Below are 57671 nucleotides of genomic sequence, written 5' to 3'. Positions count from 1 at the left end.
CCGTTGACGAGAACGGCAGCCGTACCGGCCTCGCCGCCATCGGCGTCCATCAGCGCAGCCCGCGGATTGAGGTCGCGCAGCCGCGCCTCAAGCTTCGACAGCATCCCTGCATCTGCCATCGGCCGCTTGGAGACGATCAGCCGGTCGGCAACCGCCACCTGCTTGCGGGCTTCCTCGTGATTGTCGAGCGTCTGCAGCCCGTTGACCGCATCGACGACGGTGACGACGCCATCCAGCTGGAAATTCGTGGCAATGATCGGATTGCCCATGATCGCCTGCATCACCGGTGCCGGATCGGCAAGCCCCGTCGTCTCGATGACGATGCGCTTCACAGCCTTCACGCGGCCGGTCTGGATCGCATCCATCAGATTGGCCAGCGTATCGACCAGCTCGCCGCGCACGGTGCAGCAGAGGCATCCATCCGAAAGCTCGATGATCGCATCGCCGGAGCTTTCGACCAGCAGGTGGTCGATACCGACATCGCCGAACTCATTGATGATGACGGCCGCTTCCTTCATCGCGGGATCCTTGAGGATCCGGTTCAGAAGCGTCGACTTTCCTGCACCGAGAAAGCCGGTGAGGATAGTGACCGGGATCCGGTCTGCATGCAGGCTCATGGGACTTGCCTTTAGAAGGACGTGGGACGCGGCAGCGGCACCGGAACATTGGCGGCATCGCCGATCGCATCCGCCTTGGCGGTCTTGTCGGGCTGCGGATCCTGGCCGGGGATCAGACCGGCGAAGACGAAGTTCGGCTCGTGGTCCATTTCATGGATATAGGGCGACTGCACCTTCATGCGGCCCACTTCATCGCGCGTTTCGCTGCGTACCTTGGCGCCCTTGGCGCTGCAGATGTCGGCGCTGATATCGGTGACCGCATCCTGCCCCGGCCCATAGGGCTTGAGCGAGCGGAGCGTATCGCCCGAGGACGTCGGCGAGGAGAATGCCTTCTCCAGCAGGTTGGCCGTCGCATCGGCGCGCGCCGCAAGGCTGTCCGTGCCAAGCACGACGGAAACCACCGTGCGTCCGTTGCGGGTCGCCGAACCGATCTGGTTGAAGCCCGAAGCGCAGATGAAGCCGGTTTTCATGCCGTCGGCACCGGCAAAGCGGCCGATGAGGAGATTGATGCTCGGTGTATTCGTCTTGCCGTTGGTGAAGCCTTCGAGCGCGAAATAGCCGGCATATTGCGGGAAGTCGCGGCGCAGAGCGACCGTCAGGATCGCCAGATCGCGCGCCGTCGTGTACTGGCCCTTGCCGGGCAGGCCGTTCGGATTGACGAAATGCGAATCCGTCATGCCGAGTTTGACGGCCTCGGCATTCATCCGCAGCACGAAGGCATCCTGCGTGCCCGCGACCGCCTCAGCGACGGCAACCGCGATATCATTGGCCGACTTGACCATCAGGATCTTCAGCGCGCTGTCGAGCGTCAGCTTCTGGCCGGGCTTGTAATACATCTTGGCGGCAGGCTGGGCGGCAGCCTGCTTGCTCATCACGATCGGGGTGTCGAGGCTGATCTGGCCGGAGCGGATGGCATCGAAGGTCGTATAGACGGTCATCAGCTTGGTCAGCGATGCCGGATACCATTTGCGGAAGGCTTCCTCATGCTCGATCACGCGGCCGCTCTGGACATCGACGAGAATATGCGGATTGGCCTGCGCCAGCGGCACCGAAGAAAGCAGAGCTGCGGCAGCACTGACTGCGAATGATACCGGCCGCAAAGCAGCGAACAAACGATTCTGGCGCGTCGACACGTCTAGTCCTTAAATTGTCCGGAAATCTCGAAACCTTCACCTATTTAACGTATATGGCCATGACATGGCAAAGGCCATTGAATAAGTTCTTTTCGCGGCACCATGTCTTGAGTGCCGTGGAAAACCCGTTGTCGCTATAGGAATTTTCGCATGCCGATTTTGAACAGAGCCGCTGAATTGCAGGATGAAGTGACCGAGTGGCGCCGCCATATTCACGCCCGGCCCGAGCTGCTGTTCGCCGTCGAAAACACCGCCGCTTTCGTCGCCGAGAAGCTCAAGGAGTTCGGCGTTGACGAAATCGTGACCGGCATCGGCCGCACTGGAGTCGTCGGCCTGATCAAGGGCAAGGGCGAAGGCCGCACCATCGGCCTGCGCGCCGATATGGACGCACTGCCGCTCACCGAAATCACCGGCAAGCCCTGGGCTTCGACCACAGCCGGCAAGATGCATGCCTGCGGCCATGACGGTCACACGGCCATGCTGCTCGGCGCCGCGAAATATCTGGCCGAGACGCGCAACTTCACCGGCAATGTCGCCGTCATCTTCCAGCCCGCCGAAGAAGGCGGCGGCGGCGGCAATCTGATGGTCAAGGACGGCATGATGGAGCGCTTCGGCATCGAAGAGGTCTATGGCATGCATAACCTGCCGGGCCTGCCCGTCGGCCAGTTCGCCATCCGCAAGGGCCCGATCATGGCAGCGACCGACGAATTCACCGTCACCATCAAGGGCCGCGGCGGCCACGCCGCCCAGCCGCACCGGACGATCGACCCGATCGCCATCGGCGCGCAGATCGTTTCCAACCTGCAGATGATTGCCGCCCGAACCGTCGATCCGCTGCGTTCGGTCGTCATCTCCGTTACCAAGTTCAACGCCGGCTTCGCCCACAACGTCATTCCCAACGACGCCCAGATCGCCGGCACGATCCGCACGCTCGACGGTGAGGTTCGCGACCTCGCCGAAAGCCGCTTCAAGCAGGTGGTGAACGGCGTTGCCGCCACCCACGGCGCCGAAGCCGAAATCGCCTTCCATCGCAATTACCCGGTTACCGTCAACCACGCCGACGAGACCGGCCACGCGATCGCAACGGCAACCGACATCGCCGGTGCGGCAAACGTCAATCCCGAGATCGATCCGATGATGGGCGGCGAGGATTTCTCCTACATGCTGAACGCCCGCCCCGGCGCCTTCATCTTCATCGGCAACGGCGACACCGCAGGCCTGCACAACCCGGCCTACGATTTCAACGACGAGGCCATCGCCCACGGCATTTCCTACTGGGTCCGGCTGACAGAACAGCGCCTCGGCGCCTGACCCGATACTTACAGCGAAACCTGAAAAAGGCTTGGCTTCCCGCCAAGCCTTTTGTATGCATGAGCCCCAAGTGGTTCCGTAGCTCAGCAGGATAGAGCATCAGATTCCTAATCTGAGGGTCACGCGTTCGAATCGCGTCGGAATCACCATTTTCAGATGAATAGGCATAGTTTATCGCGGAACGTTCGCGCGGCGTTCCCGGGTATATCGGGGAACGAAGCCATCTCACGCCGCCATACCGTCGCCGACTGCCGGTATTGCTGAGAAGTAGCACACCCCTCCCGCCAAGGCGGAAGGGGCGCGAATAGCTCTGAAATCAGCCCGGGGTCAGCGTCATCGAAGCGCTGCCGGCAGCGACGTTGAGGCCGAGCTGGCCGGTGACGCTGAGGGCCTGGAGGTGGATCGAGCCGGAGGTGCCGCCGATCAGGACGTTGGCGCCGACGCCGGCACCGACGGTGGCTTCGGCCGATGCGCCGACATAGAGGCCGCCGAGCGAGCCGCGGTGATAGCCCGCGGTCGGTGCGAAGACGGCCCAGACGAGGCGGCTGCGGGTGGTGAAGCCGAGGTCGATGCCGAGCTTGCGGATATCGCCGGTATAGTGGTCGGTGACCTCATTGCCGATCGTCGAGCTAAAGACGCAATCGGCTTCCTTGGCAGAACCCAGCACATAGCCGAGACCGCCGCCGATATCGCAGGTGAGCATGCCGATCTTGACGACGCCGCGCGTATCCGGTTCCTCGTAGGTCCGGACCATATCGGCTGCACTGGCCGCCGTAACGCAAGCCTGGGCAAGCGAAGCTGCTACAACTACCATCGCAATGGTCTTTTTCATCATGGTCTCCTTCTCAAAATGGCACCGGCAGCTTCAGATCGAAAACGCACCGGCAAGCAAACCCAGCCACAAATAACGTATGGGATCGCAGAACGATCCAAACAGCCTTCATTGTTTCCATGCGCAATGAAGAACGTCCTTAACGTTCTGATCGCAAAGGGGACAATTCGAAGGCAGGACCGTTGCTTATTGGCCGCACTCGATGTCCGAATGCCCGCTTGGGCAACCCCACGCAGAAATTGAGCGGTAGCTGATCATAGCCGCCTTCGGGCGAAAAACCTAAATATTTCGTAAGGTTGGAACCGGCCCACCGTCTGGCGAGTTCATCGTCCGGTTAATTGAAAGGCCAAAACCATGAAATCTCTTATTCTTGCTTCCATGCTTGCCGCAGCCGCCATAGTCTCCACCACCGCCCCGTCCCAGGCGGCCAGCATGACGGTCACCACCACCGAGCGCGGTCCGGACCATCATTGGCACAAGCCGATGCACGTCATGACGCATTGCTACACCAAGACGGCCCGCATTCATGAACACGGCCACTGGGTCGTCAGGAAGACCCGCGTCTGCCGCTAACAGATAGCTCAGCATGATTGAAACCGGCCGCCACGCGGCCGGTTTCTTGTTGGACGGACGCCAATCGCCGCAGCTGGAACTTTGAGAAAAGGCGGGCGTTAAGCTGGCAAAACAGGAGTTTTGTCATGCGTCATAAACTTGCTTTGCTCACCATCGCCTATGTCGCGATCAGCGCCATCCTGCTGGTGCTCGCCTATCATCCGCAGGGTCCGGTCACCACGCAGAAGACCGACCGTGTCGCCGGCGCCAGTACCGGACAGCATTTCCTGGTGGAGCGCTTCGCCGGCTGATCAGCTGAGCGCCGGCTTGTAGGCGACGACATGGAAATACTCTTCCTCGGGAAGGGTCCCGCCCCTGAGAAGGTGGCCATCGACGGAAAACAGCATCGGATCGCCGTCGAAACCGCTGGCGCCCAATTGCGCCCGCAGCTGCTGCGGCGTCGTCGCATAGACCATGATGCCGAAGTCATGGGCGCGGTGGAGCAGAATCGCATGTTCGCCCTCGCGTTGCTCAAGCGGGGCAAACCGGCGCTCGCGAACGAGACCCATCGCATGCTTTACCAGCCGGAAGCCGAGCCTCAGCGGATCGTTCGACCAGACGATAGATGAGCGCGCCCGCTTCTCTCCGAACCCATGCCAGTTGCGATTGAAGGTGGAGAAGACGAAGGTCCCGCCTGCCCTGAGCACGCGCGATACCTCGGACAGAACGGCCCGGCGCCCCTCCGCATCGACAGAATCGATGCCGTTGTAGCTGAAGAGCACGAGATCGAAGCTGGCATTGCCGAAAGTCGAGACATCGCGCGCATCCATATGCGCCAGCTGCGCCTGCGGATAATTGTGCTGGGCGAGCTCCACCATTTCAGGCGTATAGTCGATGCCGACATAGTCTGCGGCGATATCGCAAAACAGCCCGGTCGTCCGTCCGCCGCCAATGCCGATATCCAGGATCCGCCCGCCGCTCGCGCGCTTCCGCGCGATCTCGAACACCAGCCGTTCGCCTTCGTTGATGAAGCCGGTGCTCGCCCGGTAATCGCGCCGGGCGATCGGATTGCGCCAGGTCTTGCGGTTGATCTCTTCCATGCGATGCATTGCGGCACCTCCGGTTAAGCCAGTTGCATGGCTCTAGACCTAGGCCGCAAGACAGGTGGGGTCCAATTACAGAACGTTAATCTTTTGTTAATGGTTAACGCGCGCAATTTTACCCGAGCAGGATCTGGTTGCGGACGTCGTGGACCCCCTGCACAGCCCGGACGATCGCGGTCGCCCGCTCGATTTCGCCGACGGTCGCAACCGTGCCCGTCAGCACGATATCGTCGGCATCGGACGTCACCTGAACATCCGAGGCATCGATATCTCCGGCGGTCGCCAGCGCCTCGGCAGCGGCGATTTCCAACGCCGCGTGATTGACGAACTCCACCTCGATCTCCGGCTGCTTGCCATGAAATGTGGCTTCCTTGAAAACCATCACTCGTCCTCCTTCTGGTGATCTCAGGGAAACGCCGGAGGCCGGGCTTGGTTTCAGATCACCAGGTGACGCGGTAGTTGACGTTGACGCTGGCGGCGCGCCCGGCGGAGAGCGGATCGTTGACGGCAGCGTTGAGATTGAGGTTCGGCAGGATGTTCTGGCTGACGCCGACGGTGCTCGAAAAATCCTGCCCGAAATCGGTAACGCTGCCATTCGCCGTCAGCGATGTCCCCGTCCAGGGGTAGATGAGCTTGACGGCCTGCGTAGCCGTCACCGAGGTCTGGCGCACCGCAAGCGGGTCATAACCGACATTGACGAAGCGGCTGGTCTGCAGGTCGAGAGAGTCGGACAGGATGAAGCTCTTCGCGCGGCTGAGCATCAGCGAACCACTGCCCCGCAGGGTATCGACCCGCACGCCCGCCGATTGCTGTGCATTGCCGGCCGGCGTCACCCGGACGCGGGTGATTTTGCCCCAGAGGGTCGCCTGCCCCGATCCCGGCAGGATCGCATCGCCATCGGTTGCGGCGAGCCCGAGATCGGCGCCTGCGCTGGTTTCCCATTCGAATGGCAGGCGGAAACCCATCGTCGCCTTGTAGGACTGATCGGAGACCTGCACCGGATTCCATATCAACAGATTATCCGCCCGCGCGGGAAACGCGGCCAGAGCCCCTACGGCGAAGAGAAAGGTCATTTTCAGCATCGTCAGCAAGCCGGTCCCTTGGCGCCTGAAGCGCGCAACAATCATGCAGATGCGCCTCGCGGCACCTCTGTCGATCCTCCCGATTTTTGAAATGGCAGAGGCATCGCGATGCCCTCTACCCGATGCGCCGGAGCGCTGGGATACACCAATGGCCGCAACCAGCCGCGCATCCCGTGATCCTCCACGGATGTTATAAGAATCCCATCCCGATGCCGCTCTGTAAACCCCGCTGGAAGAGAAAACTGCTGCGTTGCACACTTGCCGCACCCCGGAAAGCGCGCTAGAGCCGAAGACAAATGACGGCTCTGGATAAGACACGCGCATGAAGACCGGCCCTAACGCGCCGCGGCGCCTCAGCATTTTCGGCTCAACCGGCTCGATCGGCGTCAACACGCTCGATGTGGTCACCCAGCTTGGTGGCCGCGAGGCCTTCGAGGTCGTCGCCATATCAGGCAACGCCAATGTGGCACTGCTGGCGGAGCAGGCAAAAGCCTGCGGCGCCGAACTCGCCGTCACCGCCGACGAGGCAAGCTACGGAGCCCTGAAGGATGCACTGTCCGGCACCGGCATCGAGGTCGCCGCAGGCCGCGAAGCCCTAATCGAGGCGGGAGCCCGCGACGCCGATGTCGTCATGGCGGCGATCGTCGGGACGGCCGGTTTGGAACCGACATTGGCAGCCGCCAGACGCGGCGCCGACATCGCGCTCGCCAACAAGGAATGCCTGGTGTCCGCCGGCGAGCTCTTCGTCAAGGCCGTGGCCGAAGGCGGCGGGCAGCTTATCCCTGTCGACAGCGAACACAGCGCCATCTTCCAGTCGCTCGAAGACGGCCAGCATCATGCGATCGAACGCATCGTGCTGACCGCCTCGGGAGGCCCGTTCCGTACCTGGACGCGTGAGCAGATGGCCGGTGTTACCGCCGATATCGCCCGTGCCCATCCGAACTGGTCGATGGGATTGAAGATCTCGATCGGCAGCGCCTCGATGTTCAACAAGGCACTGGAGATGATCGAGGCGAAACACCTCTTCGATCTGCGTCCCGACCAGGTGGAAGTCATCGTCCATCCGCAGTCGGTGATCCACTCAATGGTCGGCTATGTCGACGGCTCGGTGCTGGCGCAGCTCGGCTGCCCCGACATGCGCACGGCGATCGGCTATGCGCTGACCTATCCGAACCGCTCGAAGCTCGACGTCGAACGGCTGGATTTCGCAAAGCTCGCGCGGCTCGATTTCGAGGCGCCCGACGAAGTGCGCTTCCCGGCCCTGCGGCTCGCCCGCACCGCGCTCGAGCGCGGCGGCCTGCAGGGCGCCGTCATGAATGCCGCTGAAGAGATCGCCTTCCACGCCTTCTGTGACGGCCGTATCGGCTTCCTGGAGATGGCAGATATCGCCGAACGCGTCATGGACGACATGACCGGCTACAAGGCGGCGGCAACGATGGAAGACGTCTTTGCCGCCGATGGCGAGGCGCGACGTCGGGCCGGCGAAATCATCGCCCAAAAGGAAATGGCCGCTTAAGCGGCCATTTGTTTATCAAGCTAATTTCCGTTCACTCAGGCAACGTGCCGCGCCAGTGCGCAGCGCGACCAGAGCGAATGCAGCGCACCGATCAGATGCTCGATATCGGCATCCGTATGCTGCGGCGTCGGCGTGAAGCGCAGGCGCTCGGTCTTCTTCGGCACCGTCGGGTAGTTGATCGGCTGCACGTAGACGCCGAAATTGTCGAGCAGCAGATCCGAGATCCACTTACACTTGGCCGCATCGCCGACCATGACCGGCACGATATGGCTCGGGTTCGGCATATGCGGAATACCCTGCTGATCGAGCAGCACGCGCAGCTTGCGCACGCGATCCTGATGACGGGCACGCTCGAACGGGCTGGACTTCAGATGCTGGATCGAGGCGACCGCACCGGCGGCGAGAGCCGGCGGCAGCGAGGTCGTGAAGATGAAGCCCGATGCAAACGAGCGAATGAAATCGCAAAGCGCCGTCGAGGCCGCGATATAGCCGCCCATAACGCCGAAAGCCTTGGCAAGCGTGCCTTCGATGACCGTGATCCGGTCCATCAGGCCTTCGCGCTCGGCAATACCGCCGCCGCGCGGGCCGTACATGCCGACGGCATGGACTTCGTCGAGATAGGTCATCGCGCCATACTTGTCGGCGAGATCGCAGATTTCCTTGATCGGCGCGATATCACCGTCCATCGAGTAGACGCTTTCGAAAGCGATCAGCTTCGGCGCCTTCGGATCGGCGGCCGCCAGCTTCGCTTCGAGATCGTGGATGTCGTTATGCTTCCAGATCACCTTCTCGCACTTCGCATAGCGAATGCCTTCGATCATCGAAGCGTGGTTCAGTGCGTCAGAGAAGATGATCATGCCGGGGATCTTGCCGCCGAGCGTGCCGAGTGCGGCCCAGTTCGAGACATAACCCGACGTGAAGGTCAGCGCGGCTTCCTTGCCGTGCAGATCGGCGAGCTCGCGCTCAAGCAGAACGTGATAGTGGTTGGTGCCAGAGATATTCCGGGTGCCTCCCGCACCCGCGCCACAGTGCTCGATGGCGGCTTTCATCGCCTCGATCACTTTGGGATGCTGGCCCATGCCGAGATAGTCGTTGGAGCACCAGACTGTTACGTCTTTCGGGCCGTCGGCCGTGTGGCGCGTCGCACGCGGGAAACTTCCGCGGTGGCGCTCAAGGTCGGCAAAAACGCGATAGCGGCCTTCGGCGTGAAGACCTTCCAGCTCGCTTTTGAAAAACGCTTCGAAATCCATGCATATGCTCCAGTATCGCGCGATCGTTTTGCTGGGCACACCGACGCGCGTCAACCCATGGCCCCTGCTTTAGCATCAACTGCGGCAAAAGGCGCATATTTTTGAATCATTCCAGACGAAAAAGCTTCAACCCAGCCGATAAAGCGGCTGGGTTGACATATCGGGAATGCCGTCAATTGCCCTGTAGCTAACCTACAGCGGCAACCGCGCGCTTCGTCATGACTTTTATCAAATTGGCGCGATATTCCGCGCTGGCATGCAGATCGGAGAGCAGGCCGCTGGCATCGACCTGAACGCCCATCGCCGCATCCGGCGACCAGTTGGCAGCAAGAGCCGCCTCAAGGCCGCCGTGCCGGAAGGCGCCGTTGCTGCCCGCCCCTGCGATACCGACCCGAACCGTACCCCCTGATTTGGTCACGAGAACGCTGGTCATCGCATAGCGCGAGGCCGGGTTGCGGAACTTGGCGTAGCCGGCCTTGTCCGGCGCATCGAAGCTGACCCCGGTGACGATCTCGCCATCCCCGAGCGCCGTCTCGAACAGACCGGTGAAGAACTGGTCTGCCGCAAGCTGCCGCTTGCTGGTGATGATGGTCGCGCCGAGCGCCAGCATAGCCGCCGGATAATCCGCCGCCGGATCGTTGTTGGCGATCGAGCCGCCGATCGTTCCCATGTGCCGGACATGCGGATCGCCGATCAGCCCGGCGAGCTCACAGAGAGCCGGACACACGCCGCGGATGGCGGACGAGGCCGCCACTTCGGCATGCGTCGTTGCCCCGCCGATCGTCACCTTGCGGCCATCGACCTTGATGCCCTTCATCGCATCGATGTGGCGCAGATCGACGAGATCGCTTGGTGCGGCGAGCCGCTGCTTCATCGTCGCGATCAGCGTCATGCCGCCAGAGACGAACTTGCCTTCCGGCTTGCCCGAGATCAGCTTGACGGCTTCATCGACCGAAGAAGCGCGGTGATAATTGAGTTCATACATGGCCCGTCCTCCTCAGTTCGTTGCGCGTGCTGCCATCCACACCTTCTGCGGCGTGGCGGGCATGGTCAGCATATTGTTGCCGATCGCGTCGGTGATGGCGTTCATCAGCGCCGGCGGAGAACCGATCGCACCCGCCTCGCCGCAGCCCTTGATGCCCAGCGGATTGCTGGGGCAGGGCGTGTTCTGGTGCGAAATCTTGAACGACGGCAGATCGTCGGCGCGTGGCATGGCGTAATCCATGTAGCTTGCCGTCAGCAGCTGGCCGTTCTCGTCATAGTGGACGCCTTCGAGCAACGCCTGGCCAATGCCCTGGGCGATACCGCCATGCACCTGCCCCTCGACGATCATCGGGTTGATGATATTGCCGAAGTCGTCGGCCGCGACGAACTGCACGATCTTGGTATGGCCTGTTTCCGGGTCGACCTCGACTTCGCAGATGTAGCACCCGGCCGGGAAGGTGAAGTTCGACGGATCGTAGAACGCAGTCTCCTTCAAGCCGGGCTCCATGCCCGCCGGCAGGTTGTGCGCGGTATAGGAGGCGAGCGCCACCTGGAACCACGGCAGCGCCTTGTCGGTACCGGCGACCTTCAGCTCGCCATTCTCGACGACGATATCGCTCTCGTCAGCTTCCATCAGATGCGCGGCGATCTTCTTCGCCTTGGCCTCCACCTTGTCGAGCGCCTTGACGACCGCTGACATGCCGACGGCGCCGGAGCGCGAGCCGTAGGTGCCCATGCCCATCTGCACTTTGTCGGTGTCGCCATGGACGATCGAGACGCTGTCGATCGGAACGCCGAGACGGTCCGCTACCAGCTGCGCGAAGGTCGTCTCGTGGCCCTGGCCATGGCTGTGCGAGCCGGTCAGAACCTCGATCGTGCCGACGGCATTGACCCGCACTTCCGCCGATTCCCACAGGCCGACCCCGGCACCGAGCGAGCCGACCGCCTGAGACGGCGCGATGCCGCAGGCTTCGATATAGCAGCTCATGCCGATGCCTCGCTTCATGCCGCGATTCGCAGCCTCCGCCCGGCGGCTTTCGAAACCGCTCCAGTCGGCAGCCTGCATCGCCGCATTCAGCGATGCGTCGTAGTCGCCGGCATCATACATCATGATCACGGGTGTCTGATGCGGGAAGGAGCGGATAAAATTCTTGCGCCGGAGTTCCGCGGGCGAAATGCCGAGCTCACGCGCCGCCGTCTCCATCGTCCGCTCAAGCAGATAAGTCGCCTCCGGCCGCCCGGCGCCGCGGTAGGCATCGACCGGCGCGGTGTTGGTATAGACGGTGCGGACATTGGCGTGAATCGCCGGGATGTCGTACTGGCCGGACAGCAACGTCGCATAGAGATAGGTCGGCACCGCGGAGGAGAAGAGCGACATATAGGCGCCGAGATTGGCGATCGTATCGACCTTCAGGCCGATGATGCGATGATCCTTGTCGAAGGCCATCTTCACCTTGGAGACATGGTCGCGCCCATGCGCATCCGTCAGGAACGCCTCGGTGCGATCGGAATTCCACTTCACGGGAACGCCGGTTTTCTTCGAGGCCCAGAGACAGACGATCTCTTCCGGATAGATGTAGATCTTCGATCCGAAGCCGCCGCCGACATCGGGCGCAATCACCCTCAGCTTGTTTTCCGGCGCGACATTGTAGAAGGCGCTCATCACAAGACGGGCCACATGCGGGTTCTGGCTGGTCGTGTAGCAGGTGTAGTGATCCTCGGCGGAATCGTAGATCCCGAGCGCCGCGCGGGGCTCCATTGGATTGGGCGACAGGCGGTTGTTGGTCAGTTCGATTTCGGTGACATGTGCCGCCTGCGAAATCGCCTTGTCGGTCGCGCCTTCGTCCCCGATCACCCAGTCGAAGATCAGATTGTCGGATGATTCCGGATGGATCTGCGGTGCCCCGGGCTTCAGTGCCTCGACGGCCTCCGTCACGACGGGAAGCTCTTCATAATCAATGCTGACGGCCTCGGCGGCATCCCGTGCTTCGCCGAGCGAATCCGCAACGACGATCGCCACGGCATCACCGACATAGCGGACAGTATCGACCGCCAGCGGCCGCCAGGCACCCATCTTCATCGGCGAACCATCACGCGAATGGATCATCCAGCCGCAGATCAGATTGCCGATGCCGTCGGCGAGCAGCTGCTTGCCGTCAAGCACGTCGATCACGCCAGGCATCGCCTTGGCGGCAGAAACGTCGATATTCTTGATCTTTGCATGTGCATGCGGGCTGCGGATGAAATAGCCGTATTTCATCCCTGGGACGACCATGTCGTCGGTATAGCGGCCCTTGCCGGTCAAAAACCGCTTGTCTTCCTTGCGTGCGACGCGTGCACCAATTCCTTCAACACCCATGATGTCCTCCAATGGGGTTTCGGGCCTGGCATTCCGCCAAAGAGTACAGTGTTCGGCAGCTGCCAGACGAATTCAGGGAGATGCTATTCGGCAGCCTGCTTGGCGCCGCCATGCATTTCGGCATTGGCAGACAGCACGGCCTTGACGATGTTGTGATAGCCGGTGCAACGACAGATATTGCCCTCGAGCTCGTGGCGGACGGTCTCTTCGTCCAGCTGGCCGCCATGCCGGTTGATCATATCAACCGAGGCCATCACCATGCCGGGCGTGCAGAAGCCGCATTGCAGGCCGTGATGCTCCTTGAAGGCAGCCTGAACCGGATGCAGTTCGCCGTTTGCGGCAAGACCCTCGATCGTCGTCACCGACGAGCCGGATGCCTGAACGGCAAGGATCGTGCAGCTCTTCACCGACTTGCCGTCCATGTGAACGACGCAGGCACCGCATTGGGTCGTGTCGCACCCGACATGGGTGCCGGTCAGGCCGAGCTTTTCGCGAATGAAATGGACGAGAAGCGTTCTTTCTTCACAGTCGCCGCTCACCGCGCGGCCATTCACCGTCAGTTTGACTTTCGCCATGATGTCCTCCTCGTGCCTCCTCCAGGCACAAGCGGCATCATTTGACTTTTTCCCTGCACTATCAACCGCTACTTTAGGGAGTTGTATCAATTTTGCTTCACTATGCGGGAGGAAAAGCCACGAGCCCTCTTGCAACGTTCTGAAATGAAGCGTGACCGGATTTTTCGTGGCACTTGCTGGACACGATTTCTTTACGCCATAGTTTGCAGGCAGCGTGACAAAAAGAAAAACACGTGAGGGACAGCTGCTGCCCGGGGGGCAGCCAACCCAGGAGATGAAAATGAAGAAGATTATTGCATTCGTACTCGTCGGCCTCTCGATCGCGAGCTGTACGCCAACCCAGCAGGGTGCCGGCATTGGCGCAGCATCCGGCGCCGTGATCGGCGGCGTTGCAACCGGTAATGTTCGTGGCGCCGCTGTTGGCGCAGCAATCGGCGGTGTCGCCGGTGCCCTGATCGGCCGTGTCGCCGAGCAGCCTGGCCAGTGCTACTACCGCGACCGGAACGGCAACCGCTATATCGACGACTGCCCGCGCGGCGGCTACTAAGACTTAAATTCAACGATGCAGAAATCCCGGCCAGCGCCGGGATTTTTCATTTTTTGTACTAAATTAGCCCAGCAACAACTTAAATTGGTACACGTTTCGCATTTTTGCCGCTAAGGTGCCCGCGGCTGGGCAACGCGAAGCTTCATTTTCATGTAACAAAAAGCGGCGGATGCAGATCAGAGGGAAGACACCGAAAGCGGGTTTCGCGTCTCGGCGGACAGGCACCATGATGGTGATCGCGGCAACAGCCGCGCTATCACCGATTCTGGTCGATGAGGCATACGCCTTCAAGCTGTTTGGCATAACGATATTCGGCAAGGACGATAGCGACGCGGAGCAGGTTCCTGATCCGGTGCGCTATGACGTCGACCTGACCGCGGGCACCGCCGATCCCGATCTCACCGAAGCGCTGCAGAACAGCTCTCGCCTGGTCGGCGACAAGGACAAGCCCGTCTCCGGCGATCTCGGCGTCGTCGTCAAGGCGCGCGACGACCGCGACCGGCTGATCGCCACGCTTTACGAAAAGGCCCGCTACGGCGGTGTCGTCACCATCACCATCGGCGGCAAGAATATCGATGATCTGCCGCCCAATCCGGTTTTCGACCGCTCTAAGCCGGTTCCGGTCAACGTTTCCGTTGATCCCGGCCCGGTCTTCCATGTCCGCGATGTCCAGTTCGGCGGCGATGCGGCGATGCGCAATCCGGCCGACTATGACCTCGCGCCCGGCCAGGAAGCCGGATCCCTCGTCATCATCAAGGCCGGCGACAAGATCGTCGAGCAGCTGAAGAGCGAAGGCCGTCCGCTTGCCAAGCTCACCAAGCGCGAGGTCGTCGCCGACCACCGCAGCAACACCGTCGACATCATCATCACCACCGAAGGCGGACCGGTCGCGCCTGTTGGCTCCGTCGGCGTCACCGGCGAAAAGGGTGTGAAGCCGGATTTCATCCAGCGCTATTCCCGCCTCAACCGCGGCGATGCCTATTCGCCCGAAGCGTTGAAAAAGGCCGGTGACCGGCTGCGGGCGCTCGGCGTCTTCTCCAGCGTCACCATTCACGAAGCCAACGAACTTGCTGCCGATGGCACACTGCCGATGACCATCGAGGTCTCCGAAGGCAAGCAGCGCTACTTCGGCTTCGGCGCCAATTATTCGACGATCGACGGCTTCGGCGTTCAGGGGTACTGGGGCCACCGCAACCTCTTCGGCGAGGCGGAATCGCTGCGCATCGAAGGCGCGGTCGGCCGTCTCGGCGAAAACGACATCAGCAATCTCGATTACTCGGCCGGCATCTCCTTCACCAAGCCCGGCGCCTTCCTGCCCGCCGGAACGCTGAAGGCATCGATCCTCGCCAAGACCGAAAACCCGGATGCCTACAATGCCTCGCTGCTCACCGGTTCGCTCGGCTATGCCTATGAGCTCAGCGATCAGGACACCGTCTCGGCAGCCGGCGAGATCAGCTACGAAAAGGACGACGACGCTTTCGGCCAGAACGAATACCTGACCTTCGCTCTGCCGCTGACCTACGAGCGCGACGCCCGCGACAACAAGTTCAACCCGACCGAAGGCTACCGCGCGACGCTCGCGGCAACCCCGAGCTACGAAGCCTTCAACGGCACGATCTTCTCCTCCTTCGAGGGCTCGATCTCCGGATATCAGGCAATCGGCGCTGAGGACAATGTCGTCTTCGCCGGGAAGCTCGCGGCCGGCTTCATGGTCGGCGGAGAGCTGCAGGACATCCCGGCGACCCGCCGCTTCTTCGCAGGCGGCGGCGGATCGGTGCGCGGCTATGGCTATCAGGAAATCTCGCCCTACGACGCCGACAACGAGGCGACGGGTGGCAAGTCCTACGTGACCGCGTCGCTAGAAGCGCGCGTGAGGGTCACCGATACGATCGGCATCGTGCCCTTCCTCGATGTCGGCACGGTCTCCGCCGAGACCTTCCCGGATTTCGGGGATTTCCGGGCCGGTGCGGGCGTCGGCATCCGCTATGCAACGCCTTTCGGCCCGTTGCGGCTTGATTTTGCCGTACCGCTGAACAAGTACGAAAATGGCACGGCCTATGGCATCTATGCCGGCATAGGCCAATCATTCTAACGGTGTGACAAGCAGCCGCTTGGCCGCTGCAGCACCTCGCGAACGGGATAGTGTCCGCCTTCATGCAAGCACTGACGAAGCTCATCAACTGGATCGTAAGGCTGCTCGGCTATGGGCTGGGCGTCATGCTTGTTGCCGCGGCGATCGCCATTGCCATCTTCGGCTTCACCACCTTCGGTTCGCGCATCGTGACGGAGAAGGTCGCCGAGATCATCTCCAACCGCGACATGAACATCGCGATCCGCGAGCCCGGCAGCTTGCTGACCGGCGGCCTGGATGCGGCGCAGGTGACGATCTCGGACACGCGCGGTGTCTTTGCCGAAGCCCGCGGCATCTCGATCAACTGGAACCCGCTGGCACTTCTGACCGGCACCTTCCACGCCAAGCAGATCGGCATCCAGTCGGTGACCGTCGTGCGTAAGCCGATCCGCACCCTGCCCTCCCCGCCCGATACCGGCGAGGAAGGCGGCTTCAAACTGCCGATCAAGATCGCCGTCGATAGCATCGCCCTACCGCAGATCAATCTCAGCGAACAGCTGGCCGGACGCGCCTTCACGCTGATGGCGAATGGTAATGTGCAGGCCGACCAGGACGGCGGCCACGCCGTCATCAACGTCAACCGCCAGTCCGTTCCTGATGCGAAGCTCAGCGCCGACGTCGCCTTTATGCCGGGAGAAAACCAGCTGCGGCTGAAGGCACAGGTGGCCGAACCCAAGGGTGGCCTTCTGGCAACGCTGCTGTCGCTGCCGGGCGAGCCCGCCGTCAATGTCGCCATCGACGGCGATGGACCGATCTCCAACTGGAAGGCCAAGCTGCAGGCTTCGCTCGATGGCCAGCCGCGCGCCTCGATCGAGGGCCAGCATGTGCTCACGCCCGAGGGGCTTCACCAACTGAACCTGAAAGGCGGCGGCGATCTGAGCTCGCTGCTTCCCCCACCCTTCCGCCCGCTCTTTGCCGGCCAGACGAATATCGATCTCGCCGCCACTTTCGACAACAAGGGCAAGATTGACATCCAGACCGGCAATCTCGCGACCGGCTCGGTCGTCATCGCCGCCTCCGGGACGCTCGATCCCGCCGGCAACAACAGCCTCAACGCCAATGTGCTCGGCACGTCGGGTCCGGTCGATTTTCGCTGGCCGCTCGAAAAAGGCGAGGCGCGCTTCCTGATCAGCGGCCTCAATCTGGCTCTGACGGGCGATGCCCAGGCAGCGCGGCTGAATGCTAGTGCCTCGCTCGACGCCGTCACCTTACCGCAGGCAACCGCAAGCAACGTCAAGCTCACAGCCAAGAGCGACGCTTTCAACATCGCCAAGCGCAGCGGTGGCGTACAGATCCGGCTGGTGGCCGGCGATACTGCTTTCCTCGATCCAAACCTCAACCGCGCAATCCAGGGCCCGGTCACGCTCGCTGCCCCGATCCAGATTGCCCCTGACAGCATCGGCTTCAACGGCACGACGCTCGAAAGCGCCAATGCTAGCGGCAGCGTCAACGGCACCTACCGGCTTGCAAGCCAGGCGCTGACGGGCAATGCCAAGCTGACCATCGAGCCGGCCGCCCTCCCACCCGCCGTCGCTCCACGCTTCGACACGCCGATCTCGATCGAGACCCAGGTCGCCGGCACGATCCCGTCGAAGATCAACCTGTCGAACCTCATTGTGAAATCCGGCACGATCGAAACAGCCGGCAACGTGACGCTCGACGGCGACACGCTGGCTGCGGATCTCAGCGGGCGCCTGCCCGATATCGCCAAGCTCGCCGAGAACACCAGCGGTGAAGTCGGTTACACGGTCAATGTCAGCGGCGCGCTCTCGGCCCTTGCGATCAAGGCCAATCTCAAGTCGGCGACGCTGCATACGGTCGACCGCACGCTTTCGAACCTTGACGTCAACATCACCGGCACCGCCGACCCAGCCGCACCGCAGGCAACGATCGAGGCGAAGGGTGCGATCGACGGCCAGCCGCTGACGATCAACGCCAACGCCCTGTCGAAGGACGGCATCACCAGCATCCCGTCGATCTCCGTCGAGGCCGGCGCCAACAAGTTGAACGGCAATATCGATCTGACGCCCTCCTTCCTGCCGAGCGGCAAGCTGAGCTTCGATTTCCCCGATGTCGGTCTGCTTGCGGCGCTTGCCGGTCAGCGTGCTGAGGGCGACCTCAAGGGCGGCTTCGACATCGCCAATGACGGCGGGAAGATTTCGATCGCCGCCAAGGCAAGCGGCAGCGGCATCCGCCGTGACGGCCTCTCGCTCGTCCGGCCCGATATCGATGTGACGATCAGCGACCTCAAGGCCTTCGCCGCGAGCGGCGTCGTCAAGGCCGACGAGATTTCGTCGGGCGCCAATGTGATCAGCGGTCTGGCGCTGAATTTCACCCAGCAGCAGAACCGGACGAATTTCGATCTGTCGTCGACCTATGACGCCAATCCCCTGGTCGCCGCCGGTGCCGTCGAGACCAATGGCGGCGATATGAGGATCGAGCTGAACCAGCTCTCCGCCAAGCCGCGCAACATTGCAGTCGACCTGGCTGCACCGACGGCAGTCACCATCTCGGGTGGCGCTGCGAAGCTCGACGGCCTGACGATCCGCACCGGCGACGGCTCGGTCAGCGTCTCCGGCTCGGCCGGGGAAACACTCGATATCAACGCCACGATCAAGGACCTGCCGGCAAGCCTCGCGAACACCTTCGTGCCCAAACTCAAAGCGGCCGGAACCATCTCGGGCACGGTCACGGTAACCGGCACGCCCGCGGCACCGCTCGCCAATTTCAAGCTCGACTGGAAGGATGCCGCGACCAGCCACACCAAGGCTGCCGGCCTTTCCGGCTTCGCGATCGAGGCTGGCGGCAAGTTTGCCGATAACCGCCTGGATTTCGAGACCACCGCGGCAGGCGACAAGAAGCTGTCGCTGAAGGCTTCGGGTAACTACACGGTGGCGGGCGCTGATGCGCAGGCGCTATCCGTCGATGCCGAAATCGCCAATGTACCAGCTGCTCTCGCCAATGCCTTCGTTCCCGATCTCGGCGCCGAGGGCATCATCTCCGGAACGGCAAAGGCATCGGGCAAGCTTCCGCAACCGACCGCCGATTTCAAGGTGACCTGGAAGGACGCTGCAACCAGCCAGACCGTCAAAGCCGGGCTCGCCAAGCTTGGCATAACGGCAAACGGCACCTTCGCCGGAGACACACTCGATTTCACCGTCGATGCGGCGGGCGCCAAGGATTTGAGCCTCAAGGCGACCGGCAATTTCATTGTCTCCGGCCTTCAAGCCAACACCCTCTCCGTCGATGCGACCGTCAGCAATGTCCCCGCATCGCTCGCCAACGGCTTCGTTCCGGATCTCGCAGCAGAAGGCATGATTTCCGGAACGGCGAAGGCGACCGGCAGACTGCCACGCCCGGCCGCCGACTTCGATCTTGCCTGGACCGACGCGGCAACCGGCCAGACGAAAAAGGCCGGTCTCGCCAGCTTCGACGTCTCCGCCAAGGGCAAGTTTGCCGACAACAAGCTCGATTTCGATGCCAGCGCCGACGGCGCCAACAGCCTGTCTCTCAAGGCTCTCGGCAATTTCACCGTCGCCGGGCCTGATGCCAACACGCTCTCCGTCGACGCGACGCTCAGCAACGTCCCCGCGGGTCTCGCAAACCCGTTCGTGCCCGGCCTCGGCGCCGAGGGCCTGATCTCCGGCACGGCCAAGGCCACGGGCAAGCTTCCGGCGCCGACCGCCGATTTCGACCTGAGCTGGGCCAATGCCGCAACTGATCAGACGAAAAAGGCAAAGCTCGCCAGCTTCGACGTGACGGCCAAGGGCAAGTTCGCCGAGAACAGGCTGGACTTCGATGCGGCCGCCAGCGGCAAGAACAGCCTGTCGCTGAAGGCAACCGGCAATTTCACGGTCGCAGGCCCCGATGCCAACGCGATCTCGGTCGATGCGACCGTCAGCAATCTGCCTGCCGGCCTCGCCAATCCCTTCGTTCCCGGCCTCGGCGCCGAAGGCCTGATCTCCGGCACCGCCAAGGCATCCGGCAAACTGCCGCGGCCGACTGCGGACTTCAATCTAACCTGGAGCGATGCGGCGACCGACCAGACGAAGAAGGCAAAGCTTGCAAGCTTCGATGTCTCGGCCAAGGGCAAGTTCGCCGACGACAAGCTCGATTTCGATGCCACGGCAAGCGGCACCAACAGCCTCTCCCTGAAGGCCAATGGCAACTTCATCGTCTCCGGCCCGGATGCGAACATGCTGAATGTCGATGCCGATATCAGCAACGTCCCTGCGGGCCTCGCCAATCCCTTCGTTCCCGGCCTCGGCGCCGAGGGCCTGATCTCCGGCACTGCCAAGGCATCCGGCAAGCTTCCAAACCCGGCTGCAGACTTCAAGGTGACCTGGAAGAACGCGGCCACGAGCCATACGAAAGCCGCCAACGTCACCGGCCTTGGCGTCTCGGCCGATGGCACGCTGTCGGGCAACACGCTGAATTTCAACGTCAATGCCAGCGGCAGCGGCGCCCTGTCGCTGAAGGGCAAGGGCAGCTTCACGGTCGCCGGTCCCGATGCCAATTCGCTGAAGGCCAATGCCGACATCGCCAATCTGCCGGCCGGCATCGCCAACGCTTTCGTTCCCGGTCTCGGCGCCGAGGGCGCGATCTCGGGCAGTGCAAGCGCCGCAGGAAAGCTGCCGATCCCGAATGTCGATTTCAAGCTGAACTGGAAGAATGCCGCGACCAGCCAGACGAAGAGCGCCGGGCTCGCGCCGCTCGGCATCACCGCCGATGGCAAGCTTGCAGGGCAAACCCTGACGATCGATACCGGCCTTAGCGGCGAAGGCGGCCTGTCGATGAAGGGTGGCGGCAGCGTCGGCATAGCAGGTCAGCGCGCCCTGAACCTGCAGTTCAAGGGCAATCTCCCCTTCGCCATTCTCGGCGCGCAACTCGCCCAGCAGGGCCTCGTCGCCGATGGTGCCGCCGATATCGATCTGCGCATCACCGGCAACGCCGGTGGCCCCGTGATCAACGGCACGATCAACACCAGTGGCGCCAAGCTCGTCGACGTACGCCGCAATCTTGCGCTCAACAACCTGACCGCCAACATCACCATGAATGGTCAGCAGGCGACGATTTCCCGCTTCAGCGCCAATCTCGCCAGCGGCGGTGCCATCTCCGCCAGCGGCACGGTCGGCATACAGCCGAACAGCGGCTACCCCGTCAATATCGAGGTCAAGCTCGACAAGGCCGTCTATGTCGACGGCACGCTGGTTGTCGCCACGGTGGACGGCACGCTCGGCATGCGCGGCCCGCTGCTCTCCAATCCGACGCTGAGCGGCCGCCTCAATCTCGAAAAGGCATCGATCACGGTACCGGAAAAGCTGCCGACATCGCTGCGCGAGATCAACATCAAGCATATCCATGCGCCTGCCGCCGTTCGCGCCCAGCTGCGCGACGAAGACAACCAGGGCGCCAGCCAGAAATCCTCGACCATCGCCCTCGACCTGCGGCTCGATGCACCCTCGCAGATCTTCGTGCGCGGCCGCGGCATCGATTCCGAGCTCGGCGGCAGCGTCACGATCAAGGGAACGGCAGCCTCACCCGTCGTCTCCGGCGGCTTCACCATGCGGCGCGGCCGCCTGACGATCCTCAATCGGCGCATGAACTTCACCGACAAGAGCCGCATCACCTTCGCCGGCGACCTGACACCCGCACTCGACATGGAAGCGAGCTCGACATCGGGCACGACGACGCTGACTGTCGATGTCGCGGGTCTCGCCACCGATCCCGCCATTACCTTCTCCTCCTCCCCGGCCCTGCCGCAGGACGAAGTGCTGGCGCAGCTGATCTTCGGTCAGTCGATGTCGAAGCTCTCGCCGGTGCAGATCGCCCAGCTTGCCGATGCCGTCAGCCAGCTGGCGGGTGGACGCTCGACCTCGCTCTTCGAAGGCCTGCGCAATCAGCTCGGCGTCGACGATCTCGACATCAGCACCGACGAGAAGGGCCAGACCAGCGTTAGCGTCGGCCGCTATCTCAACGAGCGCACATATTTCGAGCTGCAGCAGGGCGGCGAAGCGGGCGCCAAGGCGGTCATCAATCTCGATGTCGGCCGCGGTGTGAAACTGCGTGGTGCGGCCGGCGGCAACGGCTCCGGCGAAGCAGGCGTCGTCTACGAGCACGAATACTGATCAGAACACCGTCTTGCTGGTCTTCAGCAGGATGTTGGTCTCGGTAACGTTGATGCCGTCGATCAGGCGAATGCGCCGGAGGGTCTCGTCGAAGGAAACCAGATCACGGTCTTCCAGTTCGGCGATGAAGTCCCATTTGCCGTTGGTGCTGTGAAGCGCGCGCACCTGCGGAAGACCGCGCAGCTGATCGGCCACCTTGTCGGCGAGCTTGCCGAGAACCTCGATGAGAATGATGGCCCGGACACCGGCCGAGCGCACTTCATGACCGGTACGGATGGTGAAGGCGGCGATCGTGCCATTCGCCACCAGCCGGTCGATACGTGCCGCCACGGTGGCGCGTGACGCGCCGGTCATCGCCGCAAGCGACGATACCGGCGTGCGCGCATTGTGGCGCAGCGCGCTCAGTAGTTCCTGATCCAGATCATCCATGATGTTCACTTTGCTCAAATGATGTGATCAATCTGTACAATGGCGCTTTTCTTTTGGCAATTTTCCATCTTTTTGCCGCCGCGCCGATAGCCGAATATGCAACTCGAAACTCGGAAACGGAGCCCGGAATGGACGTTCAGTCGCGCGCAGTCACCCTCATTGGTGTTCCCCTCGAAGAAGGCTCCGGCCGCAGAGGCGCGGCCATGGGCCCGGCAGCGCTGCGCATCGCCGGTATCGACCAGACGCTGATCGAGCTTGGCCACGACGTGAAGGATGAAGGCGACCTGCAGATCGTCCCCGCCCGCGATCTGCCGAACCATCCGAACGCCCATAACCTGCGCATCGTCGGCGCCTTCACCCGCGCTCTGGAAGCAAGCACCTACGAGGCCGCAGCCGCCGGCCGCTTCCCGCTGATCCTGGGCGGCGACCATGCTCTGTCCATGGGCAGTGTTTCCGGCATGGCGCGCTATGCCGCCGAAAAGGGCCGTCCGCTCTTCGTCATCTGGCTCGATGCCCATTCCGATTTCAACACGCCGGAAACCTCGCCCTCCGGCAACATCCACGGCATGCCTGTGGCTTTCTTCAGCGGCAACGCAGAATTTGCCGAAATCCTGCCGAAGAACCGCCCCTTCGTCGATCCCCGCCACGTCTTCCAGGTCGGCATCCGTTCCGTCGATGCGCCTGAGCGCGTGCTGATCAAGCAGCACGGCGTCAACGTCTTCGACATGCGCTCTATCGACGAGCAGGGCATTGCCGCGATCATGAAGCAGATCCTGGCCGCGGTCGAAGCGGCGAACGGCCTTCTCCATGTCAGCCTCGACGTCGACTTCCTCGATCCCGATATCGCGCCCGGTGTCGGCACGACGGTTCCGGGCGGCGCCACCTTCCGCGAAGCCCACCTAGTCATGGAGATGCTCTCCGACAGCGGCCTCGTCTCCTCGCTCGATCTCGTCGAGCTCAATCCATTCCTCGACGACCGCGGCAAGAGTGCCCGCGTCCTCGTCGAGCTGACGGCAAGCCTCTTCGGCCGCCGTATCTTCGACCGTCCGACACGCGCCGCATAATCTGAGGGAACACGGCCATGAACGCATCTGAAAGCCTGATCGCCACCGAACAGCGGCTCGGCGCCCATAACTACAAGCCGCTCGACGTCGTCCTGACCCGCGGCGAAGGCGTCTACGTCTGGGATACCGACGGCAAGCGATATCTCGACTGCCTCTCGGCATACTCGGCGGTGAACCAGGGCCACTGCCATCCGAAGATCCTCGCCGCCATGGTCGAGCAGGCCGGGCGCCTGACGCTGACGTCGCGCGCTTTCCGCAACGACCAGCTGGCCTATCTCTACGAGGAACTGGCAGCCCTCACCGGCTCGCACAAAATCCTGCCGATGAACTCCGGCGCCGAAGCCGTCGAAACCGCCATCAAGGCGGTCCGCAAATGGGGCTACGAAGTGAAGGGCGTGCCGGAGGGCAAGGCCGAGATCATCGTCTGCTCGGACAACTTCCACGGCCGCACGCTGAGCATCATCAGCTTCTCGACCGATCCCGATGCGCGCACCGGCTTTGGACCCTTCACCCCGGGTTTCCGCACCATTGCCTTCGGCGATGCCGACGCCTTTGCCGCCGCCATCAACGAGAACACAGTTGCTGCCCTCATCGAGCCGATCCAGGGCGAAGCCGGCGTCAAGATCCCGCCGGCCGGCTATTTCAAGCGCGTCCGCGAGCTCTGCACTCAGCATAACGTCACGCTGATCCTCGACGAGATCCAGACCGGCCTCGGCCGCACCGGCAAGCTGCTCGCAGAAGAGCATGAAGGTATCGAAGCCGACGTGACGCTGATCGGCAAGGCGCTCTCCGGCGGCTTCTATCCTGTCTCCGCCGTTCTCTCGAACAGCGAAGTGCTCGGCGTCCTGAAGCCCGGTCAGCACGGCTCAACCTTCGGTGGCAACCCGCTCGCCTGCGCCGTCGCCCGCACCGCGCTCAAGGTCTTGACCGAAGAAGGCATGATCGAGAATGCCGAGAAGATGGGTGACTACTTCCTCGAAGGCCTGCGCTCGATCCGCTCCAACATCGTCAAGGATGTTCGCGGCCGCGGCCTGATGCTGGCCGTCGAGCTGGAGCCGGAAGCAGGTGGCGCCCGCCAGTATTGCTACGGTCTCAAGGAGCGCGGTCTGCTCGCCAAGGATACCCACGAGAACACGATTCGCCTCGCCCCTCCGCTGGTTGTCACCAAGGAACAGGTCGAGTGGGCTGTCGAGCAGATCGAAAAGACGATTACCTGAAGTCTGCAGCCACTTCCCCGGCCGCAACTCCGGGGAAGTATTTTCGGCCATCCTCAGGAAAACATTACTAATATGCGGCAGTAAAATGCCGCAGTTACTCATTCTTAATCTAAATAATTATATTACTTTAGTAGAAACACCAGGGCGTATTTGCGGGGGCAGGAGCCGGGTTTTCAGGATTTATTTGAGCTCAGACCTGCCGCACCGGATGCGATGCAGGTGCGGACACCTGTTGCCCTATTCCGGCAAGAGAGCCGCCCCCGTATCGCCTGAGGCGCAGTCTCCATAAGGGACGACGATGCCGTTATTTTCAATTGTTTCAGGAACCGACGCCAAGGCGATGTTCTCGGCGCTCAACAGATCGCAGGCCGTCATTGAATTCGACCTGCAGGGCAATATCCTCACCGCCAACGAAAACTTCTGCCGCACGGTCGGCTACGAGCTTTCCGAAGTTGTCGGCAAGCACCACCGCATCTTCTGCGAGCCGGAATACGTCGCCTCGCAGGCCTATAAGGATTTCTGGGCAAAGCTCGGCCGCGGCGAATTTGACGCCGGCGAATACCGTCGCATCGGCAAGGGCGGCCGCGAAGTCTGGATCCAGGCGACCTACAACCCGCTTCTGTCCAACGGCAAGCCCTACAAGGTCGTCAAGTTTGCGACCGATGTCACTGCGACCAAGCTCGAGTCGGCGAATGCCATCGGCAAGATCGAAGCGATCTCCCGCGCCCAGGCCGTGATCGAATTCACTCCGGCCGGCGAGATCCTCACCGCCAACGGCAACTTCCTTGACGTCGTGGGCTACAGGCTCGACGAAATCCGCGGCAAGCACCACAGCATGTTCTGCGAACCGGCCTATACCGGCTCGCCCGCCTACCGCGAATTCTGGGCCAAGCTCGCGTCCGGCCAGTTCGTCGCCGAAGAGTTCAAGCGCATCGGCAAGGGCGGCAAGGTCGTCTGGATCCAGGCATCCTACAACCCGATCTTCGACATGAACGGCCGCGTCTTCAAGGTCGTCAAGTTCGCGACCGACATCACCAGCCGTGTCCACGCCGTCGACGAGCTCGGCCAGGGCCTGACGAAACTCGCCGCCGGCGATCTTACCGGCTTGATCGACACGCCCTTCCTCCCCGCCCTCGACAAGGTCCGCCTCGACTTCAACAGCGCCGTCGAGCGGCTGGGCGATGCCATGCGCACCGTTGCCGAAAATACCGACGCGATCGCCCACGGCTCCCGCGAGATGAGCATCGCAGCCGATGAGCTCTCCCGCCGCACCGAGCGCCAGGCCGCGACCGTCGAGGAGACTGCGGCTGCTCTCGAGGAGATCACCCAGACGGTCGCCGACAGCGCCAAGCGCGCAGGCGAGGCTGGCGAACTGGTGGCCAAGACCAAGCTAGGCGCTGGGCACTCCGGCAGCATCGTCCGCAAGGCCATCGGCGCCATGGATCAGATCGCCAACTCGTCGCGCGAGATCAGCAACATCATCAGCGTCATCGACGAGATTGCCTTCCAGACCAATCTTCTGGCGCTCAACGCCGGTGTCGAGGCTGCCCGCGCCGGAGAGGCCGGCAAGGGCTTCGCCGTCGTTGCCCAGGAAGTCCGCGAACTCGCCCAGCGCTCCGCCAACGCGGCCAAGGAAATCAAGACGCTGATTACCGCATCGACCGAGCATGTGAAGAGCGGCGTCACCCTGGTCGGCGAAACCGGCAATGCGCTGGAGGAGATCGTCTCGCAGGTGACCGAGATCGACAGCAACGTCGTCGCCATCGTTACCGCCGCCCGCGAACAGTCGACCGGGCTGAACGAGATCAACAAGGCGGTCAACGCCATGGATCAGGTGACACAGGACAATGCCTCGATGGTCGAGGAGACCACTGCGGCGAGCGGCAAGCTCTCCAAAGAGGCCGAAAACCTCAGAGTTCTGCTGTCACAGTTTAGATTTGCGCAACACTCTTTGGCTAAGCTCAACAACAAAGCCACAAACGCGCCAGCCGCCTACGGAACGCCGCGTGGTCAACGGGTAAGTACTGTCCGCGCCAATGGCGGCGCAGCCGCTCTGGCTTACGAGAACTGGGAAGATTTCTAATGAGCACCATTAATTCCAATAGTTTCAGTGGCGACACGCTCGAGATCATTGCCTTCCGGCTGCACGATCAGGAATTCTGCGTGAAGACGACGACCATCCGCGAAATCCGTGGCTGGGCCCCTTCGACGCCGATCCCGCATGCTCCGACCGATGTCATCGGCGTCATGAACCTGCGCGGCTCGGTCATCCCGATCATCGACCTCGCCTACAAACTCGGCATGAAGAGCACCGTCGCCAACGAACGCAGCGCAATCGTCGTTGCTGAAGTTCACAGCATGGTCATCGGCATGCTGGTCGACCGCGTCTCCGACATCCTGACGATCTCGTCCAGCCAGGTCCAGCCGGTGCCGGAAGTGACCGCCTCCTTCGACCGCGCTTATTGCGAAGGCATCATCGCTTCGGAAAACGGCATGATCTGCTTCCTGAACCTCGCCAAGATGTTCAAGGAAAACGAAGCCGAAGAGCTGGCCGCCTGATCACTGAGCGCCACACCGAAGCTCAAATAAGAGGCCGCCCTCTGAGGCGGCCTTTTTCGTGCCTAGTAGAATTTCATGCCCAGCAGAAATCACCGATGAAAACTTGTGGCCAAAACAAATCTTATTAGCAATCTCTTTTATACGCTAAATTAACCTTCCCGTTAGCATCATTGGTTGTGACAAAAGCAGCCTATGTTTTCCGATAGTTGAAGTTATCCCGTTTAGCGAGAATAGCCTCCGTCAAAATCCATAGATTGCATTTGGGCATTTTTCTGCCGTGGCGCAGGGCGCGCCGGCCACAAATGGGGAACGGGGATGCTTGGTTTATCTTCCGATGCAAAATACATTCTTGATGCCATTTCGAAATCGCAGGCCGTCATCGAATTCGACCTGAAGGGCAATGTCCTCAAGGCCAACGACAACTTCTGCCGGGCCATTGGCTACGGTCTGGATGAGATCACCGGCAAGCACCACAGCATGTTCTGCGACCCCGCCTACGCGGCAACCGCCGAGTATCGCGAATTCTGGGCGCGGCTCGGCCGCGGCGAGTATGACAGCGGCGCCTACAAGCGCCTCGCAAAAGGCGGGCGCGAAATCTGGATCCAGGCGACCTACAATCCCGTCTTCAAGAACGGCAAGCCCTACAAGGTCGTCAAGTTCGCCTCCGACATCACCGAGACCAAGCGCCAGTCGATCGACGACGCCGGCAAGCTGAATGCCATCTCGCGTTCGCAGGCTGTCATCGAGTTCAAGCCGAACGGCGAGATCCTGACGGCCAACGAGAATTTCTGCAAAGGCCTCGGCTACAGCCTCTCCGAAATCACCGGCAAGCATCACAGTATGTTCTGCGATCCGGCCTATGCGCGCACCGAGGAATACGCCAACTTCTGGCGCCGCCTCGCGGGCGGTGAGTTCATCGCCAATGAATTCGTCCGCTACGGCAAGGGCGGCAAGGAGATCTGGATCCAGGCCGCCTATAACCCGATCATCGATGCCGATGGCCGAGTCTATAAGGTGGTAAAATTCGCCACCGATGTCACCGAACGCATGAGCGCCATCAGCCGCCTCGGCGCCGCGCTGAAGCTGCTCTCGGAGGGCGATCTCACACAAACCGTCGACACCGCCTTCGTGCCGTCGATGGAGCAATTGCGCCATGATTTCAACGCCGCAATCGAAAAGCTGCGCGATACCTTGACGACGATCGGCGAGAATACCGTGGCGATCGCGGCAGGCTCGCAGGAGATCGGCGGAGCGGCGGACTCCTTCTCCAAGCGCACCGAACAGCAGGCCGCCTCGGTCGAGCAGACGGCAGCGGCGCTGGAAGAGATCACCACGACCGTCAACGACTCAAGCCACCGCGCCGCCGAGGCAGGCTCTCTCGTCGCCAAGACCAAGCAGGGCGCCGAACAGTCCGGCGTCGTCGTGCGCAACGCGGTCGCCGCCATGGGCCAGATCGAGCAATCCTCGCGCGAGATCACCAACATCATCGGCGTTATCGACGACATCGCCTTCCAGACCAATCTTCTGGCGCTGAACGCCGGCGTCGAAGCCGCCCGCGCCGGCGAGGCCGGCAAGGGGTTCGCGGTCGTCGCACAGGAAGTCCGCGAACTGGCGCAGCGCTCGGCGAGTGCTGCAAAGGAGATCAAGGCGCTGATCAACCAGTCGAGCGAGCTGGTGAAGAACGGCGTCAGCCTCGTCGGCCGCACCGGCGAGGCGCTCGAGGAAATTCTCGGGCAGGTCGCCGCGATCAACACCAACGTCTCGGCGATCGTCGAAGGCTCACGCGAACAGGCAACGGGTCTGAAGGAAATCAACCAGGCGATCAACACCATGGACCAGGCGACGCAACAGAACGCCGCCATGGTCGAGGAGAGCACGGCGGCAAGCCATAAGCTTGCGGCCGAAGCCGAGATCCTGAGATCGCTTCTCAGCCAGTTCCGTCTCGGCAATGAAATGCAACAGCGCACCGCCGCACGGCAGATGCACAATTCCCCGGCCCTGCATCTGGTCGCCCGCGTTGCCAAGGCGCATGGCGCAGCCGTTCCGGCGGCCGATAGCTGGGAAGAATTCTAAGCTCCAGGCAAGCACGACTGTTACTCCGGCCCCGCTCCGCGGGGCCTTTTTCATGCCATCATTGCAAGCAAAACGTGCCGATCAACAGCCACCAGGTACGTAATCCTTGATTGAATTAGAATATTACGATTGACCCAATCCAATTCGGAGCGGCACAAGCGCGATTTTGCAATACGACAATGCCAACAATGCTTGCCCGCAGCTAATTTCCGGAAATCCCAATAAAAACAATCGTTATAAATTCCAGAGCTTTCCAATTATTGCGCAATGGAAAGTGATCTATACAGACTGCGATCTTTTTCGTTTAGATCTCTTTAGCTGTACAAATAAGCAAAACCAACTTTAGCGCGAAACAGCTACACAACATTAGAACTTACGTATATTCTTATATTGTATCAACGGGAGACCAGACAGCCACTCTTGGTTGCTGACATCCCGAGACGGAAAGCGCGCGCTTCCAATTTTGATTTCCAAGCCTGGGCATGGGGTCCTGGCAGAATCGTTTTGGAGGTTGGAAATGCAGTATCATAAATCGGCGATCGCCATAGTCGCAATCAGCTGTGCATCGCTCATCATTCCGGCACAGGCTTCTGCTGAAGGCCTGCTCGGCGGCCTGGGGAGCGCCCTTGGCGGCGGCTCCAAGAGCAGCAGCAACAGCGGCGGCAGCAAGAGCGGTGGCGGCGGCCTCAGCATTGGCGGCAGCAACGGCGTCAGCGTCGGCAACAATGGCGGCCGCGGGCTCAGCGCCTCGATCGGCGGCTCCAGCGGCGTCAACGCCAGCGTCGGCGGCACCTCCAAGGGCGGCCTCGGCGTCAACGCATCGGTCGGCGGCTCCAACGGCATCAACAGCAAGACGACGCTCGGCGGCGCAACCAAGGGCCTCGGCGTCGGCACCACGGCCAGCGTCGGCGGCACGAAGGGGCTCAATGCAGATGTGAACGCCACTGTCGGCGGTCCGGGCCTCGTCAGCGCCAAGGCCAAGGCTGGTCTCGGCGGCAACACGCTCGTCGATATCGCTCTCGGCCTGCCGGGCATCGACCCGAACGATCCGGACGGCCCCGGCGGTCCTGATGGTCCGAATGGTCCGCGCGGCCCCAACGGCCCGACCTACTCCTATAATGACATGTCGGCTGCAGAAAAGGCCAAGGTCAAGCTGCGCTGCCGCGACATCCTCGGCTCCGGCGGCTACGAGGCGAGCCTCGTCAAGCTCTGCCGCATGGTCATCGCAATGCGGTGACCGCCTCCCCCGGCAGTACCCGGCGCCTCGGCGCCGGGTATTCCTGGACAACAGCTCAACTCCAGAATTTTCGCGCCTCGCCCCGGAGGCGCCTTTTTATGCGAAAAAGGGCACGCGCAAAGCGCATGCCCCTCTCTCGAGTCATCAGTTCCGATCAGCCGAACAGCGCAAGCGTCGCCTTCAGCGTCACCCAGACACCCCACAGCAACGGAATGCCGACGACGGCCCAGGCAAGAGCCGCTTTGGCGTCGAAGCCACCCCGGCCGATGCCGAACGAGCCGCTCGGCCCGGCGCTGGCGGCCGCCGATTTCGCCTGCAGCGATGCCACTTCTGCGTCCGACATGAACCACTTGTCGGCAAGCGGCCGCACGAAGAGGTTGGCGATCAATCCAAGCGCCAGCATGCCGGCGAGGATATACATCGTGCCGGTATAGAGCGCCGGTCCGGGTGCGACTCCGGCCGAGATCTGCGCCTCGCGGATATAGTTGACGACGACGGGGCCGACGATACCGGCGGTCGCCCATGCCGTCAGCAGACGGCCATGGATTGCGCCAACGAACTGCGTGCCGAAGATATCGGCGAGATAGGCCGGGATCGTTGCAAAGCCACCGCCATACATCGACAGGATGATGCCGAAGGCGAGAACGAAGAGCGCCTTGTTGCCCATGTCGGCAAGCGTCGGTGCCGCCGCATAGAGAACGATGCCGAGGATGAAGAACGTGAAGTAGGTGTTCTTGCGGCCGATCTTGTCGGAGAGCGACGCCCAGAAGAAGCGCCCGCCGATATTGAAGAGCGACAACAGACCGGCGAAGCCCGCCGCAATCGTTGCGATCGATGCCTTCTGCCCTGCATCGAGCTGCGCGAAGCCGACATCCGGCAGGCCGATCAGCGAACCGGCGAAGATTTCCTGCAGCATCGGCGATGCCATGCCGAGAACGCCGATACCGGCGGAAACGTTGAGGCAGAGCACCGCCCAGATCAGCCAGAACTGCTTGGTCTTGTGCGCATCGCGCAGATGCACATGCTTGGTGGTGATCATGCTGCTTTTGGCGGCGGGCGCCGTCCAGCCTTCCGGACGCCAGCCGGCCGGCGGGATGCGGTAGCCGAAGGCACCGCCCATCATGAAGACGAAGTAGATGACGGCCATGACCACGAAAGTCTGCCAGACGCCGACCGACGTATCGGTCTTGAAATAGTTCATCAGCAGGTTCGCGAGCGGAGCGCCGATCATCGCGCCACCGCCGAAGCCCATGATCGCCATGCCGGTCGCCATGCCGCGGCGGTCCGGGAACCACTTGATCAGCGTCGAGACCGGCGAGATATAGCCGAGACCGAGGCCGATACCGCCGATCACGCCCGCGCCCAGCCACATCAGCCACAGCTGGTGGGTCATGACGCCGACAGCGGCGACGAGAATGCCACCGCACCAGCAGCAGGCGGAAACGAAACCGGCCTTGCGCGGACCGACCCGCTCAAGCCAGCCGCCCCAGATCGCTGCCGAGCAGCCGAGGAGCACGAAGAACAGCGTATAGATCCAGCCGAGATCGGCAACGCGCCAGTCGCAGCTGGTGGTGAACAGGGCCGAAGCCAGTGTCAGATCCGGGCAGGCCGTCGAAGCGCTGATGCCGAGAGATTTCGACAGCGGCAGCCAGAACACGCTGAAGCCGTATGCCATGCCGATGCACAGATGAATGGCGAGTGCGGCCGGCGGTACGAGCCAGCGGTTGAACCCCGGTTGCGCAATTATTCGCTCACGATCAAGCAGGCCAGCGCCCGCTACTACCCCTGCTCCTGATGTATCCGCTGCGGTCATGAATAAGTTCCTCCTGGATCTGACCTTGCTGACATGAATCGCGCTCGAACAGGCAATGACAACCTGCGTCCCCCCTTGCGCGAAACGATGTTTACTGCCGGATAGGCTCCGCCGGCTCGGGCTTGCGGATCAGGGAAGACGCCTCGATCACCAAGGGATCGAAACCGTTATTCTCCTGCTCCAGAATCTCGAAAAATTGGCGCCGCATGCGCGGCTCCCAGAATTTATTGATATGCGTGGCAACTCCCTGAGCCGCCTCGTTGGCCGGCTGGGTCTTGAAAAAAGTGGCAATCTGATTGGCCATGTAGACCAGCTTGGAACGGGTATCATGCGACATCGGCGATGCTTTCGGGCGAGATGCGGTCTGGATGGGTGAAAATCTCGAAGTCTTCGCCGCGCACCAGCGCAACAAGCGTCATTCCGGCTTCTTCGGCCGTGCGGATGGCAAGCGCTGTCGGCGCCGAGATGGCGATCAGGATCGATGCGCCCAGGATCGCCGTCTTCTGCACCATCTCGACCGAAATACGGCTGGTAACGACGACGGCACCACCGGCACCGGTTCGCCCCGAACGGATCACCGCACCGCACAGCTTGTCGAGCGCATTGTGACGGCCGACATCCTCGCGGACGGCAAGAAGCCCTTCGCCGGGCAGATAGAATCCTGCGCCATGGACGGCCCGGGTTTCACGATGCAGCGGCTGCGTCTCGTTCAGCAGCGAAGCCGCCCGGACGATATCGGCATGCGTCAGCATCAAACCGGCAGCAGACACATCCGGCACCTTGCGCACCGCCTGCTCGATCGACTCGATGCCGCAGAGCCCGCAGCCGACCGGCCCGGCCATGCTGCGGCGGCGGGCGCGCAGAGCATCCTCGACGTCATCGGCAAGCATGATCTGCACGTCGATACCGATCTCGCTATCGATAGCCTCAATCGAGGATATCTGCTCCATCGAGCTGATGATACCCTCCGTCAGGCTGAAGCCGACGGCGAAATCCTCAAGATCATCGGGCGTCGCCATCATCACCGCATGCGAGCTGCCGCCATAGGAGAAAGCGATCGGCACCTCTTCCGGCACGATCCGCTCGCCCGGCACGACCACACCGTCCTTGCGGGCGATGCGGCCGACGGAGATGCGTGTGTGCCGGTCGGGCATTACTCCGCGGCCTCCATCTTGCCGGAGATACGGCGGCTCTGGCGGGCCTGCTCGTCATATTCAAGCTGCCATTCCGTCGGCCCGTTGGAAGGCGAAACCTGTACCGCCGTCACCTTGTATTCCGGGCAGTTTGTCGCCCAGTCGGAGAAGTCGGTGGTGATGACGTTGGCCTGCGTCGTCGGGTGGTGGAAGGTCGTGTAGACGACACCAGGCGCCACGCGCTCGGTGATCAACGACCGCAGCGTCGTATCGCCGGAGCGGCTCTGCAGCTTGATCCAGTCGCCATCGCGAATGCCACGCTGCTCGGCGTCATGCGGATGGATTTCCAGCCGGTCTTCCGGATGCCAGGCGACGTTATCGGTACGGCGCGTCTGCGCTCCGACATTGTACTGGCTGAGAATGCGGCCGGTGGTAAGCAGCAGCGGGAAGCGCGGGCCGGTCCGTTCGTCGGTCGCGACATATTCCGTGCGGATGAACTTGCCCTTGCCGCGAACGAAACCATCGACATGCATGATCGGCGATCCCTCGGGATGCTTCTCGTTGCACGGCCACTGAACCGAGCCCATCTTTTCGAGATAGTCGTAAGAGACCATCGCAAAGCTCGGCGTCGTCGCGGCGATCTCGTCCATGATCTCGGACGGATGCTTGTAGTTCCAGTTAAGGCCCATCGCCTGGGCGAGCTTCTGCGTCACTTCCCAGTCGGCATAGCCGTTCTTCGGCGTCATCACCTTGCGCACGCGATTGATGCGACGCTCGGCATTGGTGAAGGTGCCGTCCTTTTCCAGGAAAGTCGAACCGGGCAGGAAGACATGCGCGTAGTTGGCGGTCTCGTTGAGGAAGAGATCCTGCACCACGACGCATTCCATCGCGGCGAGGCCAGCCGCCACATGCTTGGTGTCGGGGTCGGACTGCAGAATGTCCTCGCCCTGGATATAGAGGCCCTTGAACGTGCCATCGACAGCCGCGTCCAGCATGTTCGGAATGCGCAGGCCCGGCTCATTGTTGAGCTTCACGCCCCAGAGCTTCTCGAAGACATCGCGGGTCGCGTCATCGGAGATATGGCGGTAGCCCGGCAGCTCGTGCGGGAACGAGCCCATATCGCAGGAGCCCTGCACGTTGTTCTGGCCACGCAGCGGGTTCACGCCGACGCCTTCGCGGCCGATATTGCCGGTCACCATGGCGAGGTTGGCGATCGCCATGACCGTCGTCGAACCCTGGCTGTGCTCGGTGACGCCGAGGCCGTAATAGATCGCGCCATTGCCGCCGAGCGCATAGAGCCGGGCTGCGCCGCGCAGATCGGCCGCCGGAACGCCGGTGAACTTCTCAGTCTCTTCGGGGCTATGCTGCGGTTCCGAAACGAAGGCCGCCCAATCCTCGAATTCCGACCAGTCGCAGCGCTCGCGGATGAATTTCTCGTTGAACAGGCCTTCGGTGACGATGACATGCGCCAGCGCCGTCATGACCGCAACGTTGGTGCCGGGCTTCAGCGGCAGGTGATAGGCGGCTTCGACATGCGGCGTGCGCACCAGATCGATGCGGCGCGGGTCGATGACGATCAGCTTGGCGCCCTGGCGCAACCGCTTCTTCAGGCGCGAACCGAAGACCGGATGGCCGTCCGTCGGATTGGCGCCGATGACGACCACGACATCGGAATGCTCGACGCTATCGAAATTCTGCGTGCCTGCCGAGGTACCGAAGGCTTGGCCGAGACCGTAGCCGGTCGGCGAATGGCAAACACGGGCGCAGGTATCGACATTGTTATTGCCGAAGCCGGCGCGGATCAGCTTCTGGACGAGGAAGGTCTCCTCGTTGGTGCAGCGCGACGAGGTAATGCCGCCGACCGCTTCGCGGCCATACTGATACTGGATGCGCTTGAACTCGGAGGCGACATGCGCATAAGCCTCGTCCCAGGTCACTTCCCGCCAGGGATCAGTGACCTTCTCGCGGATCATCGGGTTGAGGATGCGGTCCTTGTGCGTGGAATAGCCGTAAGCGAAGCGGCCCTTGACGCAGGAGTGGCCGCGGTTCGCCTGGCCATCCTTCCAGGGTACCATGCGCACCAGCTCTTCGCCGCGCATTTCCGCCTTGAAGGAGCAGCCGACGCCGCAATAGGCGCAGGTGGTGACCGCCGAATGTTCCGGCTGGCCGATGGCGATCACCGACTTTTCCGTCAGCGTCGCCGTCGGGCATGCCTGAACGCAGGCGCCGCAGGAAACGCATTCGGAATCGAGGAAATGCTCATGCATGCCGGGCGAAACGCGCGATCCGAAACCACGTCCCTCGATCGTCAGCGCGAATGTGCCCTGCACTTCCTCGCAGGCACGAACGCAGCGCGAGCAGACGATGCATTTCGACGGATCATAGGTGAAGTACGGGTTCGACTCGTCCTTCGGCATCCATTTCAGATTGATCTCGCCGTTGCTGCGCGCCTTGACGTGATTGTCGCCCTCATAGCCGTAGCGAACGTCACGCAGTCCGACGGCGCCCGCCATGTCCTGCAATTCGCAATCGCCGTTGGCAGCGCAGGTCAGACAGTCGAGCGGGTGGTCGGAGATATAGAGCTCCATCACGCCGCGGCGGATATCCTTCAGGCGGCCCGTTTGCGTATGAACCACGAGACCGGCGGCAACCGGCGTGGTGCAGGACGCAGGCGTGCCGTTGCGGCCTTCGATCTCGACGAGACAGAGGCGGCAGGAGCCAAAGGCATCGACCATATCGGTGGCGCAGAGCTTCGGCACCTGGATCCCGGCTTCCATCGAAGCGCGCATGATCGACGTGCCCTCCGGCACGGTGATTTCGCGACCATCGATGGTCAGCGTGACCATGGCTTCGGATTTCGAAGCCGGCGTTCCGTAGTCAATTTCGTGAACGAGGCTCATATCGCTTCTCCGGCCATATTAATTGGCGTCAGTGATTCTCGCGCGGTCCGCGCAACGACTTCAAGGAGTTCAAAGGGCAAATCTGCCTTCAAACCTGAGAACGTCATCTTGCCGTTCTCATCCGAATAGAAGACCTCAAACACGACACAACGCTGATCGTCGATCTGCTCGCTGACTTCCAAATACATGCCATCCCGCTCGACATCGCTTCCGCGAACAAATGAGAACACTCTGCCGGAAATAACCATCTATTCCGCAGCCTCCACCATGGGAGCAGGAGAAAAATCATCCGGGAAGTGCGTCATCGCACTCATCACCGGATATGGGGTGAAGCCGCCCAAAGCACAGAGCGAGCCGAATTTCATCGTGTTGCAGAGATCGGTGAGCAGCGCCCGGTTCTTCTCGGGTTCGATCCCCTGCGCAATCTTGTCCGCCGTCTCGACTCCTCTTGTCGAGCCGATGCGGCAGGGCGTGCACTTGCCGCAGCTTTCGACGGCGCAGAACTCCATGGCGAAACGCGCCTGCTTCAGCATGTCGGCCGTGTCGTCGAAGACGACGATGCCGGCATGGCCGATCAGGCCATCCTTGGCGGCAAAGGCTTCATAGTCGAACGGCGTATCGAATAGCGCGCGTGGGAAATAAGCGCCGAGCGGGCCGCCGACCTGTACAGCCTTGACCGGCCGTCCCGTCGCCGTGCCACCGCCGATCTTGTCGACGATATCGCCGAGCGACAGGCCGAAGGCCGCCTCATAGAGACCGCCATGCTTGACGTTTCCGGCGATCTGCAGCGGGATGGTGCCGCGCGAACGGCCCATGCCGAAATCGCGATAGAAGGCAGCGCCCTTGTCGAGAATGACAGGCACCGAGGCCAGCGAGATGACGTTGTTGATGACGGTCGGCGACGCGAACAGGCCCTTGTGCGCCGGCAGCGGCGGCTTGGCACGCACGATGCCGCGCTTGCCTTCCAGGCTGTTCAGCAGCGCCGTTTCCTCGCCGCAGACATAGGCGCCGGCGCCCATGCGCACTTCGATATCGAAGGCCTTGCCCGAGCCCATGACCGACGGACCGAGCACGCCGGCCTTGCGGGCGATTTCGACCGCTTCCGTCATCGCGGCGATCGCATGCGGATATTCCGAGCGCGTATAGACGAAGCCCTTGCTTGCACCGGTCGCGAGACCTGCGATGGCCATCCCCTCGATCAGCACGAAAGGATCGCCTTCCATGATCATCCGGTCGGCAAAGGTACCGCTATCGCCCTCGTCAGCATTGCAGACGATGTATTTGCGCGGGCCCTGGGCGTCGAGAACCGTCTTCCACTTGATGCCGGTCGGAAAGCCTGCGCCGCCACGGCCGCGCAGACCGGAATCGGTGACTTCCTTGACGATATCGGCAGGCGCCATCGCGGCCGCGCGCCTCAGCCCGGCAAGACCGCCATGCGCCTCGTAATCTTCGAGCGACAGCGGATCGGTGATGCCGCAGCGGGCGAAAGTCAAGCGGGTTTGTTCCTTGAGGAATGGGAGGCTTTCGACCTCCCCAAGACAGAGCGCGTGATCGCCGGCCGACACAAGCCCAGCTTCGAACAATCCGGCAACATCCTTGGCCTTCACAGGACCATAGCCGATACGCCTGCCGTCGACTTCCACTTCGACGAGAGGTTCCAGCCAGAGCATGCCGCGCGAGCCGTTGCGTACCAGCTTCACATCGAGGCCGCGTGCCGCAACTTCTGAAGCAATCGCCTTGGCAACCTTGTCGGCGCCGAGCGAAAGTGCAGCCGCATCGCGAGGAACGAAAATCTTGACGGTCATCGCCGAACCTCCGCTGCGAATTCGGCAATGGTCTCGTCATCGATGCGGCCATAGAGCTCGCCGTCGAGCATTGCCGCCGGGGCGCAGGCGCAAAGCCCGAGACAGTAGACCGGCTCCAGCGTCACGCTGCCATCGAGCGTCGTCTGGTGAAAATCGATGCCGAGAAGCTTCTTGACCCGCTCAGCCACGGCGTCGCCGCCCATCGACTGACAGGCCTCGGCCCGACAAAGCTTCAGGACATGGCGGCCTGCAAGATGGTCGCGATAGTCGTGATAGAAGGTCACCACGCCATGCACTTCGGCGCGCGACAGGTTCAGCTCATGCGCAATGACAGGAAGCGCTTCCTGCGGCACATAACCGAACTCATCCTGGACTTCATGCAAGATTGGAAGGAGCGGGCCTTCGAGGGAACGAAGGTGCGAGACGATCGCGCGGGTGCGCTCGGCAATATCGCCATTGGCGACGTGAGCATTCATTGTGGCAGGCCTCCCGAGGCTTCCCGTTATCAGCCGTCACACCATGCTCCCCCAGCTTGGTATGACATTGTGACAGGAAGTGTCTCAGGGAACATGCAACCGATCAATAAAGCTGTTCCGTCAGTTGATAGGATTTTCCTATCAAAGATCTTCGCTCTCCGCGAGAATCCTTGCTTCATGCAACAGCGCAGAGACGAGTGGCGTGAACGGCTCGCGATGCGTCGCAACAAGGCCAACGAGATGATCGGCCTCGGGCTCGACAATCGGGATCATCCGGATTTCGGCAGGAAAACCGAATGATTCCGCGACATTTCGCGGCATGATGCTCGCCCAGCGCCCCGTTCGAACGTGGGAAAACAGCACGATCATCGATCCTGATTCGAGCGTCGGATGCGCTGTGGCCCCAGCTTCGGCCAGATGCCGGTTGATGATACGGCGGTTCTGCATGTCTGCGGTCAATAGACAAAGCCGAAGATTGCCAACCTCACGCCAGGTCACAGTTTCGCGATCCGAAAGCGGGCTGCCGGCCGCGGTGATCAGATTGTAGCGCTCGGCATAAAGCGGCACGGCAGTTACCCGCCCTAGCGGTTCGTTCTCCAGATAGGTGACACCGGCATCGATCTCGAGATTTTCGAGCATGCTCAGCACCTGCAGCGAATTGCGCGAGACGATCGAGAAGGTCACATCAGGATGGCGTTCCTGAAATGGCGTGGTGATCCGCGGCAGCATCGCCAGAGCCGTTGGAATGGAGGCGATCCGCAGGTGTCCGGAAAGACCCTTGCGGGCTGTGCGCATCTCCTCGCGCATGGTGCGCGTATCGCCGACGATGCGGCGTGCCCATTCGAGCACGCGCTGCCCTTCCGGCGTCAGCCCCTGAAAACGCGAACCGCGCTGCACCAGCATCACGCCGAGCTGGTCTTCCAGCTGCCGGATCGCGGCTGATAGCGTCGGCTGCGAAACACCGCATTCTTCGGCGGCGCGGCCGAAATGCTTTTCATTGGCAAGAGCTATGAAGAATTCCAGCTTGTCGATCATCCGGCCTCCTGCCGAACTGTGCGTCCGGGCATCTTTGGCGGGACATCATAAGCTTAGCAAGACCTGCCTCAACGGGCAGCGGGCGCCGGAAACATGGCGAAAAGCGAATCCAGGAAGGATGCGACGCTGTCATTGCCAAGGCTGTAATAGACGAGACGCCCTTCGCGACGGGTATTGACCAGTCCTTCCATGCGCAGCCGCGCCAGCTGCTGCGATACCATGGCCTGCTGCACACCGAGCAGTTCCTCGATCTCGCTGACGGTCTTTTCCTGCTCGGCGAGAATGCAGAGAATAAGAAGGCGCGTCTGATGTGCCATTGCCTTCAGGAGGCTGCTCGCTTCGTGAGCTTTTTCGGCAAGCTTCTGCAGTTCCTGACCGGCTGTTCCCGGCGCAGTTGTAGGCAAGCGCATTCGGATTCTCTGATGGACGGGTTGGGACGGGCCCAAGCGATACCATATTCAGACCGATATACTGCGCAATTTTACTAAAATACCAAAAATAGTCCAAGTAAATCAGCAGATAAGCTGGCCGCCATTGATCTCCAGAACTTGCCCGGTGATGTAGCCCGCTAAGGAAGGCGCGGCCAGAAACAGGTAGGCGGGGGCGCAATCCTCGGAGGTTCCGAGCCGTTGCAAGGGTATGGTCTTGCGTGTCGCCTCAAGCTTTTCGCGCGACGAATAGCGCTCATGGAAGTCGGTTTCGATCGTACCCGGCGAAACGCAATTGACCCGGATCATGTCAGGGGCAAGCTCGCGCGCCAGCGCCTTCGAATAGGTGGAAACGAAGGCTTTCGAGGCCGAATAGATCGCCGATCCCGGACTGCCGCCGGTCAGCGCCGATATCGATACGGTGTTGACGATCGCCGCACCCTTGGCGGCCCGCAACGCCGGCAGCAGCGCGCGCGTCACCTCGACGACGGAGGTCTGGTTGAGCCGGGTAACCGCCTCATAATCCTGATCCGTCAGTTCACCCGCCGGAAACCGGCCGACCATCGTCCCGGCGTTATTGATCAGCACATGAATGGTGCCGAAGGCATCCAGCACCTTCCAGGCGAAAGTGGCGGTGCCGCCCGGCTCGCTGAAATCGCCTGAAATCAGCACGGCGCGGCGGTCGGCTTCGGCCGTCAGCAGGAAGTCCGGAAGGTCGCGGCTCGTGCTGCGGCCGGTATGAACGGCGACGCGTGCGCCGCAATCGAGAAACTGGCGTGCGACCTCAAGGCCGATGCCGCGCCCGGCACCCGTGACGACGACATTGCGGTTTTCGAAAAGCTTTGGATGAAACACGCTGAGGCCCTCCCCACTCCGGCTGGCAGTCGCCGATTGCGCAATTTTCGCTTTAACATATGATCGCAAGAAACGAAAGAAAGGGAGGCGCAGCATGTTTCTGTCCGGACGGCAGACCGAGATCCTCGACATCGCAAAGTCAGAGGGCCGCGTGCTGGTGGAAGACCTGGCGGCCCGCTTCTCGGTCACCCCGCAGACCATCCGCAAGGACCTCAACGACCTCTGCGACAGCCGGGTACTGACGCGCATCCATGGCGGGGCGATTTTCCCTGGCGGTACCGAGAACGTCAAATACGAAGCGCGCCGCTCGATCGCGGCCAACGAGAAGACGGCGATCGGCCGTGCCTCGGCCGCGCTGATCCCGAACAATGCTTCCCTGTTCATCAATATCGGCACGACGACGGAAGCAGTCGGCGAAGCCCTGATCGAGCATCACGAATTGATGGTCATCACCAATAACATCAATGTCGCCAGCCGCTTGCGACTATTCCCGTCGATCGAGGTGGTGATCGCCGGCGGCGTTGTACGCCACTCGGACGGCGGCATCGTCGGCGAAGCCGCCGTCGATTTCATCCGCCAGTTCAAAGTCGACTATGCGGTGATCGGTGCCTCGGCGATCGATCCCGATGGCGCGCTTCTCGATTTCGATTACCGCGAAGTGAAGGTCGCGCAGGCGATCATGGCCAATGCCCGCCATGTCGTCCTCGTCGCCGATTCCACCAAGTTCGAGCGCACGGCGCCCGTTCGCATCGGCCACCTGTCGCAGGTCCATACCTTTGTCACCGACGAATGCACGCTGGATTCGCTCCGCCGCATCTGTTCCGAGGGCGGCATCAATCTGGTGGAGACCAACCGGGCGGGCAGCACCAAAGATTAAATCTTTCGCTGTCGCAAAAGGTTCGTTTGACATTCGTTTTCTTTCGTTTTAGCGCTTAACGGATTTCATTTTAAGCACTAAATCGTTGGAGAACCGCGTGGGCAGCCAGACTTTCGACCTATTCGTGATCGGCGGAGGCATCAACGGCTGCGGGATCGCGCGTGATGCGGCGGGGCGCGGCTATTCGGTGGCGCTGGCGGAGATGAACGACTTCGCCTCCGGCACCTCGTCGGGCGCCACCAAGCTGATCCATGGCGGGCTGCGCTATCTCGAACATTACGAGTTCCGCCTCGTGCGTGAATCGCTGATGGAGCGCGAAGTGCTCTGGGCGATGGCGCCGCATATCATCTGGCCGATGCGCTTCGTCCTGCCCTATCACAAGGGCGGCATCCGCCCGGCCTGGCTGATCCGGCTGGGGCTGTTCCTCTACGATCACCTCGGCGGCCGCAAGCTCTTGCCGCCGACATCAGTGCTCGACATGCGCCGCGATCCGGCCGCAAAGCCGCTGAAGGCGCTGTTTACGAAAGCCTTCGAATATTCCGATGGCTGGGTCGACGATGCCCGCATGGTGGTGCTGAACGCCAGGGATGCCGCCGACAAGGGCGCACTGATCATGCCGCGCACGAAAGTGGTGTCGGCGCGGCGCGAGAACGGCCTGTGGGTCGTCGAGACGGTGGATACGCTGTCGGGCCGCAGCGAGACGCATCAGGCCCGCATGCTGGTCAATGCCGCCGGTCCCTGGGTCGATCACGTCATCCGTGCCGCCTTCGGCCAGAACGAGGCCCGCCATGTCCGCCTCGTGCAGGGCAGCCACATCATCGTCAGGAAGAAGTTCGACGGTCCCAAGGCCTATTTCTTCCAGAACCCCGACAACCGCATCATCTTCGCCATTCCCTATGAGGATGACTTCACCCTGATCGGCACCACCGACCGGGATTATGGCGGCGATCCCAAGGATGTCAGGATATCGGCGGAAGAGACCGATTACCTCTGCAAGGCGGCCAGCGAGTATTTCAAGGAACCGGTTCGGCCCGAAGATATCGTCTGGACCTATTCTGCGGTCCGCCCGCTCTTCGACGACGGTGCCTCGAAGGCGCAGGAGGCGACGCGCGATTACGTGCTGAAGCTTGAAGGCAAAGACGGCAGCGAGGCGAATGCGGCGCCGCTTCTCAATGTCTTCGGCGGCAAGCTCACCACCTACCGGCGCCTGTCGGAACATGCACTGGAGAAGATCGGCGAGGCGATCGGTGTCAAGGGTAGCCCCTGGACGGCGAAGAGCCATCTGCCGGGCGGCGACTTTCCGGCGCAGGGCTTCGAGGCCGAGGTGGCCAGGCTGCAGGCGGCCTATCCGTTTCTGGCACCGTCGCATGCACGGCGGCTGACGCGCCGCTACGGCACCAAGGCAAAGATCCTGCTCGGCAAGGCGGCTTCGACCGCCGATCTCGGGCGGCATTTCGGGTCGGATCTCTACGAGGCCGAAGTGCGCTATCTCATGCAGCATGAATGGGCCTTCACCGCAGAGGATGTCCTCTGGAGGCGGAGCAAGAAGGGTCTCTACCTCAGCAAGGACGAGGCAGCGGCTCTGGAGAGCTTCCTGCAAGCCGAGCGCATCGCCGCCTAGATATCTTCGAGCAACCGCGCACCGGTACCCTCGCTGCCCAGCCTGTCATGCGGGTTGCGCAGCGGACAGCTTTCGATCGACAGGCAGCCGCAGCCGATGCATCCCGTCAGGTGGTCGCGCAACAGTGTCAGCCGCTTGATGCGGTCGTCCAGATCGTTCTTCCAGAGCTGCGACAACGTCTGCCAGTCGGAGACCGTCGGCGTGCGGCCCTGCGGCAGGGTCGCGAAGGCCGCCTCGATCTCGGCAAGCGGAATTCCAACCCGCTGCGCCACCTTGATGATCCCGAGACGGCGCAGCACATCGCGGCCATAACGGCGCTGGTTGCCGCGCGAACGAATGCTCGCGATCAACCCCTTGCTCTCGTAGAAATGCAGCGCCGACACCGCAAGACCGCTGCGCGCCGCCACCTCGCCGACGCTGAGCAGCCGGCTCATCATGCCATCCGAATTTTTCTGCATGAACTGTTGACCTCAATATTAGTTGAGGTTTTATAACCCGAGCTCCCGATGATCGTAAAGAAGGAGCAATGCATGCAGACCACGATCAGATTGGCCGTTATCTACGGCAGCACGCGGCCCGGCCGCATGTGCGACCGCATCGTCAAATGGCTCGTCAGCCAGCTCGGCCACTACCCGCTGATCGAACTGGACATCATCGACCCGCTCGATTTCGGCCTGGTCCCCAATAGCGGCGGCGAAACCGGCGAGATCGCCGCGAGGCTGCAGCGCGCCGACGCCTTCATCATCGTCACGCCGGAATACAATCACAGCTTTCCCGCCTCGCTGAAATTCTTCATCGACGCCTTCTACGAGCCCTGGCACGTCAAGCCGATCGCCTTCGTCGCCTATGGCGGCATTTCAGGCGGCCTGCGCGCCGTCGAACATCTGCGCCTGGTCTTCGCCGAGCTCCACGCAGTCGCGATCCGCGATACGGTCAGCATCGTCTCCCCCTGGGACCGGCTCGACAAGGACGGGCACTTCGACCGCCCGGAAGAGGCGCTGCGGCATCTCAGTCGGATGATGGGCAGGCTGCAATGGTGGGCGCGCGCCCTTCGCGCCGCCCGCAACGAGCAGCCCTATCAGGCGGCGGCCTAGAGATCACGGCCGCGGCTCTGGCAGGTACGCGGCTGCGATGCGCACCCGGGCAAGGCCACCGCCCGGGTGCGCTGATCGATCCGGTAGCCTGAAAACAAAAAAGCGGCCCTGAAGGCCGCTTTCGATCGTTTGGGAAAAGTCCCGATCAATCCTGCTCGACGACGCCACGCAGATGCGTGAGTTCGAGGATGAACTGCTCAAGCTTGGACTTGTGCTCGTGATGCTCGGCATCCTCGAGGTCCTTCTGCGCAGCTTCGATGCGGCGGGTCAGCTCGTCCTTGTTGATTTCCTCAACCGGAACAGCAGACTCGGCAAGCAGCGTGCAGCCGGTCGGCAGGATATCGGCGAAACCGCCGAACACGACGTAGTCCTGCTTGCTGCCGGAGGCCGAACGAACGCTGACGATGCCGGGCTTGATGGTCGTCATCGTCGGCGCATGGTGGGCCATGACCGTCATCTCGCCCTCGGTGGCCGGAATGACAACTTCCGTCACCATCTCCGACAGAAGCAGACGCTCCGGAGATACGAGTTCAAAATTGAAATTGTCAGCCATCAGTGACTTACCTTCTCGGCCTTTGCATCTTGCAGTTTGGTCCCGCAGAACGGGCAGTGCTGTATCGCCTGATCGAGATAGCCGAGACCCTCTTCGGTCTGGACCAGTCCCACCACCATCATCAGCTGGCCGTTATCCGCCCTATAGACGGTCGGGGCTGCAGGCGCCGGAAGATCTGCCACGACTTCCCGAAGGGAGTCGCAGCAGAAGATCTCGTCATGAGCGTCGCTCATCAAGCAGCTGCGGAGAGCTTCTTGGCCTTTTCGATGGCTTCTTCCATCGAGCCGACCATGTAGAAGGCTGCTTCCGGCAGGTGGTCGTATTCGCCGTTGACCAGGCCCTTGAAGCCCTTGATCGTGTCTTCGAGCGCAACGAGCTTGCCCGGCGAACCGGTGAAGACTTCGGCGACGAAGAACGGCTGGGACAGGAAGCGCTCGATCTTGCGGGCGCGGGCAACGGCCAGACGGTCTTCTTCAGACAGTTCGTCCATACCCAGGATGGCGATGATGTCCTGCAGGGCCTTGTAGCGCTGCAGCGTCGACTGAACCTTACGAGCCACTTCGTAGTGCTCTTCGCCGACAACCATCGGGTCGAGCATGCGCGACGTGGAGTCGAGCGGGTCAACGGCCGGGTAGATACCCTTTTCAGCGATCGAACGCGACAGAACGGTCGTTGCGTCCAGGTGGGCGAACGAAGTTGCCGGCGCCGGGTCGGTCAAGTCGTCGGCGGGGACGTAAATGGCCTGAACCGAGGTGATCGAACCGGTCGTGGTCGTGGTGATGCGTTCCTGCATCTGACCCATGTCGGTTGCGAGCGTCGGCTGATAACCAACGGCCGAAGGAATACGGCCGAGCAGAGCCGACACTTCCGAGCCAGCCTGCGTGAAGCGGAAGATGTTGTCGACGAAGAACAGAACGTCCTGGCCCTGGTCGCGGAAGTGTTCTGCAACCGTCAGGCCGGTCAGAGCAACACGAGCACGTGCGCCCGGCGGTTCGTTCATCTGGCCGTAAACCAGCGCAGCCTTGGAGCCTTCGCCACCGCCGTGCTTGTTAACGCCGGACTCGATCATTTCGTGGTAAAGGTCGTTGCCTTCGCGCGTACGTTCACCCACGCCTGCGAAGACCGAGTAACCACCGTGCGCCTTGGCGACGTTGTTGATCAGTTCCATGATGAGAACGGTCTTGCCGACGCCTGCGCCGCCGAACAGGCCGATCTTGCCGCCCTTTGCGTAAGGAGCGAGAAGGTCGACGACCTTGATGCCGGTGACGAGGATCTGCGCTTCCGTGGACTGCTCGACGTAAGCCGGAGCGTCCTGGTGGATGGCGCGCTTGGAAGCGGTAACCAGCGGACCTGCTTCGTCAACCGGCTCGCCGATGACGTTCATGATACGGCCGAGCGTTTCGTCGCCAACCGGAACCGAGATCGGTGCGCCGGTGTCGGTGACTTCCTGACCGCGAACCAGACCTTCGGTCGAGTCCATGGCGATCGTGCGAACGGAGTTTTCGCCGAGGTGCTGCGCGACTTCGAGAACAAGGCGGTTGCCCATGTTCGTGGTTTCGAGCGCGTTCAAAATCGCCGGCAGTTCGCCTTCGAAAGCAACGTCGACGACGGCGCCGATAACCTGTGTGACCTTGCCGACAGAGCCTGTGGCGGTCTTCTTAGCGGCGGTCTTCGCTGCCGCCTTCGGGGTAGCTGCCCTAGCCATTTTAATACCCTCTTTCTCTAACCTCAGAGCGCTTCCGCGCCCGAAATGATTTCAATCAGTTCCTTGGTGATCTGCGCCTGACGCTGACGGTTGTAGTTGAGCGTCAGCTTGTTGATCATCTCACCTGCGTTACGCGTCGCGTTGTCCATCGCGCTCATCTTGGCGCCCATTTCACCGGCTGCGTTTTCAAGCAGTGCACGGAAGATCTGGACAGAGATGTTGCGCGGGATCAGATCCTCAAGGATCGCAGCCGGATCCGGCTCATATTCATAGACCGCGCCGGCATGGGCAGCATCTTCGACAACGCCTTCAGGCGCCTGTGCCGGGATGATCTGCTGGGCCGTCGGGATCTGGCTGATGACCGACTTGAACTCGGAATAGAACAGCGTGCAAACGTCGAACTCGCCGGCTTCGAACATCTCGATGATGCGCTTGCCGATCTGGTCCGCGTTATCGAATCCGACGCGCTTGACCTCGCGCAATTCCTTGCGCTCGACGATCAGCGATGCGAATTCGCGGCGCAGGCTGTCAAAGCCCTTCTTGCCGACCGTGAAGATCTTCACGGTCTTGCCTTCGGCGATCAGCTTGCGCGCATGATCACGGGCAAAGCGCGAGATCTGCGAGTTGAAGCCGCCGCAAAGGCCGCGTTCTGCGGTGCAGACAACGAGCAGGTGAACCTGATCCTTGCCGGTACCGGTCATGAGCAGCGGTGCGCCGTCGGCATCGGTAACCGCGTTGGCGATGTTCGAAAGAACAGCCGCCATGCGTTCCGAGTAAGGCCGGGCGGCCTCGGCCGCCTCCTGCGCACGCCGAAGCTTAGCCGCGGCGACCATTTTCATCGCCTTGGTAATCTTCTGCGTCGCCTTGACGGAGGCGATCCGGTTTTTCAGATCCTTAAGTGAAGGCATCCGTTATCCGTCCTAACTGGGTCCGATCAGGCAAAAGACTTGGAGAACGTTTCGAGAGCAGCGGTGAGCTTGCCCTTCGTATCGTCGCTGATAGCCTTTTCCGTGCGGATCGTGTCGAGGATCGCCTTGCCTTCCGAGCGGAGGTAGGAGAGCAGAGCCTGTTCGAACTTGCCGACCGATGCAACCGGCAGCTTGTCGAGGTAGCCGTTGACGCCTGCGAAGATCACAGCGACCTGTTCTTCCGTCTTCAGCGGCGAGAACTGCGGCTGCTTCAGGAGTTCGGTCAGACGTGCACCGCGGTTCAGGAGGCGCTGGGTTGCGGCGTCGAGGTCCGAGCCGAACTGAGCGAATGCCGCCATTTCGCGGTACTGGGCGAGTTCGCCCTTGATCGAGCCTGCAACCTGCTTCATCGCCTTGATCTGCGCGGCAGAACCGACGCGCGAAACCGACAGACCGACGTTAACAGCCGGGCGGATACCCTGGTAGAACAGGTCGGTTTCGAGGAAGATCTGGCCGTCGGTGATCGAGATCACGTTGGTCGGAATGAAGGCCGAAACGTCGTTGCCCTGCGTTTCGATGACCGGCAGAGCGGTCAGCGAACCGGCGCCCTTTTCGTCGCTCATCTTTGCAGCGCGCTCGAGGAGACGCGAGTGCAGGTAGAAAACGTCGCCCGGGTAAGCTTCGCGGCCCGGCGGACGGCGCAGCAGCAGCGACATCTGACGGTAGGAAACAGCCTGCTTGGACAGGTCGTCGTAACCGATCAGAGCGTGCTGGCCGTTGTCACGGAAGTATTCGCCCATGGCGCAACCGGCAAACGGTGCGAGGAACTGCATCGGAGCCGGATCGGAAGCCGTGGCAGCGATGATGATCGAGTACTTCAGAGCGCCGCGTTCTTCGAGAACCTTGACGAACTGAGCAACGGTCGAACGCTTCTGGCCGACAGCGACGTAGACGCAGAACAGCTTTTCGCCTTCCGGACCGGAGTCGTGAATGGCCTTCTGGTTCAGGATCGCGTCGAGAATGATCGCGGTCTTGCCGGTCTGGCGGTCGCCGATGACGAGCTCGCGCTGGCCGCGGCCAACCGGGATGAGGGCGTCGATAGCCTTGAGGCCGGTCGACATCGGCTCATGAACCGACTTGCGCGGGATGATACCCGGAGCCTTGACGTCAACGCGAGCGCGCTGCTTGGCATTGATCGGGCCCTTGCCGTCGATCGGGTTGCCGAGAGCGTCAACGACGCGGCCGAGGAGTTCCGGACCAACCGGAACGTCAACGATGGCGCCCGTACGCTTGACGGTGTCGCCTTCCTTGATGTCGCGGTCCGAACCGAAGATAACGACGCCGACGTTGTCGGATTCGAGGTTCAGAGCCATACCACGGGTGCCGCCCGGGAACTCGACCATTTCACCGGCCTGAACGTTGTCCAGACCGTAAACGCGAGCAATACCGTCGCCGACAGAAAGAACCTGGCCGACTTCCGAAACCTCAGCCTCTTTGCCGAAGTTTTTGATTTGATCTTTGAGAATTGCGGAAATTTCCGCGGCGCGGATATCCATCAGCCAACCTCTTTCAATGCAAGCTTGAGAGTAGAAAGTTTGGTGCGAAGCGACGTATCAATCTGACGGGACCCGACCTTGACGATCAGACCACCAAGAATTGACGGATCAACCGTGACGGCAATCGCCACGTCTTTGCCGGTGACGCCCTTCAGCGCCGCCTTCAATTCGGTTTCCTGCGCTGCGGTGAGCGCATGAGCCGAGGTAACCTCGGCAGAAATTTCGCCACGCTGACGGGCAGCGATGACACGGAAGGCCTTGATCATGCCCGGGAGGGCGAACAGGCGGCGGTTGCGCGCCACGACCTTCAGGAAGTTGCCGACGAAACCGGAAATACCGGCCTTTTCGCTGATGGCAACAATAGCCTTCAGCTGATCGTCAGCCGAGAATACCGGGCTAGCGACGAAACGCTTGAGGTCGTCGCTCTCATCCAGCATCGCCTGGAAACGGTCGAGATCTGCGGTGACGCTCTCGACGGCACCTTCTTCGAGCGCCAGATCGAATAGCGAGGACGCATATCGTTCTGCAACACCAGAAGTAAGCTGGGACGTGTCTGCCACGGGCACAAATTTCCCTGATTTCAATTCAAGAATCCGGCCGTCGGCGGGCGCCTGACCTATGCTCTTGAATTCGTTTTGATTTCCCCCAGAAATCGCAAGAGAAGCCTCTTGCTTCTTCCGAAATTCGGGGTCCGTCTAACATAGGACGCAGGGACTCGCAACACGCGTAATGCCCGAATATGCCTTTCGAATGATTTTCTGTCGGCAAAATCGTGAAATGGCATTCGAGCAGGCGAGCGGGCGCCCGTCAGCCCTGTAATTCAGGTTGCAAAGAACCCAAAAGAATAGGCCAGCGGAACCGCTGCGAGAACCGCCTGCACAACCAGAAGTAAATAGTTGATAATTGTGCTCCCCTTATCAGAAAGAAGGGAGATGACGCGGGCAAAAAATGCCATCGCGAAGGCGGCGCCGAGCGCCATGTAGATGAAGTCCTGGGCGAGCATGATCGCCGCCAGACCGAAGCCGAGATAGAAGCCGCCGACCGAGCGCTGCTCCGCATAACCATCCCGCCGCTCGCCGCGCGGCGCGAGACCGAAGAGCTTCATGGCGTAACCGGGCGCGAACATGATGACGAAGCCCGCAGCCGCCGTGAATGCCGCGCAGCAGAATGCCAGCTGCTCGCCGAAGGTTTCCGGAAAATAGAACTCCATGAATCAGCCCCAAATCATGCCCATGTTTTTTGACCTTATGGCATGATTGTCTGCTGCCGGAAACGGCCACGATCAGCTGTTTTTAAAGGAAGCTCTGCGGATCGATGTCGAGCTGAACCTGAACCGAACCCCGCTCCTTCGGCGCTTGCGCCAGCATGGTTTTCAGGAACGCCTGCATATCGGAATTGCGCCGGCCGTGGACCAGCAGGCGGAAACGGTGGCGGCCGCGCACGATCGCCAGCGGCGCTTCAGCCGGACCCAGCACCGAAATGCCCGACACCTGCGGCGCCGAACTGCGAATGCCGCGCGCATGGCTTTCCGCGTCCTGGCGGGTCTCAGCCGAGACGATGATCGAGGCCAGCCGGCCGAAGGGCGGCAAAATCGCCCGCTCGCGCTCGGTAATCTCCCGCTCGTAGAAGGCCCCGGCATCGCCTGAGACGATCGCCTGCATCACAGGATGCTGCGGCTGGTAGGTCTGCAATAGACCATGGCTCTTCAGACCGGTTCGCCCGGCGCGGCCGGTCACCTGCGAGAGCAGCTGGAAGGTGCGCTCCGCGGCGCGCGGATCGCCATTCGCCAGCCCGAGATCGGCGTCCACGATACCGACCAGCGTCATCAACGGAAAGTTATGTCCCTTGGCGACAAGCTGCGTGCCGATGACGATATCGGCCTCACCCTTGGTGATCGCATCGAGCTCCAGGCGAAGCCGCTTCACGCCGCCGGTAATATCGGATGACAGCACGATGGTACGCGCATCCGGGAAATGCCGCTCGACCTCTTCGGCGATTCGCTCGACGCCGGGGCCGCAGGCGACCAGATGATCGAGCGTGCCGCATTCCGGGCAAGCTTCCGGCGTCCGCTCCGTATAGCCGCACTGATGGCATTGCAGCTGACTGCGGAAGCGATGCTCGACCAGCCAGCTCGAACATTGCGGGCACTGGAAGCGATGCCCGCAGACGCGGCAAAGCGTCAGCGGCGCATAGCCACGCCGGTTGAGGAAGAGCAGCGCCTGCTCCTTCTTCTCGATCGTCTTGCCGATCGCCCGGATCAGTACCGGTGACAGGAAGCCGCCGCGCTCCGGCGCATGACGGCGCATATCGACGAGATGCAGATCCGGCAGCGCCGCGTCGCCAAAGCGCGTCGGCAGATGGATCGTCGTATAGCGACCGCTCTGGCCGTTGACCTGGCTCTCGACCGACGGCGTTGCAGATACCAGCACGATCGGAAAATCACCGATCCGCGCCCGCACGACGGCCATGTCGCGGGCATTGTAATAGACGCGATCCTCCTGCTTGTAGGCAGGGTCATGCTCTTCATCGACGATGATCAGGCCGAGATCTTCGAACGGCAGGAAGAGCGCCGAACGCGCACCGGCGACGACACGCACCTCGCCGGTAACGGCCTGCCGCCAGACCTTCTCGCGGATACGCGGCGCCAGATCGGAATGCCATTCGGCAGGCTTGGCACCAAAGCGATCCTGAAAACGCTCGAGGAAACTCGCCGTCAGCGCGATCTCGGGCAGCAGGATCAGCACCTGCTTGCCGCGCCTGAGCGTCTCCGCGATCGCTTCGAAATAGACCTCGGTCTTGCCCGAACCGGTAACACCGTCGATCAGCGATACGGCGAAGGCGCCATTGCGCACCTCGCCGAGAATATCCTCCGCCGCATCCTTCTGCGGGCCGGCCAATCGCGAGGCGGCAAAATCAGGATCCGGCTTTGCGACGACAGGTGGCGGCGGCAGGAAGATCGTTTCGAAAATCCCCTGGCTGATCAGGCCGTCGACGACGCTGGTCGAGACCCCGGCGGCATGGGCAAGCCCCGTCCGCGTCCAGGAAACGCCATCGGAGGCCCGCTCGAGCACGCGGGCCCGCGCCGGCGTCATCCGCTCCGGTTCGCCGCCGATGAAGCGCAGGCCTTCCACCATCGGCTCCGGCTCGAAAGCATTCGGAGCCCTGAGCGCCATGCGCGCCACGAGGCCGGGAGGCGAGAGCGTATAGGCCGATACCCAGTCGATGAAATCGCGCATTTCCTTGTTCAGCGGCGGGCAATCGAAGACATGGCTGATCGGTCGCAGCTTCTTCGGATCGACGCCATCCTCGCCACCATCCCAGACGACGCCGATCACCTGGCGCGGCCCAAGCGGCACCTGCACGACCGAACCAGGCTCGACCGCCATGCCCTCGGGCACCGCATACGAATAGGGCCGCGGCGCGGGCAAGGGTACGAGCACCGGGACCGTGCGGGTTGCCGGTGGTGTCTCGAACAATGCGCCAAAGAGATCGGACGAATCTGTGCTCATCGCGCCAGACCATGCCCGCTACGGCGTGAAAATGAAACCCGCCGCATGCTAGTCGTCATCGTCCTCTTCACCCGAGATCACGCCCGTCAGCCGCATGCCCTCGATCCAGGTTGCGCCGTTCTCGCGGATCACCTTGCGCGGACGCACGCCGCAGCGTTCACGGACGGCTTCGGCGAGCTGCGCCGAATGCGTGACGATCCACACCTGGCTGGTCTTAGAGGCCTCGGCGATCATATCGGCCAGCGGCCCCCAGCATATCCGGATGCAGGCTGGCTTCCGGCTCGTTGAGCGCGATCAGCGGCGGCAGCCGGTAGGAAAGGAGTGCGGCGGCGAGGCCGAGAAACCGGATCTGCCCGTCCGACAGTTCCCGCGGATGGAAAATCCGATGCGGGAAATCCGGCAGCTTCAACCCGAACTCCGCCGTCTCGCCGGGCTCTGGCACGACCAGCTGCGCGCCGCCGAGAGCGGAGCCCAAGATGCGATCGAGCTCAACCGTATCCTGCCGCGTATGCACGAGCGTCGCAAAGACCGCCGCCAGATTGGCTCCGTCCTCATCCAGCATCGGACCAGTCACGGCTAGGCAGGGATGGCGCAGCGGCGAGGCGCGGTCGGTGCGGAAACCATGGAAGAATCGCCAGTTGCTGACGATGCGCCGGAAGGCCGCGACCTCGGGGAAATTGCCGGCATCGCCGAGCAGCGCGATTGCCGTCTCCGATGTCAGCGCCTCCTCGGGATGCTCCTGCATCCGCCCGTCGCCGTCCCGCACGAAAATGCCGGGGCCTAACCGCTTCATCATCGTCACGGCCCGGTGGCCGGTCTCGACCGCCAGCTCCTCTGCCTTAACCTGCGGCTCCAGTGCAAAACCGGCAGCCGCCGTTGGCGGCCGCAATCCCGCTTCGACATGATAGCGGAAAGTGACCGCCCTCTCCTCATCAAGGATTTCGACTTCAAGCCGGATCCGCGCCGGTCCATCGGATTTGCGCCGCGTGCCGGACCAGAGCGCCGAGAGCATGCCGCCCTCCGCCGCCAGCTCATGCGCCAGCCGCCCACGCACAGCCGCCTGCACCAGCTGCAGCGCGCGATAGAGGTTGGATTTGCCGACGCCGTTCTCACCGAGAAACAGCGTCGTATCCGCCAGATCCATACGGATCGAACGCAGCGAGCGGTAATTCTGGGCAAACATCGAGCGAAGACGCATGGGACCGCTTTAACGCAAACCGGCGTCAAAAAGAATGGGCGAGCAACGGCTCAGGTTGCGGCTCGCCGGCGACCGGCGAGAAGCGGGCATTGTCGTCAGCGGCCAATCCGAAAACCGTGTGCTGCTCCAGCGCCTTCGTCACATCGTTGATATCGCCATCCAGCTGCTCGACCGGAATGAGATCGCCGATCGTAAAATCGAACCGGTCGCCGCGCTTGTTGAGGAGCTCATGGAAAACGGTCATGTCGCGAAGCTCTGTCGACCACTTGGCAAACCAGTAGAACAGCCCGGAATTGCGTGCCGTCATATGCACCGGCAGGATCGGCAGATTGTATTTGCGCGCTAGCCCGACTGCCGAACTCTTCCATGGCCGCTCGTTGAGCCTGCCGTTCGCCCAATAGGCGATACGGCCGGATGGAAAAAGGATCGTCGCCTTGCCTTCCTTCACCGCATGGTTGGTCAGCTGCAGCGTCTCGCGGGTCTTGAGCTTGGTCTTGTATTCCTCCCGCCATTCGACCGGGATGACCATCTCCGCAAAACGCGGATTGACGCGAACCGCATCGCGATTGGCAAAGAACATCATATCCGGCCGGCGCGTCTTCAGGAGATCGAAGACGGCAACGCCATCGGCGATCCCCGTCGGATGGTTGCTGACCAGAATGAAGCCGCCCGTTTCAGGAATGCGCTCCGCATGCCGCACCTGGATATCCAGCTTCAGCAGATTGCTCATATATTCGAAGCACTGGAAACCCGGCATATTCGCCACATCATTGGCGAATTGCAGCGCCTTGTTGTAGCGCAAGAGCGTGTAGAGGAAGGGCCGCATCACCGGCCAGAGCGGGTTGTTGACGATCCGCTGTCCGCGCTCGGCAATCAGCGTATCGACGATATGGCCGGGGTTGCCGTGAGAAACCAGGGCGATTGCTTCCGCGAGCTGTCCGAAAGCCGTCGTGGAGTGGCGCCGCGCCATACAAGAGTCCTGCCTCGTTCCGGGAACCAGCTATCGCAACCTATTATGATCGAAGCATGACAAGCGCTTGGCCGATATTAGCAATTCCATAACCGTCCCTCGGTGAAAATTGGCGGCGATTGCCCCGAAATCAAGGCCCGAGCCGTGAACGAACTTTTGATTATTGCCGATCCGCGCCTGATGTCTGAGCGCAGCGCCTGGCTTCAGAGCCTGGAGAGCGAACGCCGCCTTTCCGGGCACACGCTCGACGCCTATGAGCGCGACAGCCGCCAGTTCCTGACCTTCCTCACCGGCCATCTCGGCGGCCCAACGACGCTGAAGGATATCGAGGCGCTCCGCCCCGCCGATTTCCGCGCCTTCCTCGCCGCCCGCCGCAAGGAGGGATCCGGCGCCCGTTCGCTCGGTCGCAATCTCGCCGGCCTGCGCTCGCTGCTGCGCTATCTCGAAAAGAAGGGATTGGTGAACGCCGCAGGCGCCAGCGCCGTCCGCTCGCCGAAGCAGCCCAAATCGCTGCCGAAGCCACTCTCCGACAGGCAGGCCGTCACCCTCGTCAGCGACGATGCGCAGATGCATGATGAGCCCTGGATTGCGGCGCGCGATGCGGCCGTGATGACGCTCCTCTATGGCTGCGGGCTGCGTATCTCCGAAGCGCTTGATCTGACGCCTGGCGATTTCCACGATGCCGCGACCTCGCTACGCATCACCGGTAAGGGCAACAAGACCCGCCTCGTGCCGCTTCTCGCCATCGTCAGCGAGGCCGTCGGCAAATACCGCGCACTCTGCCCGTTTCATCTTGAAGCAGCGGAACCTCTCTTCCGCGGCGCCCGCGGCGGCAAGCTGCAGCCGGCGATCATCCAGCGCGCCATGCAGAAGATGCGCAGCGCCTTCGGCCTGCCGGAGACGGCAACGCCGCATGCGCTGCGCCACTCGTTCGCAACGCATCTCTTGGCCGGCGGCGGCGACCTTCGCACCATTCAGGAGCTTCTCGGCCACGCCAGCCTGTCGACCACGCAGGTCTATACCGGCGTCGATTCGGCAAGATTGCTCGAGGTCTACGATCGTGCCCATCCAAGGGCGTAATCATTCGTTAACGCTTTCCCTTAAAGGAATATGCGCGAAGGCGGCGTAGAGCATGGATCTGATTAAGCATAGCGAGCGGAACCAATCATGACGATTTCCATCGGCCATCGCAGATTTGAGATTGCGCAGCCGGGCAACATCCTGCTCTGGCTGATCGCAGCTTTCCACATGCTGCTCGCCGCATCGCTGCTCGCCGTCCTCTTCTCGGTCACGCCTGCTGCGGCTGCAGACGACAGCTGCTCCGGCAAGGACCTGATGGCCGAGCTGAAGCAATCCGATCCCGCCCGCTATGCCGAAGTCGTCAAGGAAGCCGATGCCGTGCCGAACGGCAAAGGCATCTTCTGGAAAATCGAGAAGCCCGGCCTGAAGCCGTCCTGGCTGCTCGGCAGCATGCATGTCACCGACCCGCGTGTCCTGGACCTGCCTGCCTACGCCCAGACGGCCCACGACAACGCCGATACGATCGTCATCGAATCCGACGAGATCCTCGATGAGAAGAAGGCTGCTGCCGCCCTGCTCGCCCGTCCCGATCTGACGATGTTCACCGACGGCACGACGATCCAGAAGCTGCTTTCGCCGGAAGATTACGCCCGCCTCGACGCCGGCCTGAAGCAGCGCGGCATTCCGCTCGCCGCCGTTTCGCGCATGCGCCCGTGGATGATCGCCAGCGCCGTCGCCCTCCCCGCCTGCGAGATCGCCCGCAAGGCCAAGGGCGTCCAGTTTCTGGACCAGAAGATCGCTGCCGACGCCATCAAGGAAGGCAAGCAGGTCAAGGGTCTGGAAACCCTTGCCGAGCAGCTGCAGGCCATGGCCGAGCTGCCGATGGAATTTCATCTGAAGTCGCTGATCGAAACGCTGGAACTCGGCCCGAACATGAACGACGTCGTCGAGACCATGACCGACCTCTACCTCTCGGGCGATGTCGGCATGACCATCCCGATGCTGAAGACCGTCTCGCCCGAAGAAGGCGGTGACGGCGACTACGCCGCTTTCGAGCAGCGCATCATCCTCGACCGCAACAAGGTCATGGCCGACCGCGCCGCCCCAATCCTCGCCACCGGCAACGTCTTCATGGCCGTCGGCGCCCTGCACCTGCCGGGCGACAAGGGCGTCATCGAGCTGCTGCGTCAGCAGGGCTTTACGGTCACTGCGGTGAACTGAGCCGGAACGCTACAGGCCTCAAACCCCAAACTCACCCTCATTCCTGTGCTCGTCACAGGAATCCAGCCGGCCCAAGTCCTTGGGCCGAAAAGACTCTCGCGCGCAGCCATACCCCGCGCCCCCCCTCATCCGACCCTCCGGGCCACCTTCTCCCCGCTGGGGAGAAGGGAAGTCGAGGATGCCTCTTGCGCCAACTTCCCCTTGTAACTTCCCTTTATCCGCTATCGAGGCTGTAATGCCTATCGCGGTGGCGAGCGAGAGACCGAGGCCCCTCTGGGACACCAAGCCCGCGGGA

The 57671-nt window shown here is 62.0% G+C and carries 49 protein-coding genes, 1 tRNA gene and 1 pseudogene (1 of these 51 running past the window's edge); 19 read left to right on the top strand and 32 right to left on the bottom strand.

The window, feature by feature from the left end:
• Positions 1-617: the 5' portion of a CobW family GTP-binding protein gene (locus ACQZ5H_RS26715; RefSeq protein ID WP_449099468.1), read on the bottom strand. 550 nt of this gene lie to the left of the window's left edge; only the first 617 of its 1167 coding nucleotides appear in the window; it begins with the start codon at positions 615-617; the stop codon falls past the left edge of the window.
• A gap of 11 nt (positions 618-628) precedes the next feature.
• The gene (locus ACQZ5H_RS26710; protein WP_203427822.1) at positions 629-1750 is read right to left on the bottom strand and encodes a D-alanyl-D-alanine carboxypeptidase family protein; all 1122 of its coding nucleotides are present in this window, start codon (positions 1748-1750) and stop codon (positions 629-631) included.
• A gap of 150 nt (positions 1751-1900) precedes the next feature.
• Here ACQZ5H_RS26710 and ACQZ5H_RS26705 point away from each other — a divergent pair, with 150 nt between their 5' ends.
• Together ACQZ5H_RS26705 and ACQZ5H_RS26700 are read left to right on the top strand one after the other, a co-directional pair.
• Entirely contained in the window at positions 1901-3061 is a 1161-nt protein-coding gene (locus tag ACQZ5H_RS26705) for a M20 aminoacylase family protein (protein ID WP_199627836.1), read from the top strand.
• 72 nt (positions 3062-3133) lie between these two features.
• A tRNA-Arg gene (locus tag ACQZ5H_RS26700) sits at positions 3134-3210 on the top strand.
• 167 nt (positions 3211-3377) lie between these two features.
• Here ACQZ5H_RS26700 and ACQZ5H_RS26695 read toward each other — a convergent pair.
• Positions 3378-3893, bottom strand: a complete 516-nt coding sequence (locus ACQZ5H_RS26695) for a DUF992 domain-containing protein (protein WP_449099467.1) — start codon at positions 3891-3893, stop codon at positions 3378-3380.
• 354 nt (positions 3894-4247) lie between these two features.
• Between ACQZ5H_RS26695 and ACQZ5H_RS26690 the strand changes: the two genes are divergently transcribed.
• A complete protein-coding gene (locus ACQZ5H_RS26690; RefSeq protein ID WP_112720172.1) occupies positions 4248-4466 on the top strand; it encodes a hypothetical protein in 219 nt (72 codons plus the stop codon).
• 125 nt (positions 4467-4591) lie between these two features.
• A complete protein-coding gene (locus tag ACQZ5H_RS26685; RefSeq protein WP_449099466.1) occupies positions 4592-4756 on the top strand; it encodes a hypothetical protein in 165 nt (54 codons plus the stop codon).
• On the opposite strand, the gene ACQZ5H_RS26680 is transcribed toward ACQZ5H_RS26685, so the two are convergent.
• The 3 genes from ACQZ5H_RS26680 to ACQZ5H_RS26670 form a co-directional block, all read right to left on the bottom strand.
• Positions 4757-5554, bottom strand: coding sequence for a class I SAM-dependent methyltransferase (locus ACQZ5H_RS26680; RefSeq protein WP_449099465.1), 798 nt, complete (start codon positions 5552-5554; stop codon positions 4757-4759).
• Between the two features lie 109 nt (positions 5555-5663).
• Positions 5664-5930: a BON domain-containing protein gene (locus ACQZ5H_RS26675; RefSeq protein ID WP_112720170.1), complete on the bottom strand. Its 267-nt coding sequence runs from the start codon at positions 5928-5930 to the stop codon at positions 5664-5666.
• Positions 5931-5988: 58 nt separating this feature from the next.
• Positions 5989-6621, bottom strand: a complete 633-nt coding sequence (locus ACQZ5H_RS26670) for a hypothetical protein (protein ID WP_413710417.1) — start codon at positions 6619-6621, stop codon at positions 5989-5991.
• A 331-nt stretch (positions 6622-6952) separates the two neighbouring features.
• Between ACQZ5H_RS26670 and dxr the strand changes: the two genes are divergently transcribed.
• Positions 6953-8146, top strand: coding sequence for a 1-deoxy-D-xylulose-5-phosphate reductoisomerase (gene dxr, locus ACQZ5H_RS26665; RefSeq protein WP_112720169.1), 1194 nt, complete (start codon positions 6953-6955; stop codon positions 8144-8146).
• Positions 8147-8181: 35 nt separating this feature from the next.
• Here the strand turns inward: dxr and hemA are convergent, their stop codons facing one another.
• The 4 genes from hemA to ACQZ5H_RS26645 all read right to left on the bottom strand — a co-directional run bounded on the left by hemA (position 8182) and on the right by ACQZ5H_RS26645 (position 13314).
• Entirely contained in the window at positions 8182-9396 is a 1215-nt protein-coding gene (gene hemA / locus ACQZ5H_RS26660) for a 5-aminolevulinate synthase (RefSeq protein ID WP_449099464.1), read from the bottom strand.
• Between the two features lie 187 nt (positions 9397-9583).
• Positions 9584-10381: an FAD binding domain-containing protein gene (locus ACQZ5H_RS26655; RefSeq protein WP_413710420.1), complete on the bottom strand. Its 798-nt coding sequence runs from the start codon at positions 10379-10381 to the stop codon at positions 9584-9586.
• 12 nt (positions 10382-10393) lie between these two features.
• The gene (locus ACQZ5H_RS26650; RefSeq protein WP_130284302.1) at positions 10394-12739 is read right to left on the bottom strand and encodes a xanthine dehydrogenase family protein molybdopterin-binding subunit; all 2346 of its coding nucleotides are present in this window, start codon (positions 12737-12739) and stop codon (positions 10394-10396) included.
• A gap of 83 nt (positions 12740-12822) precedes the next feature.
• Positions 12823-13314, bottom strand: coding sequence for a (2Fe-2S)-binding protein (locus tag ACQZ5H_RS26645; RefSeq protein WP_112720165.1), 492 nt, complete (start codon positions 13312-13314; stop codon positions 12823-12825).
• A gap of 280 nt (positions 13315-13594) precedes the next feature.
• On the opposite strand from ACQZ5H_RS26645, the gene ACQZ5H_RS26640 reads away from it, so the two are divergent.
• The 3 genes from ACQZ5H_RS26640 to ACQZ5H_RS26630 all read left to right on the top strand — a co-directional run bounded on the left by ACQZ5H_RS26640 (position 13595) and on the right by ACQZ5H_RS26630 (position 22120).
• The gene (locus ACQZ5H_RS26640) at positions 13595-13861 is read left to right on the top strand and encodes a YMGG-like glycine zipper-containing protein (RefSeq protein ID WP_112385738.1); all 267 of its coding nucleotides are present in this window, start codon (positions 13595-13597) and stop codon (positions 13859-13861) included.
• A gap of 169 nt (positions 13862-14030) precedes the next feature.
• Positions 14031-15953 (top strand): autotransporter assembly complex protein TamA, encoded by a 1923-nt coding sequence (locus ACQZ5H_RS26635; protein ID WP_449099463.1) that lies wholly within the window; start codon positions 14031-14033, stop codon positions 15951-15953.
• A 62-nt stretch (positions 15954-16015) separates the two neighbouring features.
• Positions 16016-22120 carry a translocation/assembly module TamB domain-containing protein gene (locus tag ACQZ5H_RS26630; protein ID WP_449099462.1) on the top strand — a complete coding sequence of 2035 codons (6105 nt, stop codon included), beginning with the start codon at positions 16016-16018 and terminating at the stop codon, positions 22118-22120.
• Here ACQZ5H_RS26630 and ACQZ5H_RS26625 read toward each other — a convergent pair whose 3' ends face one another.
• Positions 22121-22549, bottom strand: coding sequence for an Lrp/AsnC family transcriptional regulator (locus tag ACQZ5H_RS26625; RefSeq protein ID WP_112720162.1), 429 nt, complete (start codon positions 22547-22549; stop codon positions 22121-22123).
• Between the two features lie 128 nt (positions 22550-22677).
• Here ACQZ5H_RS26625 and rocF point away from each other — a divergent pair, with 128 nt between their 5' ends.
• The 6 genes from rocF to ACQZ5H_RS26595 all read left to right on the top strand — a co-directional run bounded on the left by rocF (position 22678) and on the right by ACQZ5H_RS26595 (position 30699).
• Positions 22678-23613, top strand: a complete 936-nt coding sequence (gene rocF / locus ACQZ5H_RS26620) for an arginase (RefSeq protein WP_112720161.1) — start codon at positions 22678-22680, stop codon at positions 23611-23613.
• Between the two features lie 17 nt (positions 23614-23630).
• Positions 23631-24830 (top strand): ornithine--oxo-acid transaminase, encoded by a 1200-nt coding sequence (gene rocD, locus ACQZ5H_RS26615; protein ID WP_112720160.1) that lies wholly within the window; start codon positions 23631-23633, stop codon positions 24828-24830.
• Positions 24831-25128: 298 nt separating this feature from the next.
• Entirely contained in the window at positions 25129-26913 is a 1785-nt protein-coding gene (locus tag ACQZ5H_RS26610; RefSeq protein ID WP_449099461.1) for a methyl-accepting chemotaxis protein, read from the top strand.
• Positions 26913-27389 carry a chemotaxis protein CheW gene (locus ACQZ5H_RS26605; RefSeq protein WP_112720158.1) on the top strand — a complete coding sequence of 159 codons (477 nt, stop codon included), beginning with the start codon at positions 26913-26915 and terminating at the stop codon, positions 27387-27389. The genes ACQZ5H_RS26610 and ACQZ5H_RS26605 overlap by 1 nt, the downstream gene beginning before the upstream one ends.
• Before the next feature lie 315 nt (positions 27390-27704).
• Complete coding sequence (locus ACQZ5H_RS26600; protein WP_449099460.1) at positions 27705-29462, top strand: methyl-accepting chemotaxis protein; 1758 nt, start codon at positions 27705-27707, stop codon at positions 29460-29462.
• A gap of 517 nt (positions 29463-29979) precedes the next feature.
• Positions 29980-30699 (top strand): polysaccharide biosynthesis GNAT family N-acetyltransferase UppQ, encoded by a 720-nt coding sequence (locus ACQZ5H_RS26595; protein ID WP_449099459.1) that lies wholly within the window; start codon positions 29980-29982, stop codon positions 30697-30699.
• A gap of 154 nt (positions 30700-30853) precedes the next feature.
• Here the strand turns inward: ACQZ5H_RS26595 and ACQZ5H_RS26590 are convergent, their stop codons facing one another.
• The 10 genes from ACQZ5H_RS26590 to ACQZ5H_RS26545 form a co-directional block, all read right to left on the bottom strand.
• Complete coding sequence (locus ACQZ5H_RS26590) at positions 30854-32512, bottom strand: OFA family MFS transporter (protein WP_413710427.1); 1659 nt, start codon at positions 32510-32512, stop codon at positions 30854-30856.
• 91 nt (positions 32513-32603) lie between these two features.
• Entirely contained in the window at positions 32604-32849 is a 246-nt protein-coding gene (locus ACQZ5H_RS26585) for a formate dehydrogenase subunit delta (protein WP_112720154.1), read from the bottom strand.
• Positions 32839-33666, bottom strand: coding sequence for a formate dehydrogenase accessory sulfurtransferase FdhD (fdhD, locus tag ACQZ5H_RS26580; protein WP_449099458.1), 828 nt, complete (start codon positions 33664-33666; stop codon positions 32839-32841). The genes ACQZ5H_RS26585 and fdhD overlap by 11 nt, the downstream gene beginning before the upstream one ends.
• Entirely contained in the window at positions 33666-36545 is a 2880-nt protein-coding gene (gene fdhF / locus ACQZ5H_RS26575; RefSeq protein ID WP_112720152.1) for a formate dehydrogenase subunit alpha, read from the bottom strand. Before fdhF ends, fdhD begins: the two co-directional genes overlap by 1 nt.
• Positions 36542-36793, bottom strand: coding sequence for a hypothetical protein (locus tag ACQZ5H_RS26570; RefSeq protein WP_130284324.1), 252 nt, complete (start codon positions 36791-36793; stop codon positions 36542-36544). Before ACQZ5H_RS26570 ends, fdhF begins: the two co-directional genes overlap by 4 nt.
• The gene (locus tag ACQZ5H_RS26565; RefSeq protein WP_449099457.1) at positions 36794-38350 is read right to left on the bottom strand and encodes a formate dehydrogenase beta subunit; all 1557 of its coding nucleotides are present in this window, start codon (positions 38348-38350) and stop codon (positions 36794-36796) included.
• On the bottom strand, positions 38347-38826 hold the full coding sequence (locus ACQZ5H_RS26560) for a formate dehydrogenase subunit gamma (protein ID WP_449099456.1): 480 nt from the start codon (positions 38824-38826) through the stop codon (positions 38347-38349). The genes ACQZ5H_RS26565 and ACQZ5H_RS26560 overlap by 4 nt, the downstream gene beginning before the upstream one ends.
• Positions 38827-38967: 141 nt before the next feature.
• On the bottom strand, positions 38968-39861 hold the full coding sequence (locus ACQZ5H_RS26555; protein ID WP_130284330.1) for a LysR family transcriptional regulator: 894 nt from the start codon (positions 39859-39861) through the stop codon (positions 38968-38970).
• Between the two features lie 68 nt (positions 39862-39929).
• Positions 39930-40271 carry an ArsR/SmtB family transcription factor gene (locus ACQZ5H_RS26550; RefSeq protein ID WP_112720148.1) on the bottom strand — a complete coding sequence of 114 codons (342 nt, stop codon included), beginning with the start codon at positions 40269-40271 and terminating at the stop codon, positions 39930-39932.
• Positions 40272-40373: 102 nt separating this feature from the next.
• Positions 40374-41144 carry an SDR family NAD(P)-dependent oxidoreductase gene (locus ACQZ5H_RS26545; RefSeq protein WP_449099455.1) on the bottom strand — a complete coding sequence of 257 codons (771 nt, stop codon included), beginning with the start codon at positions 41142-41144 and terminating at the stop codon, positions 40374-40376.
• A 94-nt stretch (positions 41145-41238) separates the two neighbouring features.
• On the opposite strand from ACQZ5H_RS26545, the gene ACQZ5H_RS26540 reads away from it, so the two are divergent.
• Positions 41239-42021 carry a DeoR/GlpR family DNA-binding transcription regulator gene (locus ACQZ5H_RS26540; protein WP_112720146.1) on the top strand — a complete coding sequence of 261 codons (783 nt, stop codon included), beginning with the start codon at positions 41239-41241 and terminating at the stop codon, positions 42019-42021.
• 97 nt (positions 42022-42118) lie between these two features.
• Positions 42119-43642: a glycerol-3-phosphate dehydrogenase gene (gene glpD / locus ACQZ5H_RS26535; RefSeq protein ID WP_449099454.1), complete on the top strand. Its 1524-nt coding sequence runs from the start codon at positions 42119-42121 to the stop codon at positions 43640-43642.
• Here glpD and soxR read toward each other — a convergent pair.
• Positions 43639-44100: a redox-sensitive transcriptional activator SoxR gene (gene soxR / locus ACQZ5H_RS26530; RefSeq protein ID WP_449099453.1), complete on the bottom strand. Its 462-nt coding sequence runs from the start codon at positions 44098-44100 to the stop codon at positions 43639-43641. The genes glpD and soxR overlap by 4 nt on opposite strands.
• A gap of 72 nt (positions 44101-44172) precedes the next feature.
• Here soxR and ACQZ5H_RS26525 point away from each other — a divergent pair, with 72 nt between their 5' ends.
• Entirely contained in the window at positions 44173-44736 is a 564-nt protein-coding gene (locus ACQZ5H_RS26525; RefSeq protein ID WP_449099452.1) for an NADPH-dependent FMN reductase, read from the top strand.
• Between the two features lie 145 nt (positions 44737-44881).
• On the opposite strand, the gene ACQZ5H_RS26520 is transcribed toward ACQZ5H_RS26525, so the two are convergent.
• From ACQZ5H_RS26520 to ACQZ5H_RS26475, 10 genes and pseudogenes are all read right to left on the bottom strand, one after another.
• Positions 44882-45289: a F0F1 ATP synthase subunit epsilon gene (locus ACQZ5H_RS26520; RefSeq protein WP_112717964.1), complete on the bottom strand. Its 408-nt coding sequence runs from the start codon at positions 45287-45289 to the stop codon at positions 44882-44884.
• Complete coding sequence (locus tag ACQZ5H_RS26515) at positions 45289-45522, bottom strand: hypothetical protein (protein ID WP_112717962.1); 234 nt, start codon at positions 45520-45522, stop codon at positions 45289-45291. The genes ACQZ5H_RS26520 and ACQZ5H_RS26515 overlap by 1 nt, the downstream gene beginning before the upstream one ends.
• Complete coding sequence (gene atpD / locus ACQZ5H_RS26510) at positions 45522-46994, bottom strand: F0F1 ATP synthase subunit beta (protein WP_112717960.1); 1473 nt, start codon at positions 46992-46994, stop codon at positions 45522-45524. The genes ACQZ5H_RS26515 and atpD overlap by 1 nt, the downstream gene beginning before the upstream one ends.
• A 23-nt stretch (positions 46995-47017) precedes the next feature.
• Positions 47018-47902, bottom strand: a complete 885-nt coding sequence (locus tag ACQZ5H_RS26505; RefSeq protein WP_112717958.1) for a F0F1 ATP synthase subunit gamma — start codon at positions 47900-47902, stop codon at positions 47018-47020.
• Positions 47903-47928: 26 nt separating this feature from the next.
• Entirely contained in the window at positions 47929-49458 is a 1530-nt protein-coding gene (gene atpA, locus ACQZ5H_RS26500; protein WP_130283317.1) for a F0F1 ATP synthase subunit alpha, read from the bottom strand.
• Positions 49458-50024 (bottom strand): F0F1 ATP synthase subunit delta, encoded by a 567-nt coding sequence (locus tag ACQZ5H_RS26495; protein ID WP_112717954.1) that lies wholly within the window; start codon positions 50022-50024, stop codon positions 49458-49460. Before ACQZ5H_RS26495 ends, atpA begins: the two co-directional genes overlap by 1 nt.
• A 254-nt stretch (positions 50025-50278) precedes the next feature.
• The gene (locus ACQZ5H_RS26490; protein WP_112717952.1) at positions 50279-50668 is read right to left on the bottom strand and encodes an AGROH133_08824 family phage infection protein; all 390 of its coding nucleotides are present in this window, start codon (positions 50666-50668) and stop codon (positions 50279-50281) included.
• 82 nt (positions 50669-50750) lie between these two features.
• The gene (locus ACQZ5H_RS26485) at positions 50751-52967 is read right to left on the bottom strand and encodes a primosomal protein N' (RefSeq protein ID WP_449099451.1); all 2217 of its coding nucleotides are present in this window, start codon (positions 52965-52967) and stop codon (positions 50751-50753) included.
• 48 nt (positions 52968-53015) lie between these two features.
• Positions 53016-54165: pseudogene (locus ACQZ5H_RS26480) on the bottom strand (AAA family ATPase).
• Between the two features lie 25 nt (positions 54166-54190).
• Positions 54191-55135 (bottom strand): GNAT family N-acetyltransferase, encoded by a 945-nt coding sequence (locus ACQZ5H_RS26475; RefSeq protein ID WP_449099450.1) that lies wholly within the window; start codon positions 55133-55135, stop codon positions 54191-54193.
• A gap of 144 nt (positions 55136-55279) precedes the next feature.
• Between ACQZ5H_RS26475 and ACQZ5H_RS26470 the strand changes: the two genes are divergently transcribed.
• Positions 55280-56215 carry a tyrosine recombinase XerC gene (locus tag ACQZ5H_RS26470; protein WP_449099449.1) on the top strand — a complete coding sequence of 312 codons (936 nt, stop codon included), beginning with the start codon at positions 55280-55282 and terminating at the stop codon, positions 56213-56215.
• Between the two features lie 87 nt (positions 56216-56302).
• Complete coding sequence (locus ACQZ5H_RS26465) at positions 56303-57376, top strand: TraB/GumN family protein (protein WP_449099448.1); 1074 nt, start codon at positions 56303-56305, stop codon at positions 57374-57376.
• Positions 57377-57671 lie beyond the last annotated feature (295 nt).

It is taken from the genome of Rhizobium sp. 21-4511-3d (assembly GCF_053522545.1).
This window is presented reverse-complemented; position numbering and strand designations above follow the sequence as displayed.

Bases quoted from the DNA above. Each gene is read 5' to 3' on its own strand.
- ACQZ5H_RS26555 (WP_130284330.1), bottom strand. From the start codon at position 39,861: ATGATCGACAAGCTGGAATTCTTCATAGCTCTTGCCAATGAAAAGCAT.
- ACQZ5H_RS26695 (WP_449099467.1), bottom strand. From the start codon at position 3,893: ATGAAAAAGACCATTGCGATGGTAGTTGTAGCAGCTTCGCTTGCCCAG.
- ACQZ5H_RS26560 (WP_449099456.1), bottom strand. From the start codon at position 38,826: ATGAATGCTCACGTCGCCAATGGCGATATTGCCGAGCGCACCCGCGCG.
- ACQZ5H_RS26520 (WP_112717964.1), bottom strand. From the start codon at position 45,289: ATGGCTGACAATTTCAATTTTGAACTCGTATCTCCGGAGCGTCTGCTT.
- ACQZ5H_RS26635 (WP_449099463.1), top strand. From the start codon at position 14,031: ATGCAGATCAGAGGGAAGACACCGAAAGCGGGTTTCGCGTCTCGGCGG.
- ACQZ5H_RS26515 (WP_112717962.1), bottom strand. From the start codon at position 45,522: ATGAGCGACGCTCATGACGAGATCTTCTGCTGCGACTCCCTTCGGGAA.
- ACQZ5H_RS26640 (WP_112385738.1), top strand. From the start codon at position 13,595: ATGAAGAAGATTATTGCATTCGTACTCGTCGGCCTCTCGATCGCGAGC.
- ACQZ5H_RS26685 (WP_449099466.1), top strand. From the start codon at position 4,592: ATGCGTCATAAACTTGCTTTGCTCACCATCGCCTATGTCGCGATCAGC.
- ACQZ5H_RS26485 (WP_449099451.1), bottom strand. From the start codon at position 52,967: ATGAGCACAGATTCGTCCGATCTCTTTGGCGCATTGTTCGAGACACCA.
- ACQZ5H_RS26525 (WP_449099452.1), top strand. From the start codon at position 44,173: ATGCAGACCACGATCAGATTGGCCGTTATCTACGGCAGCACGCGGCCC.
- ACQZ5H_RS26680 (WP_449099465.1), bottom strand. From the start codon at position 5,554: ATGCATCGCATGGAAGAGATCAACCGCAAGACCTGGCGCAATCCGATC.
- ACQZ5H_RS26505 (WP_112717958.1), bottom strand. From the start codon at position 47,902: ATGCCTTCACTTAAGGATCTGAAAAACCGGATCGCCTCCGTCAAGGCG.
- ACQZ5H_RS26690 (WP_112720172.1), top strand. From the start codon at position 4,248: ATGAAATCTCTTATTCTTGCTTCCATGCTTGCCGCAGCCGCCATAGTC.
- atpA (WP_130283317.1), bottom strand. From the start codon at position 49,458: ATGGATATCCGCGCCGCGGAAATTTCCGCAATTCTCAAAGATCAAATC.
- hemA (WP_449099464.1), bottom strand. From the start codon at position 9,396: ATGGATTTCGAAGCGTTTTTCAAAAGCGAGCTGGAAGGTCTTCACGCC.
- ACQZ5H_RS26465 (WP_449099448.1), top strand. From the start codon at position 56,303: ATGACGATTTCCATCGGCCATCGCAGATTTGAGATTGCGCAGCCGGGC.
- ACQZ5H_RS26600 (WP_449099460.1), top strand. From the start codon at position 27,705: ATGCTTGGTTTATCTTCCGATGCAAAATACATTCTTGATGCCATTTCG.
- ACQZ5H_RS26705 (WP_199627836.1), top strand. From the start codon at position 1,901: ATGCCGATTTTGAACAGAGCCGCTGAATTGCAGGATGAAGTGACCGAG.
- ACQZ5H_RS26655 (WP_413710420.1), bottom strand. From the start codon at position 10,381: ATGTATGAACTCAATTATCACCGCGCTTCTTCGGTCGATGAAGCCGTC.
- ACQZ5H_RS26605 (WP_112720158.1), top strand. From the start codon at position 26,913: ATGAGCACCATTAATTCCAATAGTTTCAGTGGCGACACGCTCGAGATC.
- ACQZ5H_RS26475 (WP_449099450.1), bottom strand. From the start codon at position 55,135: ATGGCGCGGCGCCACTCCACGACGGCTTTCGGACAGCTCGCGGAAGCA.
- ACQZ5H_RS26550 (WP_112720148.1), bottom strand. From the start codon at position 40,271: ATGCGCTTGCCTACAACTGCGCCGGGAACAGCCGGTCAGGAACTGCAG.
- soxR (WP_449099453.1), bottom strand. From the start codon at position 44,100: ATGCAGAAAAATTCGGATGGCATGATGAGCCGGCTGCTCAGCGTCGGC.
- ACQZ5H_RS26625 (WP_112720162.1), bottom strand. From the start codon at position 22,549: ATGGATGATCTGGATCAGGAACTACTGAGCGCGCTGCGCCACAATGCG.
- ACQZ5H_RS26645 (WP_112720165.1), bottom strand. From the start codon at position 13,314: ATGGCGAAAGTCAAACTGACGGTGAATGGCCGCGCGGTGAGCGGCGAC.
- ACQZ5H_RS26630 (WP_449099462.1), top strand. From the start codon at position 16,016: ATGCAAGCACTGACGAAGCTCATCAACTGGATCGTAAGGCTGCTCGGC.
- dxr (WP_112720169.1), top strand. From the start codon at position 6,953: ATGAAGACCGGCCCTAACGCGCCGCGGCGCCTCAGCATTTTCGGCTCA.
- ACQZ5H_RS26650 (WP_130284302.1), bottom strand. From the start codon at position 12,739: ATGGGTGTTGAAGGAATTGGTGCACGCGTCGCACGCAAGGAAGACAAG.
- fdhF (WP_112720152.1), bottom strand. From the start codon at position 36,545: ATGAGCCTCGTTCACGAAATTGACTACGGAACGCCGGCTTCGAAATCC.
- rocF (WP_112720161.1), top strand. From the start codon at position 22,678: ATGGACGTTCAGTCGCGCGCAGTCACCCTCATTGGTGTTCCCCTCGAA.
- ACQZ5H_RS26565 (WP_449099457.1), bottom strand. From the start codon at position 38,350: ATGACCGTCAAGATTTTCGTTCCTCGCGATGCGGCTGCACTTTCGCTC.
- atpD (WP_112717960.1), bottom strand. From the start codon at position 46,994: ATGGCTAGGGCAGCTACCCCGAAGGCGGCAGCGAAGACCGCCGCTAAG.
- ACQZ5H_RS26610 (WP_449099461.1), top strand. From the start codon at position 25,129: ATGCCGTTATTTTCAATTGTTTCAGGAACCGACGCCAAGGCGATGTTC.
- ACQZ5H_RS26585 (WP_112720154.1), bottom strand. From the start codon at position 32,849: ATGTCGCATGATACCCGTTCCAAGCTGGTCTACATGGCCAATCAGATT.
- ACQZ5H_RS26670 (WP_413710417.1), bottom strand. From the start codon at position 6,621: ATGACCTTTCTCTTCGCCGTAGGGGCTCTGGCCGCGTTTCCCGCGCGG.
- ACQZ5H_RS26590 (WP_413710427.1), bottom strand. From the start codon at position 32,512: ATGACCGCAGCGGATACATCAGGAGCAGGGGTAGTAGCGGGCGCTGGC.
- ACQZ5H_RS26570 (WP_130284324.1), bottom strand. From the start codon at position 36,793: ATGGTTATTTCCGGCAGAGTGTTCTCATTTGTTCGCGGAAGCGATGTC.
- ACQZ5H_RS26490 (WP_112717952.1), bottom strand. From the start codon at position 50,668: ATGGAGTTCTATTTTCCGGAAACCTTCGGCGAGCAGCTGGCATTCTGC.
- ACQZ5H_RS26595 (WP_449099459.1), top strand. From the start codon at position 29,980: ATGCAGTATCATAAATCGGCGATCGCCATAGTCGCAATCAGCTGTGCA.
- fdhD (WP_449099458.1), bottom strand. From the start codon at position 33,666: ATGCCCGACCGGCACACACGCATCTCCGTCGGCCGCATCGCCCGCAAG.
- ACQZ5H_RS26675 (WP_112720170.1), bottom strand. From the start codon at position 5,930: ATGGTTTTCAAGGAAGCCACATTTCATGGCAAGCAGCCGGAGATCGAG.
- ACQZ5H_RS26540 (WP_112720146.1), top strand. From the start codon at position 41,239: ATGTTTCTGTCCGGACGGCAGACCGAGATCCTCGACATCGCAAAGTCA.
- rocD (WP_112720160.1), top strand. From the start codon at position 23,631: ATGAACGCATCTGAAAGCCTGATCGCCACCGAACAGCGGCTCGGCGCC.